Source organism: Brucella lupini (genome assembly GCF_002252535.1).
In the GTDB taxonomy this organism is placed as follows: domain Bacteria; phylum Pseudomonadota; class Alphaproteobacteria; order Rhizobiales; family Rhizobiaceae; genus Brucella; species Brucella anthropi.
Genome location: NZ_NNRN01000059.1, coordinates 1 through 57,098, shown reverse-complemented (window position 1 = coordinate 57,098; position 57,098 = coordinate 1). Strand labels below are relative to the sequence as shown.

Below are 57,098 nucleotides of genomic sequence, written 5' to 3'. Positions count from 1 at the left end.
GAGGCTGAAGGCCCGGAGGAAGGTCGTTGGAGCGGCATCAACCTTTAAATACCTGAGCGAAATGACCTTATCGGTCGAGTTTCCCAACGCCTAGGCTCGGAAAGTCCCGACCACCTCAAAAGGAAAAAGTAATGAACAAAACGCGTATTTGGCTTATGCGCCGCATCATCCTGAGTGCATTTGCAGCGATTCTGATGGCCGCAATGTCAGGCCCGGCGTTGGCGGCAGCAAGAGGAGCCACGGTCACAAGCGTCAATCTGAGGGCGGGGCCTGGAACATGGTATCCCGTGGTTACCGCGATGCCGCCAAGTGCAGCTCTTACCGTTTATGGGTGCCTCGACGCAGCCTCCTGGTGCGATGTGTCGTGGGGTGGTGCGCGCGGCTGGGTCTCCTCGAACTATGTCAGCATCTACTATCAGGGTCAAACGGTCGCAATATCACCGGCACTCATTCCGGCGATCGGCTTGACTGTTGTTGCGTTTAACCAAGCCTATTGGAACAACCACTATGCCAGCCAACCATGGCACGGGCAGTGGAACAGCTATTATGCCCCAGGTGGCCGCGCTGCCGCTGTGCGTGGTCCTTACGGCGGCGGTGCGGCCGCGCGGGGAGGGTGTGTAGGCCCGGCCTGTGGTGGTTCCGGCGTCGTGCGCGGTCCCAATGGCGGCGGTGCGGCCGCGCGGGGAGTTTGCGGACCGGAACGGTGCGCCGGTGGTGCCGTCATGCGGCGGCCTGGTGGCGGAGTTGAGTTTCGCAGGGGCGTCATAGAGCGTTAAGGCGAACCTTTCAGGGTGGCCAGTTGCAGGAAAGCGCACGCCGTTCCCGTTCAAATCCGGACCGTCAGCCATGACGTCGGATAGGCTGAGGCGGTTCACCGCCTCGGCATCTTCGGTCAAAAAGGTGTGGACCAGCCTGCCGGTGCAGAAACACCGTAACAACGCACCATGCACAGGAGATCAACTTTGGATCATCGCCCAATTAGTCGCCCCCCGACTTCCGGTCTGTCCAAGACTGCCCGGAGCGGACCTTCCGGTACACTGTCAATGTGGGCGCGCGGTCTGGCGACCTCGGCGATGGCGCTCTCCGTCACCGCCTGTGCAACCACGCCGCCACCGTCTCAAGCGCTGTCTTCGTCGGCATATCTACGCCCGACCTCGGACAAGATGAGGCCCTACGCGTACCGTCGGCCGGATGCGAATTTCGCCGCCTACAGTCGCGTCATTATTCCTCCCACGATGATCTACGCAGGGCCCGACGCACAGTTTGGCAAGATGTCCGCCACAGATAAGCAGGCACTCGCCAGCTACATGCATCAGGAATTCTCCAAGGTTCTTGGCCGACGCTTTCAGCCCGTAGCGCAGGCGGGGCCAGGTACGTTACGCGCCAGGCTGACCCTGACCGGTGCGGAAGCAAGCACACCGGTGCTATCCACCGTCTCGCATGTTTTCCCGGGCGGGCTCGTTGTCAATGCCGGCGCTCAGGCAATTGGCGGCCGCGGCACGTTCTCAGGCTGGGTTTCCTATGCTGTCGAGATCGAGGACGCTGAAACCGGCTCCCTGCTCTACGCCCATGTTGCGAGCAGGAGCGCCAACGCGCTCGACATCACCGCCAATTTCCGGGGGCTCGACGCGGCGAGGGCCGGAGTACGCTCAGCGGCAGACCAGCTGGGCAACGAACTGGCCGGCACATCCAGATAGCTGTGGATGCCAATTGCCTCTTTCGCTTCGCCCAAAGCGGCCGGCGGCGTCCTGGCGTCAAAACAAGAAAACTCGGTGGGCTAAAGATTGCCGGCCTCACAAACTAACTTTTGCATAAAGAGGGAACCCATAATGGTTCGTAAATACATCTACTGGGTTAGCACAGCGATGTTGTGCGTAATTTACCCTGTTGCGACGATCTTCTCTATGGTTCAAGGCGACACCTTCAGCCAGGTTGACGGGGCATTGGTCTACCCGGCATATCTCCCGACAATCCTGACGGCCGTGAAGCTTGTGGGTCCCGCGATGATCCTCGCGCGGATTAGTGTCTTCCTGAGTGACCTCGCCTATCTCGGCATGCTCTATTATGTGTTGCTGGCTCTCTCGGCGCATCTCGTCGCCGCCGAATACGCCGGATCGGTCCAGTCTGTCGTCGGGCTGGCGGCGCTTGTTGCGTCCTTCGTGACCCAAAATGCGGCGCGCAAGAAAAAGTCGCCTTACTCACCGGAGGGTGCGGCGTGCTTTGGCGCGTCTTGAAATGGCGAGGTTCGTGGCGCGTGTCTCAGCCCGGTCGGCCCATAGGCTCGCTATACCCAGACCGCGCCAATTCCAGCTCCGCCACCACACCTTTCAGAACTCGTCCCGAGGGTTCGAACACCAAGAGAAGCGTATCATGGCCCTACTAACGCGCATCAGTCCGGCGATATCGCTCGCACTGCTAACAGCTTGCGCTCCCGCGGAACAGCCTGTGCCCAAGGAGGCGCGATACGTCGAGACGATCGTCATTGAGGCGACGGAAGTTTCCGGTACCACCTCGACCTCCGGCAAAATCAGCGCACGCATCCAGGCCGACCTTTCCTTTCGTGTCGGCGGACGAATTGCGGAGCGGATGGTGGACGTCGGCGACCACGTGAAGGCCGGGCAGGTTCTCGCGCGTATCGATGACAAAGAGCAAAAGGCCGATCTGCAGGTGGCTTTGGCAAACCTCCGGTCCGCACAGGCGCAGAGGACCCAGGCACAACTGTCATATACCCGTCAGCAAAGCCTGATCGCTACTTCCGTGACGACCCAGGCCGCAGTCGACAGCGCGCGTGAGGCCCTTCTCACCGCACAGGCCACCGTCCGGTCGGCGGAGGCCCAGGTGGATACAGCGAAGGATACATTGCAGCAAACGGTCCTGAAATCAGAGGCCGACGGCATCATCACGGCTCGCAATGCTGAGGTCGGTCAGGTCGTGCAAGCTGCTCAAGCAATTGTTTCGCTCGCCTATGACGGCCCGCGGGATGCCGTTATCAATATTGATGAGGCCGCTTTGCTCGGTCGCGGGGTCGAAGACGTGGCTGAGGTCAGGCTTTTGTCCGGCGGCGGGACGTACAAGGCAAGAGTGCGCGAGGTCTCACCCAGCCTTGACACGACGACGGGAACCATCCGGGTCAAGCTTGGTCTTGAAGGTGGGCTTGATGCACCGCTCGGCAGCAGTGTCGTCGTGACTGCCAGATACAAGCCACAAACGGTGATCGAGCTGCCCTGGTCGTCCATGGCATCCTCAGATGGACGTCCCGCCGTCTGGCTTGTCGACCCAAACACCCGGGCGGTGTCACTTCATCCCGTGGGTGTCACCAGCTACGCCGTCGAACGATTTTCTGTGGGATCTGGTCTGAACGCAAACGACGTGGTTGTTTCCAACGGCACCAAGTTTCTGAGTGACGGCGACGTCGTGACTTTCGAAGGAGCGACGCCATGAAGAGAGTTCTTCAGCTATCGGTGCTGCTTTCGACCCTGGCGCTTTTGTCGGCGTGTGAGAAGGAAGAAAAAACCGCAATTGTGCAACCGCGACCCGTTCTTTTCCAGATCGCAGAGCCGTCCCCATCGGCGGCGTTCTCGCTGCCGGGCACGGTAGAAGCACGGGTGCAGACCGAGTTCGGTTTCCGCATTCTCGGTCGCATCGTCACCCGCAAGGTGCTGGTCGGGGACTTCGTGAAGAAGGGCGATGTTCTGGCGACTATTGACCCGCTGGCGCTCGAGCTAGCAGTCAGCAGCGCGCAGTCTGACCTCTCCAACAGCCAGGCGCAACTTGTCAACGCCCGCATCAACGAGGGTCGGCAACGCACCCTGTTCGAGAGGCGAAGCGGGACGAAGGCCACGTTCGAGACCGCGCAACAGGAACGTGAGACCGCCGAAGCCAATGTCAATAAGGCACAGGCCAATTTGGACAAGGCCAAGGAGCAGCTTGGCTACGCGCGCCTTGTTGCCGAATTCGACGGTCTTGTCACCGCAACTTCCGCCGACGTCGGTCAGGTGGTCTCCGCCGGTCAGACTGTTGTCACCCTGGCGCAGCCGGATGAGCGCGATGCCGTACTCGACGTTCCCGAAGCTGCAGGTGTGTTACTGAAGCCTGGAGCGGAATTCGATGTCGCCCTGCAACTCGACCCAGCGATCCACGCCAAGGGGCTGGTCCGCGAGATCGCACCCGAAGCGGAGGACACAACCCGCACTCGGCGGACACGGCTGACCCTCGTCAATCCACCGGAAGCGCTCCGACTTGGAGCAGTCATAACGGCCAGTACCAGCAGTGGTGAAACACCGCTCATCCGACTGCCTTCATCTGCTGTGCGAGTGGACGGAGCAAATGCATTTGTCTGGATCATCGACGTCCCGACCGGAAAGGTGTCGTCGCGTTCGGTGACCATCGCCGAGCCGTTGGTCGTGGGTGGCACTGTGACTGTAACCGAAGGAATCAACCCCGGCGACCGCGTCGTCACCGCCGGCGTCAACACGCTTGAAGACGGTCAGACCGTCCGTATCGATCAGGAGTCCGTGATTTGAAACCTTTCAACCTCTCGGAGTGGGCCCTCGAGCACCGCTCGCTCGTCTGGTACTTCATGATCGTCTTTAGTCTTGCTGGCGCCTTTTCCTACTTGAATCTCGGGCGCGAGGAAGACCCGAATTTCACCGTCAAGACGATGATCATCAATGTGCGGTGGCCCGGTGCATCCGCAGAAGAGGTCACGCGGCAGGTCACCGACAGGATCGAGAAGAAGCTCGAGGAGCTCGACGCCCTCGACTTCACACGCAGCGAGACGATTGCAGGACAGGCGACGGTCTATGTCGACCTTCTACCGACCACCAAGGCGAAGGACGTGGCAGGCAACTGGGTACGCGTCCGCAATATGATCGACGACATCAAGGGCGACTTCCCGAGTGGTGTAGTGGGTCCGTTCTTCAACGATAGCTTCGGCGATGTGTATGGCAACGTTTTCGCGTTCACCTCTGACGGCCTGACGCAGCGGCAGCTGAGGGATCTTGTGGAAGACACGCGCGTGAAACTGCTGAACGTCCCCAACGCCGGCAAGATCAACATTATCGGAGCGCAGGACGAGGTCGTGTATCTCGAGTTCTCGACCCGCAGAATCGCCGCGCTTGGCATCGATCAGCAGTCCGTCATCGAGACGCTGCAGGCGCAGAACGCCGTCGCCCAGTCCGGCTTCGTCGACGCAGGGCCGGAACGGATCGCAATTCGGGTTAGCGGCCAGTTCACGTCGGAGGACAGTCTCAAGGCGATCAATCTTCGGGTCAACGACCGCTTTTTCCCATTGACCGACATTGCGACGATAAAGCGGGGCTACGTCGATCCACCGACGTCGCTGTTTCGCTTCAAGGGCGAGCCGGCGATTGGCCTTGCCGTCGGCATGACCCCCGGTGCCAATCTCACGACGTTTGGTGAGGCGCTGGACGAGGCTATGACGCGCGTCGTCGCCGATCTCCCGATCGGCGTGACAGTCGAACGGGTTTCCGACCAGCCGGCTGTCGTGGAAGAAGCGGTTTCCGGCTTTACCCGAGCCCTGTTCGAAGCCATCGCAATCGTTCTCGCGATCAGCTTCATCAGCCTTGGCTTTCGGGCCGGTCTCGTGGTGGCGATCTCGATTCCGCTCGTTCTGGCCATCACCTTTGTCGTCATGGAATACACTGGCATTTCACTTCAGCGCATCTCGCTGGGCGCGTTGATCATCGCGCTCGGACTTCTCGTGGACGATGCTATGATCGCAGTCGAGATGATGGTTGCGCGGCTTGAAGTGGGCGACGATCTGCGCACGGCTGCGACCCATGTATACACCTCGACCGCATTCCCGATGCTGACGGGTACGCTCGTTACTGTCGCCGGCTTCATCCCGATCGGCCTCAACAGCAGCGCGGCGGGCGAGTTTACCTTCACCCTGTTTGTCGTGATTGCCGTTTCGCTTGTCGCTTCCTGGGTGGTGGCAGTGTTATTCACCCCCCTGCTGGGCGTGACAATCCTGCCGAAAACCATGAAATCTCACCATGATCAGAAGGGCCGCGTTGCGCGCGGTTTTGCCTGGCTCCTGGGCATTGCCATGCGCTGGCGTTGGATCACGATCATCGCCACAGTGGTTGTCTTCGCACTGTCGCTTGGCGGTCTCGGCCTTGTACAGCAGCAGTTCTTTCCGGCTTCCGACCGCTTAGAACTCATTGTGGACTGGAGCATGCCCCAAAACAGCACGATTGCCGAGACCGACCGGCAGATGGCGAAGTTTGAGCGCGAGAAGCTCACAGGCAATACCGACATCGACCATTGGTCGACCCATGTCGGCGAAGGTGCGCCACGCTTCATCCTCTCCTACGACGTGCAGACGCCGGCTGTCTGGTTCGGACAGATCGTTATCGTCGCCAAGGATCTCGACTCGCGCGACAGGTTGCGTAAGGATCTTCAGGCCTATCTTGCGAAGACGTTCCCGGGGACCGATGCCTTCGTCAAACTGCTGGACATTGGTCCGCCCGTCGGCAAGCCAGTGCAGTACCGCCTCAGTGGCCCCGACATCCAGGGGGTTCGCGATCTTGCGCTGAAATTCGGCGCGGTGATCAACCGCCAGCCGCTACTGTCTAACATGACCTATGACTGGAACGAGCCGACGCGTGTCGTGAAGGTGGACGTTCTTCAGGACAAAGCGCGTCAGCTCGGCGTGTCGTCCGAGGATATCGCGAACGTGCTGAACAGTGTCGTCCAAGGGACTTCCATCACCCAGATCCGCGACGACATCTATCTGATCGATGCCATCGGCCGGGCCGAAGACGCCGAGCGTGGATCGATCGAGACGCTGCGCAATCTCCAGCTTCCGGGGGCGGACGGCAAATCTGTGCCGCTGTCCGCCGTTGCGAAATTCCGCTACGAACTCGAACAACCGAAGATCGCGCGAAGAGACCGCATCCCGACGGTCACCATAAAGGCCGCCGTCGTCGGACCGACACAACCGGCAACCATTGTCGAACAGCTTAAACCTGACGTGCAGAAGTTCACCGACGCCCTTCCAGTGGGTTACAAGGTCGAGATCGGCGGTTCGGTGGAATCGAGCGCGGACTCGCAGGCTCCCATCATCGCCGTTGCGCCGCTGATGCTGTTTACAATGGTGACAATCCTTATGATCCAGCTTCAAAGCTTCAGCCGTCTCTTCCTGGTGTTCGCCGTCGCGCCGACCGCCGTGATCGGGGTGGTCGCGGCGCTCTTGCTTAGCAATGCGCCTATGGGCTTCGTCGCGATCCTCGGCGTGCTTGCCTTGATTGGCATCCTCATCCGAAACTCGGTTATTCTTGTTGTGCAGATCGAGCATCTGAGGAGCGAGGGCGTCGCGCCGTGGCAGGCCGTCTTCGAAGCGACCGAACACCGGATGCGCCCGATACTTTTGACGGCGGCGGCCGCCACTCTCGCGCTCATACCGATCTCGCGGGAGGTATTCTGGGGACCAATGGCTTACGCCATGATGGGAGGGATCGTTGTGGGCACGGTCCTGACGCTCCTGTTCCTCCCGGCTCTCTACATCGCCTGGTTCCGGATACCTGCCCAGGATGCAGACGTGTCAACCGTCTCGGCGTGACCCTTGTATAAACTGGCGCGTTGAAAGCGCCCCGTAAAAAACTCAACCGGTTGGATCCATTCATGCCCGTATCGCTTTTTGTCATTCTCAGTCGGTCATCCGGCAGGCTTGTGTTTTTAGCTTTGATTGCTTCTTTGTCGGGATGTGCATCGCGGCCGTCAGCAACGGTCCTCGAGCCCGTCTCGATAGGCCAGAATATGGGCCAGAAAGTCAGTCTCCTCGCCGTCACCAACCGGAACAAGGTCGAAAAGGACGGTGGCTTCGGCAGCAACTGGGCAGGGAACCTGACATACGAACGCTACGACTTCTCGGTGCCGCGCGAACGGACGGTCGCGGCCATCAGGTACCCGTCCAGTACTCCGGACACACGACGGGATTTTTTGGTCACCGGACGGGATCAACTGACCGAAGCGTCGTGGGTTGAGGCCGCAGGTCGTGCGGCGACCTCCGATGGCTCCGTCGCTCTTTTCGTTCACGGATATAACTACCGGTATCAGGAAGCCTTGTTCAGGGCGGCACAAATGGCTGCTGATGCCAGTACTATCAGCCCGATCCTGTTCTCTTGGCCATCCGCAGCAAGCGTGACCGGATACGTCACCGACCGGGATGCGGCACTTTATTCAAGGACAGAGCTCGAGCGCGTTCTGACGGTTCTTGCCAAAGCACCGAAGGTCAAGCGCATCATCCTGTTCGGTCACAGCATGGGCGGCTTCCTGTCTATGGAAGCGGTAAGACAGCTCAAGCTCGAAGGCCGTGATGATGTTCTCGGAAAGCTGCAAATTGTCCTGGCGGCCCCGGACATCGACGTCGATGTGTTCCGGGCACAACTCCTCGACATAGGTCGACTGAAGAACCCAATTACACTTCTTGTTTCGAAGACTGACCGCGCGTTATCCGTGTCGAGCCTGGTGGGCGGTGAACGACCCCGTGTTGGTCTCGTAGACATAGCCGATCCGCAAATAAGGGATGCGGCAATAAAGGCGAACGTTTCGGTCATCGATATCTCGTCCGTCGAGGCAAGCGACGGCCTAGGTCACGACCGGTATGCAACACTCGCCCGCTTTGGCGGCGAACTTGAAAAGGCCGAAGCGCGAGCACGCAACGGTGGGAACGTTGGCGCTTTCGTTTTCGACGCGGCGGGCGCGGCGGTCGCTACTCCGTTCCGGCTCGCCGGGCAGATCGCCCGGCAGTGATGGACTCAAGACACCGACGGAACCATCGTATCAACCCTCTTCCTGCCGGGTGAAACCACTGACTTCGATGAGCATCAGGCCAGGCGTGACTCAAGCGGTCGGCTGGCAGCCACTCACTCTGTTTGGATTGAGGTTTTTTAATTGGACGCCTCTCCTAAGCGGTGAACGGCTGAGGTCGGCTGGCCAACCGAAATCCATTTCGCAAGACAACGCGGCAAGAAGATCTGATCGATTACCATCTGTGCAGCCCCTACGAGGCCCGAGCCCTCGGTCTGTTGGACAACAACAATTCCGAGATCGCGGGTTACGAATGGAAGCGCGTGGCCATAGATCGATTGGCGCATTGAGGCGAGAAACAGATCGCCCAGCTGGGGCAGCGCACCACCGGCTACGATGACCGCGGGGTTCAAAACGTTGATGGTCGCGCCGAGAGCTCTTCCGATCGTCATGCCTGACATTGCAACAAGGCGCTGCGAGGTTTCGTCACCATATCTGACGCCTTCTGCGAGGTGACCCACCTGCAGGGGCGTCCCCTCTTCCTGGAGCCGCGCGAAATACGCACTCTCGCCACTTCTGCCCGCGGAGCCCGCCGCTCTGAGCAGTGCCTCCCCACCCGCTACCGCTTCCAAGCAACCGCGTCGCCCGCATCTGCAAAGTTCATCGCCACCCACCGTAATGTGACCAATGTTTCCCGCAGCGCCTTGCGCGCCGCGCATCACCCTGGAGTCGCTGACAACACCGCATCCGATGGCGAGATCCGCATTCAGATAAATGAAGTCGCGCTGGCCCTTCGCTACCCCGGTCCTCATCTCGGCCAAGGCCAACATGTTGTCGCTCGTGTCCAGCCACACCGGTGCGTCGAATATCGAGGCCAGCCTCTCTCGCACCGGATAGCCGATCCAGCTCGTCGGGAGAGATGGCGAGTCAATCAAGGTGGCGGTCTCAAGGTTGCTGTGCGCAGGCAGCCCTACGCCGACGCCCCATACCTTTTCCCGCCCGATTTCGAGTTCGGCGAGCATCGATTCCCAGCTCGACTGCGCGAATGCGAAGGCGTCGCGCGGGCCGGCGGAAAAATCGCTGGGACGGCTGCGGGTGGACAAGAGCTGTCCCGCGAGGTCGGCCACACCCACGTGGAAGTGTGTGAGGTTTGCAAATCCAACCAAGATCGCGCCCGCACCAGCATTCAATCGAAGTTCGCGCGCTGCCCGCCCGCCTCTCGAGACGCCAGCTTCCCCGTCAACGATGATCTCCGATTCCAGGAGCTGATTCACCCGGTCGCTGATGAGACCGCGACCCAGGCCTGTCACTCTCTGGAGCTCCGGTCGGTCCGTCGCCTCGCCATTCCGGACGAGGTCGAGAACAATGCTGAGACTGTCCACGTCGCCAACTAACTGTCGCATGCTACCTGCCGTTTTCAATCAAGTTTCACCTCTAACTTTTGCATTTATGTTTTCGGAACGCAACTTCCCTTGCACTTTAGCAAATAATATGCAGAAGTATGCATGCCACATGCTAAAGAGGAGTGAGCGGTGGCATTCGTTGTCATGGATGATGGTTTCCGTCGCCACTGAGCGACGACCAGGAGGAGGTTACCTATGAATATGAAAGCAACCCTGTCCGCGCTCGCCATTGGAGTCGTCGCCCTTTCCGCGACGGCCAACGCGCAGGACGCAAAGACAGTCAAGATCGCCTACAGCGTGGACGTTTTGGACGACACACAGAACGCAGTTCTCCAGGCGATGAAGAAACGCGTCGACGAACTGAATTCGACCCGTAAGGACGTCAAGATCGACCTGGAGGTCTACGACGCCCAGTCGAGTGTCGACAAGCAAATCTCCGACGTGCAAACCGCCCTCATTAAGAAGCCGGACGTCCTGATCTTCAGCGCCGTTGACGCCGTTGGGTCGCAGCCGGCTGCCCAGGCGGCGAAGGATGCGGGCGTAAAGATCCTCGACAAGCGCCCGAGCGATCCCGTCGCTGCGACGACGGACGTTGCCTACTACGGTAACGATGAAAACCGTTACTCGAAGGCGACGACGGACTGGATTCAAAAATATCTCGACGCCAACCCGAAGGTCAATTTGAACGTCGGCGTCATTTACGGCGCCCCGGCGCAGACCGCGCAGCTTCTGCGTATCGACGCCATCAAGGCCTTCGCGGAAAAACATCCGGATCGCATCAAGATCATTGCCGAAGGATACGGCAACTGGCTGACCGCAACCGCTCAGAACCTTTCACAGGACTGGCTGCTCGCACATCCCGACATCAACTACATCGCCGCCGCCAATGATATCATGGCGCTCGGCGTATCGAATACGCTCATCTCGGGAAATCGCTCGGACGTTCTCGTGTCCGGCTACGATCTCGCTCCCGACGCTCTCGAGCGCGTCAAGGCCGGAACTCAGGCCCTGACGGTCGGGACCAGCATCGGCGACAACGGCCAGATGATCGACGTCGCGCTCGGCATGGTCGATGGTTCGTTTAAAGAAAAGACCTATTACCTCGACCCGGTCTATGCCGTCGACTCTTCCAACGTCGACGATTTCCTCGCCAAACAGAGCAAGTAATATGACCTGCGCCCGTGGCGGCACGCCGCGGGCCCCCCTATTCCTGAGGTTGACATGACCGATTCAAAACCTTTAGCGGAGCACGGAGGTGTCACGGCACTGCGCCGCGTCCTGCTCCTGAACAAGGCAGTGCTATTCTCCATCATCTTGGCGATCGCGCTGTCCCTCACTTCGCCGTATTTTCTTCTTCAGCAGAACCTTGTGGCCTTGTTGGAGCAGATCGTCGTGATGACGGTGGTCGCCTTGGGCTACACGCTCGTCTTGGCCACTGGCGAAATCGACCTTTCCCTTGGCGGCGTGGTTGCGCTGGTGGGCGTCGTCATGGCCAAGCTCATGACGCAGTATGGAATCCCTGTCGAACTGGCAATCATGGCAGGCATCGTTCTGGGTGCCGCGTGCGGCGCGCTCAATGCCGCGCTCGTCTCCAGGTTCAACCTGCCGTCGTTTATCGTGACGCTGGCTACCGGGGCTCTCTTTACGGGAACCCTGTACATCATCTCCAACCTGGTGCCCGTGTCGAATCTTCCGCCGGAATTCCTCGCCATCTCGCGCACCCGGATTGGTCCCGTGCCTCTGCCGGTGCTCCTTTTGATCCCCGTGGTGGTTGTTTTTTACGTCATAGCCACCAAGACCGTGTTCGGTCAGCACGTCATAGCTCTCGGCGGCAACCCGGAAGCGGTGCGTGTCGCCGGCATCAACATCGAGCGTCTGCGCCTGAAAGTCTTCATGATCGCAGGAGCATGCTTCGCTGTCGGTGGCGTACTCCTGACCGCTCGCTCCGCATCGGCCCAAATTGCGGCAGGCTCCAACCTTCTTCTCCTGGTCATCACTGCGGTGGTTATCGGAGGAACGCCGCTTCTTGGCGGTCGGGCGAATATGATTGGAACCGTCTTCGGCTGCCTCATTCTCGGCATGATCAGCAATGGCATGAATCTGCTGGGCGTGAATGCCAACTATCAGATCGTCGTCCAGGGCCTGCTCATTCTCCTCGCCCTCGTACTCGACATCGAATCCACCAGGCTGCTGCTCAAGCTGGACAAGCGCTCCATGCAGCGGCGCCGCCTTTCGGGAGAGCAGCCATGACCAACCAGCCTTTGATCGAACTCCAAGGCATCAGCAAGGCCTTCGGCGGCGTTCAAGCGGTCGACGACGCATCGCTGACCGTCTATCCGGGGGAAGTCGTCGGCTTGCTCGGACACAACGGCGCCGGCAAATCGACCCTCATCCGTATCCTGTCGGGCGCCTACGTCGCCGATAGCGGTCGGATTCTCGTGGGTGGCGAAGAGAAGGCGATCTCCAGCCCCAAGGATGCGAAGGAACTCGGCATCGAGACGATCTACCAGACGCTCGCTCTCGCGGACAATCTGGACGCCGTCGCCAACCTGTTCCTTGGCCGTGAGAAACGCAAGTTCGGCATCTTCAACGATCGTCCGGCCATGGTCCGGGATGCCGTCGAGATCTGCGGCCAGATCAATCCCCGGTTCAAAAACCTGCAGACGCCGGTTCGGAACCTGTCTGGAGGTCAGCGCCAGACGATCGCCATCGCTCGCGCCGTCTACTTCAACGCGCGCGTCCTGATCATGGACGAGCCGACGGCAGCCCTCGGCCCAGGTGAGACTGCCATGGTGAAGGAACTCATCCAGCAGCTGAAGCGCAAGGGTGTGGGAATCATCCTCATCAGCCACGACATCGACGATGTCTTTGATCTGGCTGATCGCATGGTGGTCATGGCTGCAGGACGCGTGGTCGGCCGGATCAATACGGCAGAAGCGACGCGGGAGCAGGTCTTGTCGCTCATCATCATGGGTGCGGAAACGAAGACACAGCCTGCGGTGACCACTAGTTAAACGCGAAAAAGAGAGGACATCAGATGCCAGCAGGCACTGCTTACTGTATCCCGCAAGGGATGCTCGGGTCGACTATTGCCAACGTCGATCTCGACGACGACGGCATCATCGATCACTTCAGGTTCGAGATACGCAACCAGTTCCTCCATCCCGAGCATCCATTGGGCTGGATTCGAGGCCTGACAGTCGCGGTCGATGGAGAAGACGTCCCCACCAAAATGATGGGATTCGTTCTGCGCGGACAGTGGATCGCCGTCGAGAAGCTTCCGACGATAGCCGACATCTGGTGGCATATGCGCGAGATGGCGGAAATCTACGTCCAAAGCCGCGGCCTCGGCGCAGGCAGGCATCGAATCGATGTCGATTTCGACGTCTCGCTCTTCGTCCACACCCCCAGTATAGATCAGCAGGGGCGATGGCCAACCCTGCGCCAGCAATTGACGAATGAAATGGAGCTGGCGGCATGACCACAGTCCAGCACGAAATCGCGGTCAGCACGTGGTCGCTGCAGAAGCTGACAATCGCCGAAGGACGTTCTCTTGAGGATCTCCTGCCTACCTTCGAGAGCTTCGGAATCGACGCCCTCGAGATCAACGAGGACTATTCTCGCCTGCCTCAGTACGCAAATGCTCGAGCGAGACGAACTCTCCGGAGCAGAATAACTGACGCCGGGCTGCGCGTGGCGTCGACCTGGTTCTACACCGACATTCTCGGAGCTGTCGAAACCGCGTCGCTCAACAAACTCATCGATCAGATCGAGAATTGCTTTGAGATAGCCTCGGATTTCGGCGCGCAGGTCGTGGTAATGACGCCAGTGGATTCCCTGCCCGAATACATGACCGAGCGAGGCCGCGAAAAGTTTAGGAGCATCGTCGAAGAGCTGGTTCCCTTGGCAAGGTCATACAAGCTCACGATGGGGTTGGAATCCGGACGGTCACAGGGTGAATTTTGCACACCGCAAGCGGTCACGAAGCTGGTCCGGGAGATCGCGCAGCCAGAGCTGACCGTCGTACCCGACTTCGAAGCCTGGCGCGTCGCAACTGAAGACCTGCCGCTCACTCATGTCGAGAGACAGGAAGCAGCGCCTCCGGCCCCTGCGGAACTTCCACTTTTCGAGGAATGCCTCCCGCTCGCTCGCCTTGTACATGCCAAGCTTCTGCGTTTGGACGAGGCAGGCGAAGAGCCTCACTTCCCAATCTCCGAGATGATGTCGGCGATCCGCGACAGCGCACGCTCTCACATCATCAACATCGAATACGAGGGATGGATCCCTGACATCGATCCGCATCTGGACTGCATCGAAGAGACCCGGCGCTGCGTCCAGTTGATCAAGCGGCACCTCGCCGCCCCGAGGTAATTGGAGCCAACCATGCCAGATAGCAATCCTGTGGTTTTCATCGGTGTTGACGTCGGGACCGGGAGCGCGCGAGCGGGTGTCTTCGACCCTCGCGGAAACATGCTCGGGTCCGCGAAGCAGGACATCGAGATTTATCGCGAGCCCGGCGACATTGTCGAGCAGTCCAGCGCCGATATCTGGCAGGCCGTATGCGGAAGCGTTCGCAAAGCAGTCGAGAATGCCGGGATTGATCGCAGCGCGGTTGCGGGCATAAGCTTCGACGCGACGTGTTCTCTCGTCGTCCTCGGCCAGGACGGCCAGCCGATCTCAGTGAGCCCGTCAGGCAATGTCCAGCGCAACATCATCGTCTGGATGGATCACCGCGCGGTCGATCAGGCGAACCGGATAAATCAGACAGGAGCAGATGTGCTCCGCTACGTGGGTGGGACGATCTCGCCCGAAATGCAAACCCCCAAGCTTCTCTGGCTTGCAGAGAATATGCCGGATACCTTCGCCAACGCATGGCAATTTATGGACCTTACCGACTTCCTGACCTGGAAATCGAGCGGAAGTATCGCAAGGTCGGTCTGCACGGTCACCTGCAAATGGACTTATCTGGCGCATGAGCGTCGTTGGGACCCGTCCTACTTCGAAGGCATTGGGCTCGGATCCTTGGCTGGGGAAGGATTCGTCCGGATTGGCACCGAGATCGTCGATGCTGGAACTCCGCTCGGAAATGGCCTGACGGCGGAGGCTGCGTCGGAACTGGGTTTGCCTGAAGGTATCGCGGTTGGCGCAGGCCTTATCGACGCCCACGCGGGCGGCATCGGGACGGTCGGCGCGACCGGTTCGGGTAATATCCAGACTCGCATGGCATACGTCTTCGGCACGTCGGCTTGCACGATGTCCACGACATCCGAGCCCGCATTCGTCGATGGTGTGTGGGGTCCTTACTATTCCGCGATGGCGCCCGGTCTGTGGCTCAATGAAGGAGGACAGTCAGCCGCCGGCGCTGCAATCGACCACCTTGTCCGCCACCATCCGGCCGCCTGCGAGGCTGCTGCACGGGCGTCGGAATGCAAGATGAACCTGACCCAATGGCTGGCCGTCGAAGCGGCCGAATTGGGCGGTGCCTCCCGTCTACCGCATTTCGTCGGATCGTTGCATGTCGTACCGGAGTTCCTGGGCAATCGAGCTCCGTTTGCGGATCCAAACGCTCGCGCAGTGATCGCGGGACTAGGCATGGCGTCCGACCTCGACAGCCTCGTCGGCCTGTATCTGGCGGGCGTCTGCGGACTTGGCTACGGACTTCGGCAGATACTGGACGCCCAGGTCGCGAGAGGCATCTCGATCGACACCGTCGTCGTAAGTGGTGGCGCTGGACAAGATCCGACAGTCCGGCAAGTCCTTGCAGACGCCACCGGGACGGTCATCACCTCCTCGACGTCCCCCGAACCAGTTCTGTTGGGGACGGCGATTCTGGCGGCGGTCGCCGGCGGCCACTTTCCTTCGGTCTACGAGGCAATGCAAAGCATGTCGACTCTTGGCGAGGTGCATACTCCAAGCAAGGACGATGCCGAGTGGCATGGACGGCGATACGCGGCCTTCAAACTGCTGCAGCAAGCCGCTCGGGCGGCGAGATGACACCGCGGCCGGCGGAACGCTAAAGACAGTATGGCTGACGCGCGCTTCTGTGATGCCGCAAAGTCGAACGTCAGCGAATGGTCTGATGACACCGTACACTCGTTCCGACGTTGCACGACCGCCCAGAGAAAGCTTTGGCAGGAGGGAGGGCCGGAGCCGCGTCTCAACGCGGCCTCGGAATAGTGAAGGCCCCAGGAGAGGCTTAGCGAGAATTACTCAAGCAATCTTGGCCAACGAATACGAACGGCGGAACATTTCCCCTATGTGCTCGGCGGCTGTGCACGTTGCGAACTGGCGAGGATTGTCGGACGTGACGCAGGTCGGGATCGCGTCGATGACAGCATCGGGATTCGGAGAATAGAAGAAGGGGATCGAATACCGGTCCTTCTGGCTCATGTTGTTGTTCACGCGATGCATGTTGGAATTATAGATGCCGTTGGTCCAGCGGGCCATCAGGTCGCCGAGGTTGATGATAAACGTGCCCTCTATCGGAGGAGCCGTGATCCACTCGTGATCGGCATTGCGAACCTCAAGGCCACCCACGTCATCCTGCGCCAGAATCGTGATGCCGCCCCAGTCGGTGTGAGCACCGGCGCCAATCTGGTTGAACGTGGCGCCTGAAGGTTGTGGCGGATATTTGATCATGCGCAGCGTCGCTGAAGGGGCGTCATAGAAAGATTTGAACCAGTTTTCGTCGAGATCGAGCGACAACGCCATCAAAGCCAGAATACGGTCTCCAAGGTCCGAGACAGCCTCGCGGTAGGCGAGGTTTTGCGCACGGAAGCCCGGCAGATCAGGCCATTGATTATGCCCAAACGCACGAATGCGCCGCTGGAACCACGGATCCGTCTCAGACAACTCGGCGCCGGAGTAGAAACTTTCTTTTAGGTCGGGCGGACCCTTGGTGTTCTTGTCGTCCTGGCTATCGAGGACCTGTCCCCCTACCGGTTCATACCCGGCTGTCGCGGGAGAGTTTTTCATATGGAGGGCCATCTTCTGCTCAAGGGGAAGGTCGAAGAGTGCCTTCGCCGCGGAAAATTGGCCCGCGATAAGCTCTGCAGCAACGCCGTGCTGAGACACATAGAAGAAGCCGGTTTCCCGGCACGCGCGATGGATCTCGCCCGCAGCTTTCTTCTTGCCCGCGCGGGTGAGATCACTGATGTCAATTACGGGAATAGAAGTCGCGGCTTGCGGAGGTGAATAAAGAAGCATTGTCAGGCTCCCTCTTTGTTTAAGTTGAGCTGCGAAGAACGCCGCGCTGCTCGAAACAGCGGCGAATTTGCACCATTGCCTCGTGGAATTGTGGATGAAGATGAGCGTCTGCCCAGACCCGCGGCCTTGGCAGGTCGATCTTGACCTCAAGATCGATCCGGCCCGGCCGTGGCGAAAGTACAATCACCCGGTCCGCCAGGAAAATTGCCTCGTCAATGCCGTGAGTGATGAAGACAACCGTGTTGCCAAGCCGCATCCAAAGCGCCTGGAGATCGGAAATCATCTGCTCCCGAGTCAAAGCATCCAGCGCGCCGAATGGTTCATCCATCAGTAGAAGACCAGGATTCTGAATGATGGCCCGGCATATCGCGGCGCGCTGCCGCATTCCGCCGGAAAGCTCGAACGGTTGCTTCGAGCCGAACCCTCCCAGTCCTACCTGGTCGAGAAGTTTTTCTGCTATGGGAATGTGCGCTTTGCGGTCGAGTTTTTTGATCTCGATGGGGAGAAGAACGTTGTCGAGAACCGTCCGCCAGGGAAGGAGATAATCCGTCTGGAAAACGACGCCGGCATGCCGATGAGGCCCGGTCAGGATCTGCCCGTCGACCTTCAATGCGCCGGTCGACGGACTTTCAAGACCGGCAAGCATGGAGAGCAACGTACTTTTACCGCACCCGCTCGGCCCGACGACTGCAACGAATTCGCCTGGTTCGATCCGCAGGTCCACTTCACCGAGCGCCAGGATCTCCTCGCCGCCCGTGGATTCAAAGCTTTTTGAAAGGCCCTCCATTTCCACCAGGAGGCCGTTGGCTGAACGGCGTGACTGCAGAACCGCAGATCTCGGGATTTTCACGTCTGCATTCATCGGCTCGAAACTCGCTTCGCGACCAGCGTCCGCTCGGCAAGCAGAAGCATAGTGTAAAGGCCGACACCCAACAAAGCGATGGAAACCACGGCCGCAAAATTAAGTGTTGTGTCGAAGTTGGCATTGGCCTGGAGCTGGATGTAGCCGAGGCCGCGTTCGGCTGCGACGTACTCGCCGAGCACAGCGCCGATCACTGCCAGGGTCAGCGCAACTTTCAAGCTGCCGAAGATATTCGGAAGCGCTGCCGGCAGGCGGATCTTCAGGAAGATTTGCAGTTCGGAGGCCCCCATCGCACGGGCCAGGTTCGCATAGCCGCGATCAAGGCATTGCAGCCCTACCACCGTCGCGACCACAATCGCGAAGAATGAGATGAAAAAAGACAAAAAAAGCTTCGGTCCCCATCCATAGCCGAAGTACAAAACGATTAGCGGGGCCAGCGCGACCTTGGGGACGGTCTGGAACGCGATCAGAATAGGATAGAGCGCTACTTCGACGATACGCGAGTAGAATACCGCCAAAGCGATAGCTATCCCTGCGAATACCGCGAGGGTAAACCCGCCTAACACTTCAGCAGCGGTCGTCCCGGCGTGGGTGAGCAGGAGACGATGATCAGCAAGCATGCGCGCAAGAATAGCTGATGGCCGCGGTAGAATGAAATCGCTGATGCCGGTATAGCGGCTCACCAGCTCCCACGAGAGAAGGAGAACCGTGGCAAGGGCCGGTGCTGCTAGACGCTCCAGAACTTGTGTCCGCCTCGCCCGCCTCACCCTCGCTGCCTGTGCCTTTTCGGTTTTTACCAGCGGGCTCATCGAGTGACTTAAGGACTGTGAACTGCCAACCAGGGACATAGTGACCTCCGCCAGGTTTCTTCGCTTCATTGGGCTGCCAGAAGTTTATTGGTGTAATAGGTGTCGAGCGGCTTTACCTCGGGAATCTCCCCAACGCTCTTAAGAAGCTCAACCGCGTGCTGAAGCAGTTCCGGGTCGACCCAGCCGTAGGGTTTCCCGGCTATTTGAGGAATTGCATGGCCGGTTTCGACAACCTGCTTTTCGACGACATCCTTGGAGGGCGGAGCGGCCCAGTTCTTGGTAAGCTCATCGGCCGCGACCGCCGGCTTTTCCTTCATAATGCTGATACCTTGGCTCACAACACTCAGGAATTTCGCAAGCTTCCCTGCCTCATTGCCGATTTTGGCATCGCTTGTGACGATCGAAAGGCCGGGAAGGACTAATCCGTTGTCTGCCAGGCTCAGTGTTACGAGCGGCTGTTTCGCCTGCTGTTCCAGAAGCGGTCCGTCAACATTCAGATAGGTGCCGATGACATCAACATTACGAGACAGAAACTGGCTGTTACGGGCCTCAATTCCTACCGAGACCTTCTTGATCTTCTCGCAGTCCACGTTGTTGACTTTGCAGAACGCCGGGAGATAGGTGGCGATGGTATCGCCAGGGGCGACGATGAAACTCTTCCCTTCAAGATCAGACGGTTTGCGGACTGCCTTGTCCGGAAAGGACATGATCCCCAAGGGAGTTTTCGGATGGTACAGGGCGATGATCTTGATCGGCATTCCCTTGGAGATGGCGGTCAGCGCGAATGCAGCTGGCAACACTACGACATCCTCGTTTCCCTGAAGAAGGCCGGCTAGCGCCGCGGGCGCACCAGCACCTTCACCCAAGGAGACTTCGAGTCCCTGTTTGTGAAAGAGACCTTCCTCCTTGGCGACATAGAAGGCGGCATATTCACCCTTGAGTTTCCAAGAGTATCTTACGTTGATGGTCTCGGTTGAATGCGCTGTCGCCGAGGCCGTCAGCAAGAACGTTGCCGCGGCGAAGATTTTGGACATTTTCATTTTGATCCCCTTTTTTTGTTTTCGACGGTCTACGCGGCCGAGAGCTGGGCTTTCAACTTTCCCGGATTGAGAAGTCCCAGAGGATCGGCAATCTGCTTGAATTCGGCCTGCGGTGCGTCTGTGCGCTTCCAGCCGGCACCATCGAGCTGGAAAGTATGAGGGTTCGAAATTTGGATCCCGAGAGCCTCGATTTCGTGCATGAGCGCGCCAAGGCGATCAGGGGTGCTGAAACGGACCAAGGGCAAACCAGACACGAAGACGCGACCATTACGCCGCTGAAATTCGAGGTGGAGCATCATTTCGCCCGCGAAATTGCGCTGCAACTCGGCGATAAGTCGTTCTTCCTCGCCTGCGGGAAAACGAAGCTGAAGGTAGGTCAATGCTTGATCAGTTCGCACGGCGCGCCATGTGGTGTGGTTCCAGGTGAACTCGTACAAAGGCGGGAGGCCAGCGTGTCCTTCGAATGCTGCGCGCTCTGCTTCAACTGCTGATCTTTCGAAGACCAGTTCCCCGCCAAAATCGGAAGCCATCATTGCAGTCATCGGCATTTGGGGCTCGCTGACCATGAGGATAGCCATAGCGGTTCCGGCGGGAATATGGCTTGCGAGCTTGCCAAGGTAGGGGGCGATAGCCGGCTCGTGGATCGATACAAGTTTCTTGGCTATACCCTCTGCGGCTGTAAACTGATGGGCAAACTGTACGGCTTTAGCGAAGTCCGGAAATGTCACAATTCCTTCGGCCCAAGGCTGTCTTGGTGCGAGCGGCATTTCAACTTCAGTGATGATGCCGTTTATGCCATACGCGTGGAGTACCTTCAGGGCATCCCGATCACGCAGTTGTATGGTTCGCGGTGTCTCCTCGACCGTCAGCAGCTCCACCGCAATCACTGCGCCAGGATCCGCCAGCTGACCCCAGGTGCAAGATCCGATACCGCCGGCGCCACCGGCTATGTAGCCGCCAATCGTCGCAAAGCGCCTGGTCGATGGGAAAAATCTCATTTCCCATCCCATTGGCTTGAGAGCCTTATCAATATCAAGCAGCCGGCACCCCGCTTCGAAGCGCCCGACGCCCGGTGATGAGGAAATAATTTTGTTGAAGCCGGTCATGTCGAGAACGACACCGCCGTGCAATGGCACCGCCTGCCCGTAATTGCCGGTTCCACCGCCCCTAAGGGTCAAGGGAATACGCCACCTGGCACATGCACTCGCAACCTTTTCCAGCTGTTCCCGGGTTTGGGGAACCACGACAAGATCGGCGACCTTATCGCTCAACTCAGACTTCAAAATGGGTGAAAACCAGTAGAAGTCGCGGCTTTTTGCGGGGATCAAATCAGACGATATTTGCGGGATATCCGCCAGATCAGCTCTCAGCTGCGCCAGTGCCCGGTCGCTCATGCGATCAACCTCGCCTGCGAGAGTGTCGCGGCCGAGGAACCCGGGAGTGTGCGAACGAGACGGTCAAGATCAAATTCCTTCATGTCGCGCAGGAGCTCGACTAGGCCATCAACCTGATGCTCGGCGATGGCCTTGCCGACTGCGGCCGTACCGGCGGCGGCATTGCCGACGGCCCCATCCGGGTTTAGGTCATGGATCAACCAGGCCATATTGTGCTGTGCAGTCGCACGAAGGTGGGTGAAAGACTCTTCAAGGGAGGCTGACGCAGACACAAAGTTCTTCAAATTCGACATGCGCACAAGGTCCGGCCGAAAATGGAGCATGAGCGAGGTCTCGGCTTTGCCCGCGTGCACGCCATACCGGCGTTCGGTGTCATCGATGGCACCGTCCGGAAAGCCGAAACGGTTCCATTGCGTTGTCACGACAAGCATGGTCAGCTTCACGCGCAGCTCCCGGGCAACGATGTCCATAACGGGGTTGTTGCCGCCGTGGGAGTTGACGATCAGCATCTTGCGCAATCCGGCTCTGTGAACGCATTCACCCAGGCTTAACCAGGACGCAATGAGCGCTTCGGTAGGAAGGGTAAGAGTTCCTGGAGCCAGGTGATGCTCATTGGACTTGCCTACGGCCTGAAGAGGCAGCACCGATACCGAAATGTCGCCAGGGATTCGCTCCCTGAGGCATTCCAGCATTCCGCGACCGATGGCGCTATCCGTGGCGACGCTCAGGTGTGGACCATGCTGTTCGGTCGCAGCGACGGGTAGGATGGCAATGGAATCCTGCGCGGCTAGCTCGTCAAACTCGAGCGTCGTGCGCTCTTCCCAGTAAAATCGTTTTGCAACACTCATTATCTGCCCTCATTTTGCGCAACGCTAACAAAACGGGCAGCATCTCCAAAGCGCCGAATTCATCTCGGTGTTGTGCTTTTTTGTTCTCGGTGAGCCGGCTGTAAGGCCGCAACGAGATCAGTAACCCGATGACGGAGATATTCTACAAAGCCGCTGGTAACGGGATCGATCGATCCCCGTGTTCGTGCGACAAGTTTTAGAGTTTGCCCCGGCGTTTCAGCCAAGGGGAGGTAGCATAGCAAGCCCTCGGCTCGCTCCATCCCAACGTCGAGCGGGTTCATGAATGCGACAGCATTGCTCAGGCGGATCATCATTTTGATCATTTCGATGGAGTTCGTCTCCAATATCGGAGTCGGTACGACGGCCAGCCGCGATAAAGCGATGTCGATATGCGTACGGAGGCTCATGTTCGGTTCTGGGAGCACAATCGGAAACCTGGCGGCATCGCCTATTCGCACGATGGACTTGTCTGCCAACTCGTGGTCTGGTCGCACGACAAGACCGATCGGAATATCGAACTGGAAGACTGTTCTAAGTCCTGGATTCGGTTGCAGATTGAAGCCCAGACCGAGATCTACTTCACCCGACAAAACAGAGTTTGGAATGCCATCGGCAAAGAGGGCGCGAATGCGGAACTGCACCCCACGATGCCTCTCCATGTAATCGTTAGCGATTTTTGCCATTGGGCCTCCGCCCAATCCAATAGTCGTCGCCAACTTGATGTGGCCGCGCTGCAAGCCCTTGAGGCTGTCTAGCCTCTGCTGGAATTTATCGTAGTTGCGGAGCGTGTCACGAACGTGTTCAATCAGAGCTTCGCCCGTTGCAGTAAGCCGAAGTCTTCTCGGCATTCGCTCAAAAATTGGCTGGCCAAGTTCTTCTTCCAGGGCAATGATCTGCCGATTGATCGCGGTTGAGGCGACATTCAGTTTCATCGCCGCCTTCCTGATCGAGCCCGATCGCACCACTTCATCGAGGTACATAAGCATCCGGGCGTGAAGCATCAAAACACCTTCGATGCTGTTACTTCCACCTCAACCAGAAACTCCGCTCTGGTGAAACCACCTACCACGATGAGCGTCGATACAGGCTTAGGCTCCATGGTATAACGGTCTCGCACTGCCATATAGTCCTGGAAGTCTTCTCGCCTGGTCACGAAGCCAGCTATGCGGATTACGTCCGCGAAGCTCATGTTGGCTTCTTCCAGAATAGCCGCGATGGCCTTAAAACAAAGTTCTGCCTGATCCGTTACACTGGGAGGAATTGCCTCATCTCTGGTTATTCCCAACTGGCCGGAGGTCACCAGCAAGCTGCTGTTTGGCGGTATGATCAGCCCATGGTTATAAGCCCCAAAAGGTCGGCGGAGGGAAACGGGGTTCAGAGCTTTCTTTTGATCATATGTCATGGCATTTTCCAAAAGTTGAATATCAATCGGCCTTGGCGACCGACAGCGCGTATTCACTGAGAAATATCTCTTCTCAGCTCACGCCCTGATGTGCGGCGAACCGGTCAGCGAAAATGAGGCCGAAAGGCCTCACTGCGGAAACTGATAGTTACGCAATGCGGAGTCTTTTTCCATAAAGGATTTCAACTAACGGCGTTTTCGCGGAGACGTGATCCAGTGAGCCTCCCCTTGTTACTGCCAAGCCGGGTGTCCCTTTGCTCTTAACGGGGTCATCCTCAATTTGTGTGGAAATCGGCCATCTTATTCGGGATCAGTCGACGCCGGTGACGAGATCGAATTGCGGGCGGCTCTTCTCCGCGCTCCTCGCAGAGAGCACGCCGCCGCTGAAGGCGCCGCCCGAGATCATCAGAGAGGTGACCTCCGCCGGGTCGCCGGCATCCAGTCGAGGGTATTTCGTGGAGCTTCATCAGAACGGACGTCGAGATAGGTGCGGATCTCGCCGTAGCCAGCGAATCGTAGCTGTTCCAGCCTCCTTCGCACCAAGGGCTCTGCCCAGCGTCTGCGTGCATCCGGACAAGATGAAAGCGATCGGAACCAGAGCGATAAGCGCTCGCGTCAGGCGCATCTTCAGAGGCACGGCCGTTTCGATGCATCGTTACCTGACCGGCGCCCTTGGGGTGGGCAGGACGCGCAGGCGGCACGGGGCCGCCTGCGGGGGTATACGTCCCGCGGCCTCGTTCTGGGGGAGGGAACTCGACCGAAGAGGTTGCCATACAGATGATGGGGTATCGCCTCGACCCGGACCATCTGGCCAATGTTTGCTGAGCGACAATTGATCTTTATTTTATTGAGTAATCTCCGTTTTTTCCTCGTCCAACGGGAAACGTGGCCCAAAACCTCAAAGAATTTCGGTCCTATCGGCTGAACTTCAGGTCTGGCTTGTCGCCGTCCCAACCCTGAAGCCCTCCGGAAATCTCGCGAAACCGAAGGCACCTGGTACCCATCTTGCCAGCGAGGCACATTGCGTCGCCCTGAACCGCCCAGGTGATAGAGAGCGCAAATGGCATAGGACCACGGATGCTTCCGGTCCCATCCTTCTTGAAAACGATTTTGAACGTCTTCCCGTTCGGTGCGAGGGCCGACCACGGTTGGCCATCGGCTAGTATGGCGGCGGCCCTTTGCGGCGACACGTAAGCCTGCGCGGAAAACGAAGAGCTTGAGGCAAGGATTACAGCGCTTAGCGTCGCGAGCCACAGATTTATCTTCATTTCGATCTCCTACGTTCACTTGGTTGCCTTAGATTCGGCAGAAGCTGGCATTCACGGTTGCTGTGGAGAGGCTACCGCACCCTTGTCGCTAGTTGTCGGCAGACCGAGCTTGCATCAGCAGTTTCATTATGGGCGCGAGGTTCCGCCACGCTCCTTGCCGGACCCCGTTCGATCAAGAATACGAGTGCGACCTATCTAAATTTCGTCTCCTGCCATGGCGCTGCCAATTCTCCTGCCCGCATGCACTGCTCGCATTTCTCTGGTCTTGCAGCTTATACGCAACGCAGGCCGGTTCCCCCCCGTCATGAGATCAGATTCTTAAGACAGCCAGATCGACGGGCGTGCACACCGTCCCGCTCAATAGGTCGTGGTACGCATCTCTATGCCTACCCTGTGATAGTCACAGCCAAACGGGATCTGGTCTCCGCGTGTCATTGGCTCATGCCTCAGTTACGGCGTGGCGTGCAAAAAAGTCGAACCATCAATGTCGCATCGGGCATCGGGCACCGTATCAGTAGCACCTCATCCATGCCGGAGAACCTTGTTCATTTGCTTTGCCCGTCATTCATCTTTGTACCCATGCAGCACAAACACGAGAGCTCGATCGACGTTTATCCACCGCAAGACTTGACGGCACTTTACGCTCATTCGGCTACTCGGACATGTGGTGACATCGGTTGCTAAGCCTGCATTGGCCCGCCACGACGTTCCGCGCTGCCGACCGAATGAAACCTGTGTCCATCTGGTGGGGCTTGGGGGGAGGGCGCCCATATCCGAGCTGCAAGGAACGTATTGTTGAAAAAACCCGTCATCCAACTCGTCGCCGCTCTTGTCGGGACAGTCCTCATGCTGCTTCCCTTGCGCAGTGCCGTCGCAAATCAGCCTGAAGCGCCGGCTCTCACCGTTTCTCTGGTAACGCCGACGCAGCGGGAGTGGCCCGAGACAGTTCCCGCAAGCGGCTGGCTGAAACCATGGCAGGAAGCGATCATCGCCTCGGAAACCGGTGGCCTTCGCATAACCGACATTCTGGTTGATGTCGGATCAATTGTGACAAAAGGACAGACACTTGTCCGGCTTTCCCAGGAGAGCGTACTGGCTGATCTGCAAAAGCAGGAGGCTGCAGTTGAAATCGCGAGGGCAAATCTTGCAAAGGCCAAGGCCAATGCGGACCGAGCCCGCAAGCTTCGGTCTTCGGGCACCCTTTCCGATGAAACAATAGCCGAGCGATTGACCGAAGAGGAGACGGCGACGGCGAGTGTTGCTTCGGAAAAGGCGGCTCTCGAAAGTCAAAAAATCAAGCTCCGTCAAACAATCATCACAGCTGCTGACGACGGCCTTATAACCTCGCGTTCGGGGGAACTGGGCGCCGTTGTCTCCTCTGGCACCGAGCTGTTCCGCCTGATCCGCCAGCAGCGCGTCGAGTGGCAAGCTGAAGTTTCCGCGCGCTACCTTTCCCGCATCTCGGAAGGTTTGAACGTCGAGATCAACGGGCCGGATAATCGCCCCATTCAAGGCAAGGTGCGGCTTGTTGGGCCGTCGGTCAGCACCAATACCAGCCGGGCGATCGTCTATGTAGCGCTTCCTGTCGACGCCCATCCGCGCACCGGCCTTTACGTAACCGGCAGCATCGAACTCCGGACCACTGCGGCCCTTACGGTTCCCGAGACGGCGATCGCGTTCCGCGACGGGATGAACTACGTCTTTACAACCGACAAGGACAATCGAGTGCGAAGGGTGCGGGTAGAGACGGGTCGCCGCAACAACGGTGAAGTCGAGATCGTCTCCGGAATAGGTCAGTCTTCAAGGGTTGTGACGTCAGGCGGAGCCTTTCTGTCGGACAACGCGCTCGTGAATATTGCGGGAGAACACTGATGAATTTCTCCGCGTGGTCGATCCACAATCCCGTACCGGCGATACTGCTATTCGCGATGCTTACCGTGGGGGGACTGTTGGCATTCAAACACCTGCCGGTACAAAACTTTCCCGATATGGATCTCCCTACCATCAGCATAGTCGCCACGCTCGACGGCGCAGCGCCAACGCAGCTCGAGACGGAGGTTGCCCGCGTCATCGAAGATAGTCTCGCCTCGCTGAGCCATCTCGACCACATCACCACAGCCGTAACCGACGGGACCGTTTCGATCAAAGCCTCCTTCAAGCTGGAGAAGAACAGCGAAGAGGCTCTGAACGAAGTCCGTAACGCGGTGGACAGTGCCAAGGCCGACTTACCTGCGCAGATGGAAACGCCGAGCGTCACCAAAGTCACCGTGCAGAACGCCGCACTGGTTACGTATGCGATTCGCTCGACCAGCCTCAATGAAACTGAGCTCTCCTGGTTCGTCGACAACGATATGACCAAGGCACTCCTGTCATCGCCCGGAGTGGGCAAGGTCAGCCGAGTAGGCGGGATCGACCGCGAGGTCCATGTTGACCTCGACCCCGCAACGATGGCGTCGCTCGGGGTCACGGCGGCCACGGTGTCGGCACAGCTGAAGTCGGTTCAGGCGGACACGTCGGGTGGCCTTGGCGAAGTCGGTGGCACCCGCCAGACATTGCGCACGCTCGGCGCGGTGGCGTCGGTCGACGACCTGAAAGCGCTCCGAATTCCCCTGGCCAACGGCCAGCAGCTTCGCCTCGATGATGTTGCCTCCGTCGAGGACAGCTTCGCGGACCGGTCCTCGATGGCATATCTGGACGGCCAGGCCGTGATTGCGGTCGAGATCAAACGCTCGAATGGGTTCTCGGACACCGGTGTTGCGGCCGACGTCAAAAAGGCGATGGAACAGTTCGCGGCCGCGCACCCCAATGTGCAGATCGAGGAGGCCTACAGTACCGTCGGGCCCATCCTCGACAACTATAACGGCTCGATGGAGATGCTGCTCGAGGGGGCAATCCTTGCAGTTATCGTCGTTTGGCTCTTCCTTCGGGACTGGCGCGCGACAATCTTGTCGGCTGTGGCACTACCGTTGTCGGTCATACCGACCTTCCTCGTCATGTACCTGGCCGGCTTCAGCCTGAATATCGTGACGCTTCTTGCACTGTCGCTTGTGGTTGGCATCCTCGTTGACGATGCCATTGTCGAGATCGAGAACATCGCCCGCCACCTCAACATGGGCAAGCGACCGATCGATGCTGCGCTTGAAGCCGCCAACGAAATCGGATTGGCGGTCATCGCTACCACATTTACACTGGTCGCGGTCTTCCTGCCCACGGCATTCATGAGCGGCATACCGGGCCTTCTCTTCCGCCAGTTCGGCGTCACCGCGGCGGTCGCGGTCGTCGCCTCGCTCGTCGTCGCGCGTCTGCTGACGCCCATGATGGCAGCGTATCTCATGAAGGCCCATCCGACCGAGGAAAAGGATGGCCGCATCATGCGTGCCTATATGGCAACGGTGAAGGCATCCCTGACGCACAGGAAAACAACGGTGCTCGTGACCGCTGTCGCCGTCGCGCTTTCGCTCTCGACCATCCCCTTCCTGAAATCGGGCTTCCTGCCTGCAGCCGACAATGCGCGCACCCAGATTACGCTGACCCTGCAGCCGGGCGTGACCTTGGAGCAGACGGAGGCCGTGACCAGGCAGGCTGCAGACACCGTCGGCAAGCTTGCCGATGTGATGCATGTCTTCTCATCGGTCGGTTCGGCATCGTCGGGCGGTGGTCCCGGCGTCACCACCACGAGCAGTGTCGCGACTGCCACGCTTGTCGTCACGCTGACGCCTATCGGCGAGCGAGAACGCAAACAGTCAGAGATAGAAAATGACATCCGGCAGGCTCTTTCTGTCCTCCCCGGCGTTCGTGTCGAGGTCGGCGGCGGCGCCAATGGAACGAAACTGGATATTACTCTTGCCAGTGATGATTCCAGCGTCCTTGATGGAGCAAGCACAGCGCTCGAGGAGCAACTCCGTACCCTGAAAGGCATCGGAGCGGTGACGTCGAGCGCGTCGAGGCAGGCCCCCGAGATTCAGATCACCCCTGATTTTGCACGCGCGGCTGCGCTTGGGGTGACGTCGAGCGCTATCGCCGAGGCGGTCCGTGTTGCGACAGGCGGGGAATATTCTTCAGCCCTGCCAAAACTCAATCTGTCGCAGCGCCAAATTCCTATCGTTGTCCGATTCGCTCCGGAAACCCGCAGAACTCTAAATGACATCATGAACATGCGGGTAGCGGGAACAAACGGCAGCGTTGACCTCGGATCAATTGCCGACGTCCGGATCGGCGGCAGTCCTTCCCAGATCGACCGCATCGATCGAATGCGCAATGTTACTATTTCCGTCGAGCTTAACGGCCGGATCCTGGGCGACGTCAACAGTGAGGCAAGAGCATTGCCGGCTCTCCAGAATCTGCCGGCGGGCGTGACCCTCGTGGAACAAGGCGAACTCCAACGCAGCTCGGAGTTGTTCCAGAGCTTCAGTCTTGCCATGGCAATCGGCGTGTTCTGCATATACGCGGTTCTCGTTCTGCTTTTCCATGATTTCCTGCAGCCGTTGACCATTCTGATGGCACTTCCGCTCTCGCTCGGCGGCGCGCTGCTTCCACTGGTGGTGAGCGGTACCAGCTTCTCGATGTCGGTCGTTATCGGACTGCTCATGCTTATGGGCGTGGTAACGAAGAACTCGATCCTTCTTGTCGAATACGCGATCATGTCGTGCCGCCAGGGAATGTCCAGGTTCGATGCTCTTATCGATGCCTGCCACAAGCGCGCGCAGCCCATCGTCATGACTACCATCGCCATGGCATCGGGTATGCTTCCGGTAGCGCTCAGCCTGACGGGAGGCGATTCAAGTTTCCGGCAACCGATGGCCATTGTGGTGATCGGCGGTGTGATGATGTCGACGCTGCTCAGCCTTATTGTCATCCCGGTCATCTTCACCTACGTCGACGACCTGCTCAAGGCGGTCAAGCGGCTTGTATACCGGAGCGGGCCCCACAACGAGACCGTCGACCACCCCGAGAAGATGATCGCCTTCGAACGTCCCCCTGTGAAGCGAGGCCAACGATGACCCCTGCTCAACAGGAAGTCCGGAAGGAACCGCAACACGACGTCATGATGATGTTTTGTCCCGCCGGCGGGACCAAGATGCCGCCGTTGACGGGTGATGCACGCCCCGGCGACCCCATGCTGCCTGGATCATAGGGAGAGGAACCATGCGTATTGTCCTCGTGAATATCCTTATCTTCATTTTAATCGTGCTCGCGTTTTCCTGGGTTTGGCTGCCGAAGGTGATGGGTGGGATCAATTGATTCCTCCCCCCGAGATACTGATTGCGGCAGCCTCTCGGCGATATCGCTTTCAGGCGAGTGAACCCGCCGCGACGGAACCAGTAACAGGTCTGTCGCCAAGGGCTGCAGGCGATCGCATAGCGGGTCGTGCCTCCAACCCTGGAATATATGGCAGCGGTTCTGGCCAGTATTCGATACCCGGAAATGAGGGCGCAGGACATACACCCGCGCAAGCGGCCAAGTGCCGCCTGCGCATCCTGACCGCGCCTGGACGCTGGTCTGGGGATGGACCGGCGCGAACGGCCGTATCTTTGAAGCTGAGCCTGATACGAGCACTTGTAGCTCTGGTCACGATCGTCATCATTTTGTCCGGATGCACGCAGACGCTGAACAGGGCCCTTGACGCCAAGGAAGCGGACAAGGCTTCCATTACTGGCTATGGGGAGATCAGGACCTATCTTGACGCCCGGCTCGATGAAGTTCCAAGAGATGTCCGTAACTGGGAGCCGGCTGCCAGGCGGGGAGGTCTCGATATTCTCATGATCTCAGGCGGCGGTGCGGGGGGTGCGTTCAGCGTCGGTGTGCTGGCGGCGTGGAGCGAGGCAAAGACTCGCCCTCAATTCGACGTCGTCACCGGCGTGAGCACGGGAGCGTTGATCGCGCCCTACGCATTCCTCGGATCGTCCTATGACGACACCTTGGTGCATCTCTACACGAGTGGTATTGCCGAGGACCTTCTCCGAAGCAAGCGCGCCGGCGGACTGTTCGGGCCAAGCTTGCTGCGAGCCGAGCCATTGAGACAAATGGTCGAGCGTTACATCACGCCCGCGATCCTGGAGCAGGTTGCTGCCGAGCACAGAAAGGGCCGCCGCCTCCTCGTCCTGACGACCAATCTCGATACTCAGCGTGCCGTCGTCTGGAACATGGGTGCTATCGCCAACAGTGGCCGTCCCGATGCGCTAAAGCTGTTTCAGGACATTGTGATAGCGTCGGCAAGCATCCCGGGCATTTTTCCCGCGGTCATGATCAAAGCCGAGTCGGAAGGGCGCCACTTCCAGGAAATGCATTCGGATGGCGGATCCGCCTCGCAGGTACTCATGCTTCCGCAGGCTATTCTGACAAGCAGCATCCGTCTGGTGGCAACAAAAAAACAGACCGTGAATTTCTATGTGATCGTCAACAACGCGCTCATCCCCGAATTTTCCGCCACGCCAAACAAGACCCTCTCGGTGATCGCAAGGGCATACTCGATCTTCCTCAAGGCGCACACCCAGAGCGCGCTGACGGCCCTCTATAACTATTCCAGACTGACCGGAGCCCGCTTTCATCTTGCATCGATCACTACTCAGGTTCCTTATTCGAATTCCGATCCATTCAATACCGGCTACATGCGGGCCGTTTATAACCTCGGATACTCTCAAACTGCTGGTGGGATTGTGTGGAAAGGTAGCCCCGATTTCCGCTGAATCGCGAATATCTCATATTCTGGTGGCGCCAAGCGGTTGGGTTGCCGTCCTGATCGTCGGCGTCATCCTCGCGATCCGCGTTTTCCACGGCCGGCAAGCCGGGTCGAACGAGGCTTGGTCGCAAATGTCCTAATTTTGCAACGCTGCAAAAGTCGGCTTATCATGTCGAGCAGATATCCGGGAAGTTTGCGAGAGCAACGGAGAAGGCAGACCTTGGAGATCCCGGAACGTTTTCAAATCACCGAAACAGGTGGATGGCTGGTTAGCCACCGGATGAACTCCGCTCTCCCTGGCTATCTGATGGTCAGCTCGAAAACGGACACAAATGATCTGTCGGAATTGTCGGGAGGGGCGCTTGGCGAACTCGGTCCGTTGTTGGCGGCGGCTCAGAAATCACTAAAGCAGGACTTGCATGCCGAACGGGTATATATCGGCCGCTACGGACACTCCCCCGGCTATCCTATCCATTTCCATGTGATCCCGATCTACAATTGGGTTGAGGCCCTGTTCTGGAAGGACGAGAGATATCGTCTGCTTGAGACCTTCGCAGAGGGACCGGGGGAAACACCGACGGATGGCGCTGAGCTGACGTTCTTTGTCTGGCGGGAGTTTTGCGAGCGTGCGGAGCCGCCACCGATCCAAGGACGTTCGGTGAGTGACGTTATCGAGCTGTTGCGAAGAACAATCCACGCCTGAGATGGAGGGTAGTTTATGAAAACCGCGATCATGCCTTACTACTCATCTTTCTTTACAGCTTCGAATTCCGCACGTGCCCTTTCCATCGTAGGGCGGTGCTCGATCGCCCAAGTGGCGAGAACGCGCAACGGTTCGATGAGAGAGCGGCCGAGTTCGGTCAACTCATATTCCACCTTCGGCGGGATGGTCGCGTAGGCGGTGCGGGTTACGAGCCCATCTCGTTCGAGTGCGCGCAACGTCAGTGTGAGCATCCGGTGCGAGACGCCGCCGACCTGACGCATGATTGCGTTAAATCGCAGCCGGCCATTTGAGAGCGCGCCGACCACCATGACAGTCCATTTGTCACCGATGCGATCCAGTATTTGACCGACCGCGCGGCAATCATCAGGGTGATGCTCAACAAAGGCATGTTTCGCCTCATCCGATACGTTCAGGGTCATCGCTAAACCTTCAAACCGTTGCATCAGGAACACAAATGTTCGTGACGTACATCTGTGTGCATTCTTGTGTCTCTACCCGATATAGATCATATCGTCACTAACTTTTTGTTCGTGGATCGGAAGGAGCCATCCCAAATGAAAATCGGTGTGAGTGGCGCGAGTGGCAAGCTGGGCGGAACCGTCGTCGCGGAACTGATTGCGCGAGGCGGAGGCCACGATGTCGTCGCGATATCGCGTTCGCCCGAAAACCTCAGAGCAACGAGCGAGGCGCGGCATGGCGACTATGACCAACCTGAAACGCTCGTGAAAGCCTATGCCGGCCTTGACAGGCTACTGATCATTCCGAGTGCCGACCTGCGCCCGGGCGTGCGCGGGGCCCAACTCAAAAACGCCATCAATGCTGCTCTGGGAGCCGGTGTCGCCCATATCTTCCTGATCTCGGCGGCGGGCACGCATGAGGAAGCCGAGCCGAGCCTTGGCGCAGCATATTGGACAGGAGAGCAGCACCTCATCAAGACTACGCCGCGATGGACGATCCTGCGGATGAGTTATTACGCCGAGAGCATGGCCGACGAGATCAAGATGTCTCAGGGCCAGGGCGTGCTCGCGGGCTTGGGAGATGAGCGCGTTTCCTACGTCTCGCGCGACGATCTGGCGGCCGCGGCGGCCGGCGCGCTGACGGGGCATCACCACGAAGGTGGGATCTACACAGTCACGGGGCCCGCCGCCGTTAGCGGACCCGAACGGGCCGAGATCGTTTCGGAGCTTCTGGGCAATCCGATCGCTTTTGCCGTAATCACTGAAGAACAGTTCCGCGCCGGGCTTTTACAGTCGGGGCTTCCCGACGTCATCATTGAGGCGTTCGTCGAGATCAAGCGCACCTTCGTCAAGGGCAAGTTCGATATCGTGACCGGCGATGCCCAACGTCTCTCCGGTCGTTCTCCGAAATCCTTGCGAGATATCCTCGCTCAGCAACTGGTCCAAACGAGGTTTTGATAAAAATGATCAGAAAATATGCTTACTGGATAAGCACGGCGCTTCTGTGCCTGCTCTACATTGCTTCGGCGACCATGTACCTGACGATGGGGGACCAGGTGCGCCAGTCGCTCGTCGGGCTTGGCTATCCCGCCTACCTGCGGGAAGTTCTCGTCACCGTCAAAATCCTGGGGGTCGTCGCTATCCTGTCACGCGTCAGCGTTCCTCTCAGCGACCTCGCCTATGCCGGGATGTTCTACCATCTTTTGCTCGCCTTCTCGGCCCATATCGCCGCCGGCGACGGCGCGTTCATACCCGCGGTCCTGGGGTTTCTGGCGCTAACCATTTCGTTTGTCACGCAGAATGCGGCACGAGAGAAGAAGTCGCCTTATCCGCTGCCAGCCTGAGACCGTGCCCGTTCCCGCGATCCAATGTCGCGGGCGGGATGGACGCTTCCGGATGCCGTGTCAATGGTTGGAATTGCCGGAAGACATCGTCGATGTCGACGGAGGCTCTATCGCTCACCGACACGCGATCGGAGCAACAGGAACAACCCTGCCGGCACGACTTCTTCAATTAATGACGCAAGACGGCGGAGCTCGCTACTCATGATGCATAGGCGGCGGCGATGGCATGGCTCTTGCCATCGAGACGAGCGAGTAGAGCAGCGTTCGCCTTGAGTGGGCCTGCATTGCGTATCGAAATCGACGCGGCGAGCTCTTGTAAGATTGGGCTGCGATAGTGATCGGGGCTTGTTATCCTGCGTTGACAGAACGGAGTATTTGATGGATCGGGACCGCCCCTCACGCAGACTGAAAAGAACCTTCGAAGAAATCGACATTGCCGCCGATGTCGCCACCGCATTGCATGTCTTTCAAAGTGCCTACAGCATTGACTTCGTCACCTACCATCTTTCGCAAACAGTTGCTGACATCGTCGATGCACCCTTTGTTCGGACGACTTATGATGATGCATGGGTATCGCGCTATCTGCTGCGAGGTTATGTTCGCCTCGACCCAATTGTCGATGAAGGATTTCTGCGTCAACTTCCGTTCGATTGGCGCGAGCTTGAAATCCCGGAACGTGCTCGCGACTTTCTGTTGGATGCCATCCAGCACGGTGTCGGGCGCAACGGTTTTTCCATTCCGATCGTAGACAGATCACGCAGAGCACTTTTCTCGCTGAATTCCCGGGTTCCTGACGTCGAGTGGACGGCCATCATCGAAGCCGATCGCGAGGAGTGGTTGGAACTGGCGCATCTCATTCACAAGAAGGCGCTCGGGGAGGCACAGGCTGACATTGATCCAATCCCTGTTCTCAGTCCTCGCGAACTGCAAAGCCTTCATTGGGCCGCGTTGGGAAACGACGCCAAAGGCATATCCGTCATCCTCGGTCTTTCAGAACATACAACCCGGTCATACCTGAAATCCGCCCGCTTCAAGCTCGGCTGCCTGACCACGACCGCTGCGACCGCTCGCGCAGTCCAGCTTCGTCTTATCAACCCATATGGCAATACTGGAAGGTGAGGGTGCTCAGTCTCGTGGCTTGCGCCTCGTCCGATGAAGTCTTGCTCAAGCCGGCAGCCTTGAGATCAAGGCCGTCAACAAAGGCGGCGATAAAGCGGACCGGGTTGTCCGGCCCCACATGATCGTCAACCGCCTCGGGCAGAAGCAGCAGTTGCGAGTGGTCCGTTCCTGAAAGATGAGCCATGGCAAAGTATACCATCAACCGCTATCTTGCGGAATCCACGAGGAGTTTCATACCGGAGAACTACATGGGGCATTTTAAGTTTGTTTATCAGGGTTATCCGCTCGACCTTGCCGTTCAGGAACCGCGCATCACCTTGCGAGCGAGCAGTGGATCTTGGCCCGGTCAGACGCTGGAAGACCATGTCGTCCTGGACTTAAACGTGACATCTCCGAAGTTCTTCTTCGATCCCAACAATGACCCCGAGGATGACGTTTCCCAATGGTTGAACCCGGCTCTTGATACACAGTGGCTCAAAATACCGCTGAAGCGCTTTGAGAACCGCGATTATCGCAGCCTCCAGGAAATCCGTGCAGACTTCCAGGGCGAAGGAACGCGAAACGCCTTGACGGGTGAGGATTGGTGGGAAGCCCCCGGCCTTATCACCACCTACAGCGACGAGTTTTTCACTCGTGCGGAAATCTCCATCCGTCACGACGGTGACGGCACGTTTTCGGTTCAGCTTTCAGGCAAAACCCAGTTCGACACTGCCTTTGACATAGCCTTCAGTGCTCCTCTGAGCGTCAAGTTGGTCGGCTATCGCAACTCGGCGACGAAAGATGATCTTTTGGGCTGGTTCGACCGCTTTCTCAAGAAAGACGACTTCATCTTTACGTCTCTGCAACGAGGTGAAGACCTCTATCTCGATGGTGCGGTCAAGTGACCGCCGTGCCAATCGTGCCGAGCGCTTCGAGTTAGAGGATGATCGGCGCAGATCCACAGATCATGTGAAGATCGAACCGCGATCGTTAGGCTACCTGGAGTTTTCGGACGGTCTGCGGGAGTTTTGCAACCCGGCCAAAATGTATGGTGCAACATAGTGGCTACGCTGTTTGATAACGCGCTCGATGAAAAGCGGCTTCTGCGCCCTGCATTCCTCCAGCGGCGGGGGTTTAAAGCTCAGATATTGCCTGATGTTCTCGATAGGGCGGCGTTCCTTGCCCTGGCAGGGATTGCTGGAGCCGCCGGAGGGTCCGTCAGTATCTATCATGCCGAGTTCGGCAAGCTGCCGGAGAAAACCACCAGCATCGACCCGGTTCGCGCATGGGACAGTCTTTTTCAAGTTATCCATGAGGATGTCATCCTGGAGTTCTCACCAGGCCCGCTTTTTGTTTGGCTGCCCGCTGGCGAGCGTTTCCACGTCGTGTTCGGGAACAAGGAGATAATCGCCCAACTCAACAATATGGGGGATCAGGCCGGCTTTTACGCATTCGTGGACGCGTCGCGCTTGACCGAGAAGGGCAAGCAATTTCTGCTCGAAGCCTATGAGCGATACACGATCTGATGTGGCCCGTTCCAGCGTGCATTGGGTCAGTCACGTCGAACAACCGCCTGCATTGGAATAGCGCCGGTGGCAGCCTGATAAACGGAGCGGAAGATGACAGCAGCGTACCAATTCCGGGTAACTTTTCCGGCGGCGATACTGTTAGTAGGTTTGGCTATCAATGTTGCATCAGCAGGTTCAGGCAACGATGAGGGCCGCGACTGGATAATCAGCGGGACTGAGCTGATCAAGGCGCTCGAAGGAAAGTCCGATGATGGCGCTCTGCAGAGCGAGGCTGGTCGTATCATGTCGGGCACTCGCGGTAGTGCTTATATAGCTGGGGTGGCTGATGCGACCAGCGGGACGGGGTGGTGTGGGGCCGGATCGGTTCTCCCCCATGAGCTTACAGACAGCGTATACACGCATCTTCGAAGTGTCACTCCAGAGCGTCTTAAAGGGAGAGCATCGACATTGGTGATTGAGAGGCTGGCTGCTATTTATCCCTGCCCAGCGAATTGAAGAGGCGTTTTCGAGTTATGCTATTATTGGAAGTCTTGCTTTTTTCAGCAGCGTTCGTGGCGGTCATCCTTCTGGCGGCTCACCAAATTGTCGCACAGGTCAGGGAATACCGATTTTATAAGAGTAACGGCGGTGATTTTACCGTCGATAGCGGCATGGACAATCTGAAGCTTGATGAGCGTGTTTATCTCAATGCTCTCGGCCTAACGAATTGGCAGCGATTCTATCTCTTTCGTCCGTTTTACATCGTACTGCTTATAGCCTTCGCTGGAATGATGCTGTTCTCTCTGTTCTGACTGGCATGATAATAGCCCGAGCGGAACCTGATCGACAACAAACTAAGCGGGCGCGATCACTCATTGGTCGATTGAGGATTCGTGGGCGATCCCAGTGGGGCTTCTCACGCGCACTTGATGTTGGCGGCCGCCAACTGCCGGAAGTCGTCGACCTGTGCTGGCGTCAGGACGCGCTTAGGCAGCATGTTGAACACGCGCGGCCCCTGATAGAGGAGGATCACCTTGCTGTCTTCGGTCCATTTGAGATAGTCGTTCCAAGGAACGTTCCAGTCGCCCTGCTGTGCCGTGCTCCTAAAGCCTTCCTCAGACCATGTAACCGTGATCGGGTGCTGAAGGGTTTTCTGGGCTGCGTAGGCCTTGCGGGCAAACACGGCAGCGCCGAAAAAATATTGGTAGAGCGGTATTGCGATCACAACCACCACGCAGATGTAGAAGAGCGACATGAAAGGCCCATCGGGGAATCGCAGCGCCAACGTGAAGAGCGAGGCAAGCAGCAAAGCAACGAAGATCAGTCAACAAACGAGCGGCCAGCCTGAGGTTGAATATTTCAGTATGAACAGCTTGTTGGCAGCAACATAGTCGTCGGCGGTCAAAGTGAAGGTGACGCATCGGTTCATCTTTGTCATTGCTTACCTGGTCAGAAACTATCCCTGTCGCGAGGCTCTCCAAAACCTGCGACACGTTTTGCTATCGTACTATGTTTGATTTGCACTGCCTTGATCAATCCTGTGAGCGGCGGGAACGGGATTGGAAGCCGAGATGACCGTGGACGAAATCTAAGCAGCCACGGCTGCGTCGCAGTTGCGGACCGGCGCAGATGGAAGAATCATTGTGGAGAACGGTCAGAGATCCTGACCGGAGTGCCTCCGATCGGGCCGAGCGCCGCTAGATCGCAGCGGACCTGGAGATGGTGCAGGCCGGACTTGCAGCCATCGGGGCCGAGCACGAAGCCTCCTTTGTAGGAGGCTTCCATTATGCAGCCGCCTCTCGGCAGTATGTCCGTTTCAGCCGTTCAGCGCCTCCTTGACCGCCTTGCCGGGCGTAAAGGTCAGCTTCTTCGACGCCGCGATCTTGATCGTCGCGCCGGTTGCCGGATTGCGTCCCTCGCGCTCCGGAGTGTCCTTCAGCTTGAACTTTCCAAACGAGGGGATCGACGTTTCCGCGCCAGCAAGCGCCGCGTCGGTGATCTGTTTGAAGACGCTTTCAACAATCGTCTTGGCCCGCGCCTTGGTCAGGTTCTGTTCGGCTGCGATCTTATCGGCGATTTCGTTGGTCGTGGTCATATGCGGACATCCTCTTATTGTTTTGGGCCCTCAGCTTTGACAATGAAGATGTGGCGAAGAAAGGGGTAGAATGGCAGGAATCTACGAAGAGAGCGCGAAAACCACAGGAAATCCCGACGGTGGCAAAAGAATAAGCACGCGCTTCATGGTGCATTGCAATGTACGCATGGCTGCGCTGCGATCTGAACGCTGGCGATCGAGGCAGCTTCTGCTATTTTCAGATCGTCGAAGCGATGCACCTCCTCCCGCAAAGCTTCTTATCGGGCGACCCACTCCTCCTCCCAAGGGGCGCCTGATGGAACAGCGGCACTCCTCCTCCCAGCCGTTGTTCATCATTTCGGAAAGCCTGCCGCACCTCCTCCCGCGGCAGGCTTTTTCGTTTTTCGATTGTTTCAAGCTGTGTTTTCAGGCGTCAAAGCAGACTGCCCTGTTCCACCGGCTCTCCGGATTTGGACACGATGGAGGATCCGTACGGTTCGCGGGACGAGATGATCAGCGCATTATTCGGTAACGGACGGGCCAGTCCCTTGGCCTCTTCCCATGGCGCCCGCATCCAGATGTCGGTCTCTTCCTTTGCCAGCAGGAGGACCGGCATAGCCTTCTCATGGATCGGCTTGACAAGATCGTTAGGATCCGTGGTCAGAAAACCATAGAGGTCGTCGGTGGTCAGGCCATCCTTGACCTTCCGGACGCTTTTCCATTGCGGCACGTGGATACCGGCGAAGAACATCAGCGATTCCGCCTCGTCGCGCGCGAACCAGGCATTCGGCACATTGCCACCTTCCTCTTTGCTCGCGGGATCCGGTTCGGCGAAGCTTGTGACCGGGACGAGGCATCGATGTTCGACACCGAACCATCGTGTCCAGTGTGGGAAATTGAGCTTGCGCACGTTCGTCGTGCCGCGGTCCGCCTCCGTGTGAATCAGTTCCTCGAGATTAAAGGGCTTGCCCTTGGCCGCGAGCTTTTCGGCCTTTGCTTTGGCCGCTTTTTCCAAGGCGAAGCGAGGGGAGGGCAATCCCCATCGCGCATGCACAAGCTGCTTCTTGCCTTCCGCCGTGTTGCGGACGATCGGCCCCATCTGGTCGGGGTTCATCTGATAGGCTGGCATCAGGTTGATCAGGCTTTCGGCATCCTGGGCCCATTTCGAGACCCAGTCCTTGTCTTCCATCCGATAAAGGTTGCACATGCTGGAAAGCCCTCCGCTTGAACCGGATGCAGTTTGTCCCGGTGTGTACCGCCTGCTCGCTAGTCGAGTTTGTAAACGTCGGCGTTGTCCTGCCGTTCCCGCAAGCCCTTATAAGAAGCGTGTCTTAGTTTGCCATCCGCCGTCCAGGCCCGAAACTCGATCTCGGCGATCAGCGTCGGCTCGACCCAGACAATGTTTGCTTTTCCGGAATAGGGCACCGGCGGCTGCTTCAGTTTCCAGCGAAGCTTGTCGAGCGTCCTACGCAGTCTGATCATCTCGGCTTGCCTGAAGCCTGTGCCGACATTCCCGACATGAACGAGCTCGTCACCGCGATAGGCAGCAAGCACCAGCGAACTGAAGCCTGCAGGCGACGCCGCCGACAGCTCATAACCAACAACCATGAAGGCTTCGCTCTGGACGCACTTGATCTTGACCCAGTCGCCGGTCCGACCGGAACGGTAGGGTTGATCGAGGTGCTTGCCGACAATGCCTTCGAGGCCAAGGCTGCAGACATGTTGCAGCAGAATATCGGGTTCGGCGTCGAGTGTTTCCGATAGGCGGATGGCGCCATCCTTGCCGTTGAGCGTGTCCTCGAGAAGATGCCGGCGCGATCGGTATTCGACATTGCGCAGATCGTGCCCGTCGAGGTACATGAGATCGAAGGCGTGGAGGACGGCGTCAGAGGCGCGATTGCCAGCCGTTTTGCCAGATGCACCCAACGACTTCTGCAGCAGCCCGAAATCCGGTCGCCCTTCTTCATCGAGCACCACGGCCTCGCCATCGATGATCATCGTCGCCGGCCCAAGTGCTCGGGCAGCCTCTGCGATCGCCGGAAAACGATGCGTCCAGTCATGGCCACCACGCGTGAGGATGCGGACCCCTTTCGGCTCGATGTGAACAGCCAGGCGATAGCCATCCCATTTCAGTTCCCAGCTCCATTGCTCGCCTTTTGGAGGATGCGCCTTCAGTTGGGCGAGCGCCGGTTCGACGCGATCAGGCATCGGATCGAACAGGAGCTGTGGCTGTGCGGGATTACGCTTCCGACGCGGCTTTGACCGCAGCGGGGCTTCGGTATCACCAAGGAGCGGCTTTGATCTCGGTGGCTTCGTCATGCCGACAGTCCAGCACAAAAACCTTAAGAATAGTGTGACGTCGCACATCTATCCCCGCTATTCACTATCGAGCCCGACGAGACAGAAGTTCCGCAAAAATTCTTGTTTCCTTATATCCCCTTGAATTCTCATCGAATCTTCGACTTTGCTAATACTGGGATAATATTCCTCAACCTCGTGGTGCTTGACTCTTTTGCGAGATAAGAACAAACAATGAACAAATAGCCCGTACGACATGATGTCGATCCTTTGAACACGACCTTGAAGGGAGCCGTGAAGAATGACTGCTGCCCGCCAAAGGGTGATCTGCGATTTACGCGACCGCATCGCGTCGATCGAGGGCGGATCCGCGAAGCGGGCAGGAACGCTGTCCTTTGGCGTTCCCGAAATCGATGCGGCCCTGCCTGGTGGTGGTCTCGCCTATGGAGCGCTGCATGAGTTTGCAGGCGGCGGCTCGGGCACCGTCGATGGTGCGGCTGCAGCCCTTTGTGTCGCCGGCATTGCCGCGCGCACCAAAGGCCCCGTCATCTGGTGCCTGACGCGGCCGGATCTGTTCTTTCCGGCTCTTGCCCAGGTTGGCCTCCATCCCGACCGCGTCATCTTCGTCGAATCCGATCGGGAAGAGGATGTTCTGGCAAACATGGAGGAGGGCCTGTCCTTCGGCGGTCTGGGCGCCGTTGTCGGCGAGCTTGTCCGCCTGCCGATGGTCAGTTCCCGCCGCCTGCAGCTGGCGGCCGAGCGAACCGGGACCATGGCGCTTGCGGTGAGGCGATGGCGGCGACAGACCGAGGCGAATGATTTTGGGCAACCTACAGCCTCGACCACCAGATGGCGGGTGAGCGTGATGCCCTCGGAAAAGCTGCCAGTGCCGGGGGTGGGCAGGGCTCAATGGTTGCTGGAATTGATGCGCGTGAAAGCGGGTGAGTGTGCTGAGTTTCTCGTGAGGGCGTGCGATGACAAGGGTCGTCTCGATCTATCTTCCGGATCTGCCGACGGATCGCATTCGTCGAGCCGATCCGTCTATTCCGCCTGAACAGCCAATCGCCGTGATCGCCAGAAGCGGATCAAAGCGATGGGTATCGGCTGCTGATGCATCTGCCAGAAAGGCGGGCGTGCACGTCGGCATGGCGGCCGCAAAGGCGCAGTCGCTATTCAGGGGTCTTATGCTCGTTGACGCAGATCCCGAAGCCAACCGAGCCGCACTCGAACGCATCACGCTATGGGCGCTCACAATCTATTCGCCCATCGTCGCCGTCGACGGGATCGACGGCATCGTCATGGATACAGAGGGCGCCGACCATCTCCAGGGCGGAGAGCTGCCGATGGTGACTGGCATCGCCAACCGGTTCCTGGCAAAGAGTCTGACTGCCCGTGTGGCGGTCGCCGACAGCTGGGGTGCGGCCCATGCCTGCGCTCGCGCCATCAATCGCGAGACAATCGTCGTTCCACCCGGCGAGACCGTCCGTGCCGTCGAGAAGCTGCCGATCTCGCTCCTGCGCCTGCATGCCAAGATCGTCAACGATCTTCGCATTCTCGGCTTCCAGACGATCGGTGAGCTTACCAGTACCCCGCGTGCGCCGCTGACATTGCGCTTCGGCCCGGAGGTTGGCCGCCGTCTCGACCAGATGCTCTGTCGTGTCGCCGAGCCGATCGAGCCAATCCGTACCCCTGAGCTGGTTGAAGTCTGCAAAGCCTTTGCCGAACCGATCGGTGCCGCCGAAACCATCGACAAATATGTCGGGCGTCTCGTCGTCCAGCTCGTCGATGAACTCCAGAAGCGCGGGCTTGGCGTGCGCCGTGCCGACCTGATCGTCGAGAAGCTCGATGGCACAAGACAGGCAATCCGCGCCGGAACCGCCAGGCCCGCCCGCGATGTCGCCTGGCTGACAAAACTGTTTCGGGACCGGACGGAAAAGATCGAGCCGGGCTTCGGGATTGAAAAGCTGATCCTGGTCGCCGTCATCGCCGAGCCTCTGGAGGAGGCGCAGAAAGCCTCTGCTCTGGTCGAGGATGAGGTCACGGATGTCACGCCGCTCATCGATATCTACGGAAACCGGGGGCAGAGGGTTTATCGCGTCGCACCGGTCGCTTCCGATGTGCCGGAACGCTCGGTCCAGCGGATCAGCCCCGTCGCTGAGCCAATCGCCGTTGCCTGGGTCAGCCATTGGCGCCGGCCAGTCCGGCTTTTGCCGCGTCCTGAGCTGATCGAGGCGATCGCGCTGATGCCGGACCGGCCGCCGGTCTCCATCGTCTGGCGTGGCAAACGCCGGAAGGTGAAACGTGCCGATGGCCCGGAACGCATTTTCGGGGAGTGGTGGCAGCGCGACGCCGAAATGGACGCCGTGCGCGACTACTTCGTCATCGAGGACGAGGCGGGCGAGCGCCTATGGGTGTTCCGCTCCGGCGACGGTGTTGATCCGGATACCGGGTCCCACCGCTGGTTCTGCCATGGGATCTTCGCATGAGTTACGCCGAGCTACAGGTCACGACGCACTTCTCTTTTCTGCGCGGTGCTTCGTCCGCACAGGAGTTGTTCGAGACTGCCAAAATCCTGGGGCTCGAGGCGATAGGCGTCGTCGATCGCAATTCGCTCGCAGGCATCGTCCGCGCCCTTGAAGCATCCCGCGCGACAGGTATGCGGCTTGTCGTCGGCTGTCGTATCGATCTGCAGGACGGCATGTCGGTGCTGGTCTATCCGACGAATCGCGCCGCCTATTCGCGCCTGACGCGGCTGATCACGCTCGGCAAGTCGCGCGGCGGCAAGGACAACTGCATCCTCCACTGGGACGATGTCATCGCCTATTCGGGAGGGATGATCGGCATTCTGGTGCCGGATCTGCCGGACGCCACCTGCGCCGCACAGTTTCGTAAGATGGCGCAGCTGTTTGGTGACCGCGCCTACGTGTCGCTCTGCCTGCGCCGCCGACAGAACGACCAGATGCGGCTACACGAGATTTCCAACATGGCGGCACGGTTCAGGGTCAAAACCGTCGTCACCAATGACGTGCTGTTTCATGAACCGGGCCGGCGGCAGTTGCAGGACATCGTCACCTGCATCAGGCACAACACCACGATCGATGACGTCGGCTTCGAGCGCGAGAGGCATGCCGACCGGTATCTGAAGCCGCCGGAGGAGATGCAGCGTCTGTTTCCACGTTATCCGGAGGCCGTGGCACGAAGCATGGAGATCGTCAGGCGCTGCACGTTTAGCCTCGAGGAGCTCACCTACCAATACCCGGAGGAAGCAATTGTGCCGGGTAAGGATGCCCAAGCCTCACTCGAGCATTATGTCTGGGAATGCGCTCCCGATCGCTACCCCGAAGGCCTGCCGCCGGACGTCCTCAAAACCGTACGGCACGAGCTCGATCTCATTCGCACCATGAAATACGCGCCTTACTTCCTGACGGTGTTTTCGATCGTGCGCTTTGCCCGGAGCCAGGGCATTCTCTGCCAGGGCAGGGGATCGGCGGCCAACAGCGCCGTCTGCTATATTCTCGGCATTACCTCGATCGATCCATCGACCAACGACCTCCTCTTCGAGCGTTTCGTTAGCAAGGAGCGCGACGAACCGCCAGACATCGATGTCGACTTCGAGCATGAACGGCGCGAGGAGGTCATTCAGTGGATCTACAAGACCTACACGAAAGACAAGGCAGCACTCTGCGCCACCGTCACCCGCTACCGGGCCAAGGGTGCGATCCGCGATGTCGGCAAGGCGCTCGGCCTGCCTGAAGATGTGATCAAGGCGCTGTCATCAGGCATGTGGTCATGGTCGGAGGAAGTGCCCGACCGAAACATCCGGGAACTCAATCTCAACCCCGACGACCGCCGTCTGGCGCTAACCCTGAAACTGGCGCAGCAACTGATGGGAGCGCCGCGCCATCTTGGCCAGCATCCCGGCGGCTTTGTCCTTACCCATGACCGGCTGGACGATCTCGTGCCGATCGAGCCGGCGACGATGAAAGACCGGCAGATCATCGAGTGGGACAAGGATGACGTCGAGGCGCTGAAATTCATGAAGGTGGACGTCCTTGCGCTCGGCATGCTCACCTGCATGGCAAAGGCCTTCGATCTTATTCGCGAACACAAGGGCGATGATCTCGATCTGTCGAAGATCGAGCAGGAAGATGCCGCGACCTACGCCATGATCCGCAAGGCTGACACGCTCGGCACCTTCCAGATCGAGAGCCGTGCCCAGATGGCGATGCTGCCGCGCCTGAAACCCCGCACCTTCTATGATCTCGTCGTGCAAGTGGCGATCGTCCGGCCCGGTCCTATCCAGGGTGACATGGTGCATCCCTACCTTCGCCGCCGTGAAGGCAAGGAGCCGGTTGAATATCCCACACCCGAGCTTGAGGCCGTGCTTGGCAAGACCCTGGGTGTGCCGTTGTTTCAGGAGAGCGCCATGCGTGTCGCCATGGTCTGCGCCGGTTTTACCGGTGGGGAGGCCGACCAGTTGCGCAAGTCGATGGCGACCTTCAAGTTCACCGGCGGCGTTTCTCGCTTCAAGGAGAAACTCGTATCCGGCATGGTGAAAAACGGCTACTCACCCGAGTTTGCCGAAAAGACCTTTTCCCAGCTCGAAGGTTTTGGCTCCTACGGCTTTCCGGAAAGCCATGCAGCATCTTTTGCGCTGATTGCCTATGCCTCGAACTACATCAAGTGCCACTATCCGGACGTGTTTTGCGCAGCACTGCTCAACAGTCAGCCGATGGGCTTTTATGCGCCCGCCCAGATCGTCGGTGACGCGATCAAACACGGCGTTGAGGTGCGACCTGTGTGCGTCAACCGCTCCCGATGGGACTGCACGCTGGAAAAGATCGGTCATACCGATCGACACGCTGTGCGGCTGGGGTTTCGGCAGGTGAAGGGACTGGCCGTCGCAGATGCGGCGCGGATCGTAACGGCGCGTATGAACAGCCCGTTCGTGTCGGTCGATGACATGTGGCGCCGTTCCAGCGTGCCGACGGAAGCGCTTGTCCAGTTGGCAGAGGCCGATGCCTTTCTGCCCTCCCTCAAGCTCCAACGGCGCGATGCGCTCTGGGCGATCAAGGCGTTGCGCGACGAGCCCTTACCGCTGTTTGCCGCCGCGGCCGAACGCGAGATGGTGGCAATTGCAGAGCAGCAGGAGCCGGAGGTTGCCCTGCGACAAATGACGGACGGGCATAACGTCATCGAGGACTACAGCCATACCGGATTGACGCTGAGACAGCACCCTGTCGCCTTTCTGCGCAATGACCTTTCGGCACGAAACATCATAACCTGCGCGGAGGCGATGAATGCGCGGGACGGCCGGTGGGTTTACACGGCGGGCCTGGTGCTGGTCCGGCAAAAGCCAGGATCGGCGAAGGGCGTCATGTTCATCACCATCGAGGACGAAACGGGCCCCGCCAACATCGTGGTCTGGCCAACGCTGTTTGAGAAGCGCCGGCGAGTGGTGCTGGGGTCCTCGATGATGGCAATCAATGGGCGAATCCAGCGAGAAGGGGAGGTCGTGCACCTCGTCGCACAGCAGCTGTTCGATCTGTCGGGGGACCTTGTTGGCCTGGCCCATCGGGATGTCGAGTTCAAGCTGCCAACGGGACGAGGCGATGAGTTTGCCCATGGGGGCGGTGGGCCGGATTCACGGGAACGGCCGAAGCCGGTTGTCCCGCGGGACATGTTCACGCCGGATCTTCATATCGATACGCTGAAGGTGAAAAGTCGGAATTTTCACTAGGCAGGAGTTCAACGAAGCCCAACGCCCGTCAGTCGACATTTGACGTTCAAGCGCCGTACACCAAGAGCAGTTCCTTGGCGCCGATCTGGCCGCCGGCCCGTACCAGCACCTCGGAAATCGGGCTGTCCTTTTCAGCACGCAGCGCCGTTTCCATCTTCATCGCCTCGATCGAGACGAGCACGTCGCCGGCATTCACGGCCTGGCCGGGCGAGACGAAGACGCGGCTGATGACACCCGGCATCGGCGCACCCTTGATACGGCGCGGCTGGCCGTTGAGCTCGAAGAAGGTCGTCACCATGCCCTGGCTGTCCGTCGCACTCGTCGCCTGGTTGACGATGACGAGCGTCTTGCCGCGTTCGATATCCTGATTGCCGTCTCTGCCCCCCACAGGCAAACACCACCACGCGTTATCACACGCTTGATGGGGTCGAATCTGTGGCGCGTAGTTTCGTGGGGCTTTTTCCGAATGTCTGAGAGAAGGCGCGCGAAAAATGGGACGCGCTCTCGAAGCCGACCTCGAGAGCGACCTCGAGCATGGACGCCTTTGTCTTGGTCAACAGTTGCTTGGCGCGCTCCATCCGTACTCGCCGGTAGACGAGGGCAGGGGAGCTTTTGGTTTCGCCCATGAACAGGCGCTCGAGTTGTCGCCTCGAGAGCCCGACCGATGCGGCGAGTTCCTCGATCGGCAGCCGCCCCTCGATATGCTGTTCCATCATGATCAGCACCGCCCTGACCCTTGGATCCTCGCACTCGATGGAGAGCGGCCTGCGGGTCTGGATGGCAAGGGAGGTTCGGGCCTTTTCAATGTGGAGAACCTCGAGCGCATTGCGCTCGGCTTCCTTGCTGATGTGACGCCGGACGATCAAGGCCGCCATGTCGGCTGCGCTGCTGCCGCCGGCGCAGGACCCCCTTGTCCGGTCGAGGTTGAAGATCCGATCAGACCGGACTTGATGGTCGGGGAAGCGCTCGCGAAACGCATTGTAATGCAACCAACTGACGCATGTCCGGTGTTCCTTCATCAAGCCGATTTCAGCAAGGATGAAGGAGCCGGTGCAGACACCGATCAGCTTGACGTTCCTTGTCGATGCCTTCTTCAGGAAGTCGATCGTTTCCTGATCGACGGGGGAGCCGTTGTTGAGCAGGCCGCCGACCACGACGATATACTGGAACCGGCTGGGGTCGACGAAGTCCGATGTTGGTGCGACCTTAACGCCGCAACTTGACGTTATCAGATGCCGCGTGCTGCCGAGGACCTCCCAATCGGCAAGCACACGGCCCGACCTGTCAAATTCGTCACTCGCCAGCCGCAGCGTATCGACAAAAAGGGCGAACGCGGAGAGCGTGAATGATTTTGCGAGCACAAAGCCGATCTTCAGCCGCTCGCCAGGCGCACCTGGCTCCAACGATTTCATGTCAGCTCCACCGCGTGCTGCCTTCATTTGATCTGGAAACCGTGCGCCAAAGGATCCCGATCGTCTACGAAGATCGTATTGTGACCGATGATGCGTGCCCAGCCCTCGACGCTCGGCTTGATCCCATGGAAGGGACCGACGTCAGTCTCTTCCTCGATACGTCCTTCGAAGACCGTGCCGATCAGGCTTTCCTGGCGGAAGGATTCACCGACATTCAAGCGGCCCTTGCCGTGAAGCTGGGCCATTCGCGCCGACGTGCCGGTTCCGCCTGGGGAGCGGTCGATGGCTTTGTCTCCGTAAAACACCGCCCCGCGCCCATCAGCGCCGTCGTTCGTCGGACTGTCGCACCACAGCGCGTGATGGACGCCGCTAATTCTCTCGTCTTCGGGATGGACCGGATCGCAGATCGGTGCGAGGGCGTCGCGAAGCTGGCCGCTGAGGTCGACGACGTCGCTTGCCGACATGCCATCGAGCCCTTTCCAATTCTCCTGCGGCTCGACCACTGCGTAATAGTTTCCACCATAGGAGATATCGACGACAAGCCTGCCAAGACCCGGCACATGAACCTCCAGATCCGCTTCATGGAGGTAACTCGCGACGTTGAACATACGGACCGATTCCACGAACTCGTCCTGCTTGTCGTACTGGATGTCAACTTTTCCCGCAGGCGTCTCTATCGAGAGCTGTCCGGGCACTCGTGGCGTAACAAGTCCTTCTTCGATGGCGGCCGTGACCAGCCCGATCGTGCCGGCGCCACACATCGGCAGACATCCGCTAACCTCGATGAAAATCACCGCAAAGTCGCAATCCTCGCGGTAGGCTGGGTAGATGATCGCGCCCGACATGATGTCATGGCCGCGCGGCTCGAACATGAGAGCCTGCCGGACCCAGTCATGGTCTCGGACGAACAGGTCCCGGCGCTCGGCGATCGGAAGATGCGGGAGAAGCGGTCCGCCGCCGGCGACGAGACGAACGGGATTGCCGCATGTATGGCTATCGATACAGAAGAAACTGCGCCGCATGATGGATCCTTTATAGTCCTCTCAGTTGCCAACCACAGGAAACCGACGGCCCTGCAGCGCGCCGCGTGACAACCTGTCGAGGAAGATCGCGACCGCCACGATGGCAAGTCCGGCTCGCAAGCCCAATCCCATTTCCATTCGTGTCAGTCCGCGTGTGACCTCGGCTCCTAGCCCGCCAGCACCGACAAGACCTGCGAGAACGACGATGGCGAGTGATAGGAGAATGCACTGATTGAGCCCCACGAGAAGTGTTGGCGTCGCTGCGGGGATTTCGATCTTGAACAGGACGGCGCGGGGCGAGGCGCCCATAGCCTGTCCGAGTTCCAGCAGGTCCTTCGGAACCTGGCTGAAGGCGAGCGTCGTCAATCGCAGCATCGGCGGCACGCCGTAAACGATCGTGGCGATGATGGCAGGCACCCTCCCGAGGGTGAAGATCATCACGGCGGGGATGAGATAGACCCACGGCGGGACCGTCTGCATGATGTCGAGCACGGGACGGATGGCCGCCGCGAACATGCGATAGCGGGAGGCCAGGATGCCGAGCGGAAAGGCGATCAGCACCGAGATGCAGACGGACACCGTTACCAGCGCCAGCGTCTGCATTGATGCTTCCCACAGGCCCGCAAGAAAGCAGAAGGTCAGCGCGATCGCACTGGTCACCGCGACGCGAACATTCACAACGACGGCAGCAAAGGCCACGGCAATGAGGATGACCGCGTAAAAGGGCAGGTAAAGCAGGGTCGCTTCAAGGCCGCCCAGCACGGCTTCGATCACCTTCGTCACCATATCAAAGAAGGGATGGAAATTGGCGTTCAGCCAATCGACAACCGGGGCGAGGTACGCGCCGGGGGAGAAGCGAACAAGGTCAAGGTCCATCACTTGCCTCCATTGGCGCGGCGCGCAGCACTCTGGGTCAGTCGGTCGATCACCATTGTGAGGATGACGATGGCGATGGCGGCGTTGATCGATGTGGCGATGTCGAGTGTTCTGACCGCGCTGTAGATTGTTTCGCCCAAGCCGCCGGAACCGACGATGCCGGCAATAACGACCATGCCGAACGCCATCATCAGGCTCTGGTTGATCCCCGCCATGACGCTCGGGATCGCGAAGGGCAGCCTGATCTTGGAAAACATCTGCCACGGCGTCAGGCCGCTCGCCTGACCGAGTTCGAGGAACTCGCGCGGGGTCCTGCGGATGCCGAGCGATGTCAGGCGGATCACCGGAGGCATGGCAACGATGACGGTGGCGAGGAGAGCCGTGGCCGGTCCGTATCCCATCAACGCGATCGCAGGCAGGAGGTAGATGTAGGGCGGAAGGGTCTGGATGAGATCGAGGATCGGTTCGACGAACCTGTCGAAGGATTTGACGAAGCCGGCCACGACGCCGAGCGGAATACCGATGACCAGCGCCATGAACGTGGCCGTGATCACCAGGGCCAGTGTGCTCATGGTCTCGGCCCACAGCCCCATCACCGCGCATCCGAGCAGGGCGACGCCTGCCAGAAGCCCGGCCGGCACGTTGATCAACCGCCATCCCAGTGCCGCCGCGACGAGGGCAATCACATAGAAGGGTGGAAGCTGCACGAGCCAGAGGACGCCGTCATAAGTGCCCTCCAGAACGGCCCGGATGCTGTCGAACAGCCACGAGGCATTGTCGCTGATCCAGTTCAGCGCGTCGTCAATCTTCTCGTCGAAGCTGTCAGTGATAACGGACGTGTCCATGACCATCACCGATCTATGCCGCTACGGGCACGGTGGCGGGACGGCCGGCGACGCCACAGAGCAGGCCGCGCGTCGTGACGATGCCAACCACCTTGCCACCCTCGACGACAGCGACGGCGTCGCGGCTCGATTGCATGGTCAACTCGATCAGGGCGCCGATATCAGCTTCGGGCGTGGTGCGCAGCAGCGAGCCGGTGTCGACATTCGGGTGGCTGCGCGTGTATTCGGCAACCGGCATCATGACGGAGTGCGCCTTGACGAGATGGATCCGGGAAATGCCGGCAACGAATTCGGCGACGTAGTCGTCCGCAGGCTTGGTCACGATCTCCTCGGCATTGCCGACCTGGACGATGACCCCGTCCTTCATGATGGCGATGCGGTCGCCGATGCGGATGGCTTCCTCAAGGTCGTGGGTGATGAACACCGCCGATTTTCCAAGCGACTTGGTCAGTTGGCGGAATTCGTCCTGAAGCTGGCGTCGGATCAGAGGGTCGAGCGCGCTGAACGGTTCATCCATCAGGATGATCTCGGGATCGGCGGCTAAGGCACGGGCAAGGCCGACGCGCTGCTGCATGCCGCCCGACAATTCGGATGGATAGCGCGCCGTCCAGTCGGAAAGGCCGACCTTGTCCAGTGCAGCGCGGGCGGTCTTGTATCGTTCTTCCTTGCCGACGCCGCGGACCTCAAGGCCGAAGGCGGCATTCTCCAAAACGGTACGGTGCGGAAGCAGGGCGACGCTCTGGAAGACCATGCCGATGTTGCGGGCTCGAATGTCGCGGAGTTCGGCGGCATTCAGGGCGGAGATGTCCTTGCCCTTGACGAGGATCTTCCCAAGGCTGGGTTCGATCAGCCTGTTGAGCAGCCGGATCAGCGTGGACTTGCCGCTGCCCGACAGTCCCATGATACAGAAGATCTCGCCACGGCGGACCTGAAGACTGGCATCCGAGACGCCGACGACGCAATCATAGTCCGTCAGAATCTGTTTCTTGGACAAGCCTTTTGTCTTCACCGCCTCGACGGCCGCCTTGGCCCTGGCTCCGAATATCTTCCAGACCGACTGGCAGTCGATCAGGATATCGCTGGCATTATTCATTGACGTGGTCATAGCGTTCCCCGCGAGCCGGTTTGATGCCGGCATTCTCATTCGTGGAATTGGAGCCGGGCCACCGCGAGTGCGAAAGGCCCGGCATTTGCGTTATTCGGGCTTGATGTTTTCCCAGCGCTTCAGAAGATCGGCGTGACTGTCGGTCCAGTCCCTGATCGCCTCGTCCATCGTCTTGCCGTCGTTGACCGCGCTGTTGATTGCGGTGATATCGGCAAGCGGGACGTACACGCTGGCGATGACCTCACGGGCGTGAGGATTTTCGGCCGAGAAACCCTTCTGACCGATCCAGTAGTAGCTCTGCGGCGGCGGGAAGACACCCTTCGGATCTGCCAGGAACTTGACGTCGTATTTCTGCATCATCCAGGACGGCTCCCAGATCGTCACGGCAATCCATTCCTTGCGATCTGTGGCGGACTTCAGCGCGGCGGTCATCGCGGCGGTGCTGCCTTCGACGAGCTGCAGCTTGAGATCGTATGCCTTCACGGAGCTGCTGGTGTCGCGCATCAGGCCCGATCCCGGCTCGATACCGACGATCTTGCCGCCGAACTTGTCGGCGTTGTCGTTCAGCTGGTCCATGGAATCGATGGTGACGTATTTCGGAACCGCGACGCCCTGGAACAGGCCGTGCGAGACCGGGGAAATCTTTTCGAGACGCTTCTTGTTCTTGTCCCAGTAATCCTGCGCGACATAGTCCGTCTGCGAGGCGAGGATCTGGACGTCGCCCTTGCTGAGAGCGGCGTAGGCAATGCCCCATTCGGAGAACGGCACGACCTTCACGGTGTAGCCGGAATCTTCGAGCACCTTCTTCGTAATGCCTGTGATCGGTGTGAGGTCTTCCCACGACATCGTGCCGATGGTGATGGTCTTTTCTTCGGCATGCGCCGACATCACGGTTATCCCGACCATCGCCGCTGCGCAGATTGCTTTCCATAGAGTCTTCATTTTTCGCTCCTAGTTTTCGTTCCCATTATCGTTGAAGCCCAGCACTTGGCTCAGTCTCCACATTGCGCGGCGGGGGATCATCCCTCGCGGCCTGCACGCAATTCCTGCAACCGGATCACGGAATTGATGCCGAGCCATGCGAACGGCTCCGGCGGCAGCCGCAAGGGCTGGGCATGATCCATGTATTCATCAAGCTGTCGGGAGGCCGAGCCGGTCGCGAGGTCAGCCGCCATCATGCCGGCGAGCGTACTCTTGACCGTGCCAAGGCCATTTTCGCAGCAGGCCGAATAGAGGCCCTCTTCGATCTCACCAAAAGCCGGGACGTGGTTGCGGCTGAGGCAGAGCCGGCCGGCCCAGCTGTATTCGAACGGCAAACCGGCAAGGCGTGGAAACCGGGCGTCGAAGGAGCGGCGATGCTCGCCCGCCATCTTCGTCATGCGCCGTTCACTGACATCCACCGTTGTCTCGTAGGTGTATTTTGTCCGGATCACGATTCGCGACTGTCCGCCGGTCGTGATCTTGCGCACCGTCGCGCCCATCGCGTCGGCGGGAAGAAGCGCCCACTTGTCGCGGCCTGATCTTTCCTCGCCTCGGCCAGCAGCATCAAACGGGGCCGTCATCGAAGCGTAGGCGAAGATGTGCATCAGCCTGCCGCCGAAGTGACCGAAATCCTGGATATGGCCGTTGACCGCGAGGATGACCCTGGGCGCCGTGACCGTTCCGCGCAATGAAGTGGCGGTCCAGGTTCCGCCCTCGCGCTTCAACGATGTTACGGGGCTGCGCTCGTATACATCGACGTTCTCCGACAGGCCGGCGGCGAAGCTTCGGATATAGTCGGCCGGCTGGATGAGAACCGCGCCGGGCGTGTAGAGCCCGCCCAGATAATAGTCCGACCCGGTGATGTCGCGCATCACGCGAGCGTCGAGAAACACATACTTCTCGCCCGCACCCTTCAACGACTGCCCGAATGTCATGTTCAGTTTCATGCCGCGCGCGGTCGCGGCGGCATTGATCTTGCCGGCGGGATCGAACGTCTCGCGGGACATCCCGTATTCACAGGCGGCTTGCGTCGCAAAGGCGATCGCGGAGCGGTTCTGCGCCATCTCCATCTGCGTGGCATCAGCACTGCCGCTTGAATATTCGCTGGAGGTGAGGTTGTGCGGGACATCGATCATGAAGCCCGAGTTTCGTCCCGACGTGCCTTTCCCCAGTTCACTCGCCTCCAGAATGACGACCTTGTCCTGCGGACGACGCTCTTTCAGCCGGCGGGCCGCGGACAGTCCCGCAAAGCCCGCGCCGATCACCAGCCAGTCCGCGGTCACGTTGCCTTCGAGGCTCCGGACCGGGAGCGGTCGCTTGCTGATCGCCTCCCAGCCCGACACGCCATTTTCAAAAGGCAAGCGCTTGACGGACTTCGTGATCATCGGATTGTCTCGTCCACGGAGCGCTCGGAGATATCGATCCAGATCGTCTTCAGTTCGCAGTAATTGTCGTGGGCGAAGATCGACTTGTCGCGACCGCCGAAACCCGATTCCTTGTAGCCGCCGAACGGTGTCGAAGCGTCGCCCTCGCCAAAGCAGTTGACAGTCACCAGGCCGGCCCGGATTTCCCGCGACAGCTTGATCGCCTTGCGCAGGCTGCCGGTATAGACCGAGGCGGTGAGGCCATAATTAGTGTCGTTGGCGAGCTTCACCGCTTCCGCCAGCGTTTCAAAAGTGGTCACCGACAGGATCGGTCCGAAGATTTCTTCCTGGAAAAGGCGGCTTGCCGGTGTGACGCCACCGACGACGGTGGGTTCGATGAAGACGCCACTCAGCGTCGTGCCGCCATAGGTGAGCGTCAGCTTCTCCGTCTTCACGTCGTCGAGGAAGGATTTGACCTTGTCGAAATGCGCCTTGCTGACCAGAGCGCCGATGCGGTTTTCCGGATCCAGCGGGTCGCCGGTCTTCCATTCGCGCAGATAGGCGCCGATCCGTTCGAGCAGCGCGTCCTTGATCTTGCTGTCGACGATCAGCCGCGACGTGGCCGAACAATTCTCGCCCATGTTCCAGAACGCGCCGTTGACGACCTGCTCGGCCACGAGGTCGAGGTCTTCGGCATCATCAAGGACGACGGCCGGGTTCTTGCCACCGCATTCCAGGACGACCTTTTTGAGGTTGGAATCGGCGGCATAACGCACGAAGCGACGTCCGGTTGGTGTCGAGCCGGTGAACGCGACCATGTCGACATCCATGTGCAGCCCGATCGGCTCGCCGACATCCTTGCCGCTGCCGGTGACGACATTAAAGACGCCCGCGGGGATACCGGCCTCGAGAGCCAGTTCCGCGACGCGAAGAGTGGTGAGCGTGGTTTCCTGCGCCGGCTTGACGATGACAGAGCAACCCGAGGCGAGTGCCGGGCCGATCTTCCAGGCGAGCATCAGCAGCGGGAAGTTCCAGGGCAGCACGCAGCCGACCACGCCGATCGGCTCGCGCACCACCATGGCAAGGGCATTCGGCCCGACCGGGTTGGTGTTGTCGTAGAGCTTGTCGATAAGCTCGGCATGGAAGCGGATCGTGTGGATCGTGTCCGGCACATCGACCGTCTGGCATTCGCGCACCGGCTTGCCGCTGTCGATGCTTTCCATGACGGCCAGCTCGTGGCGGTTTTCCTCCAAGAGCTTTGCGAGTTTGAGGAGAGCGACCTTCCGGTCGCCGGGAGGCAGCAAACGCCAGCGACCGTCATCGAACGCCCTTTTCGCGTTTGCAACCGCGTCGTCGACATCACCAGCGTCGCAGGCCGCGATCTCGGTCAGCGTTTCGCCGGTTGCAGGGTTCGTCGTCGTGAACGTCTTGCCGGACTTTGCCGGACGGAATGCGCCATCGATGAAGGCGTTGGTCGGCAGGTGAAGATTGGTGGCGATCGCCTTGTATTCGGCCGCGCTCAAGGGTTCATGCATTGTTGGCTCCCGACGTGATCTGGGCAACCGTGCGCTTCAAAGTCGCGACAACGGTTTCAAGGGTTCTTTTTTCTTCGGAATTGAGCGGGCGCAGCGGCGCGCGCACCGAACCTGTCTTCAGGCCGATGATCTCGCATCCATGCTTAATCGACTGGACGAACTTGCCGCATTCGAGAAAGTCCATCAGCGGCAGCATCGCCGTCATGATGGCCCGGCCCTTGTCGAAGTTCCTTTCGAGAACACAGGCCTCATAGAGGGCGACATGTTCGCGCGGCAGGAAGTTGGAACCGGCGCAGACCCAGCTTCTGGCACCCCAGGCAAAAAATTCCAGCGCCTGGTCGTCCCACCCACAGGACAAGCCGATATGGGGGAACTTGCGCGCCAGGAGATGGACGTTGGCCATTTCGCCGGAGCTCTCCTTGATCGCCACGACGTTCTTGGACCGGCCCACGCGGGAGAAATAGTCCTCGCGCATGGTGATCCCCATGCGGGCCGGATAATTGTAGAGCATGATCGGCAGGTTGGCGGCGCGGTCGATCGTCAGCGCATGGACCGCGTTCTCCTTTTCCGTCGGCAGCGCATAGGGCGGCGACGAGACGAGGATTGCGTCAGCACCGATTTCCTTCGCAGCCTTGGCATATTCGACGGAATCTTCGGTCCGTGTCGCACCGGTGCCGATGACGAGAGCGAGACGCGTGCCGATCACATCCCTGGCGTAAGCAGCGAGTTCGAAGCGTTCCTGGGCGCTCTGAGCATAATATTCGCCGGTCGAGCCGCCGACGATGATGCCATGCACCTTGGCCTCGATCAGCGACTCCAACACAGCCGCAAACCCCTCGCGGTCAATCTGCCCGTCGGGGCTGAGCGGCGTGATCGCCGGGGTGTAGATGCCTTCGAATTTCATGATGATGACTCCATCGATTGCGTCGGCGTTTCGACCAGTGCGTCCGCCTTGAGTGCTTGGGGTGCGATGAACATTTCCATGTTCTCGCGCGACAGTTCCCAGTGTTCGAACACGAGGTCGACGAC

At 59.1% G+C, this 57,098-nt stretch carries 54 protein-coding genes and 2 pseudogenes (1 of these 56 running past the window's edge); 28 read left to right on the top strand and 28 right to left on the bottom strand.

Annotation, left to right across the window (positions count from 1 at the left end):
* From CES86_RS23045 to CES86_RS23010, 8 genes are all read left to right on the top strand, one after another.
* On the top strand, positions 1-48 hold the end of the coding sequence (locus tag CES86_RS23045) for a hypothetical protein (RefSeq protein ID WP_052820747.1). The gene continues 276 nt to the left of window position 1, outside the view; the window shows 48 of its 324 coding nt (coding positions 277-324); its start codon lies off the left edge, out of view; it ends in the stop codon at positions 46-48.
* A gap of 83 nt (positions 49-131) precedes the next feature.
* Entirely contained in the window at positions 132-776 is a 645-nt protein-coding gene (locus CES86_RS23040) for an SH3 domain-containing protein (RefSeq protein ID WP_003501900.1), read from the top strand.
* Between the two features lie 186 nt (positions 777-962).
* Positions 963-1,697 (top strand): DUF3313 domain-containing protein, encoded by a 735-nt coding sequence (locus CES86_RS23035; protein WP_235820008.1) that lies wholly within the window; start codon positions 963-965, stop codon positions 1,695-1,697.
* A 132-nt stretch (positions 1,698-1,829) separates the two neighbouring features.
* Positions 1,830-2,234 (top strand): hypothetical protein, encoded by a 405-nt coding sequence (locus CES86_RS23030; RefSeq protein ID WP_052820749.1) that lies wholly within the window; start codon positions 1,830-1,832, stop codon positions 2,232-2,234.
* A gap of 136 nt (positions 2,235-2,370) precedes the next feature.
* Entirely contained in the window at positions 2,371-3,441 is a 1,071-nt protein-coding gene (locus CES86_RS23025) for an efflux RND transporter periplasmic adaptor subunit (RefSeq protein ID WP_052820750.1), read from the top strand.
* The gene (locus CES86_RS23020) at positions 3,438-4,523 is read left to right on the top strand and encodes an efflux RND transporter periplasmic adaptor subunit (RefSeq protein ID WP_052820751.1); all 1,086 of its coding nucleotides are present in this window, start codon (positions 3,438-3,440) and stop codon (positions 4,521-4,523) included. Before CES86_RS23025 ends, CES86_RS23020 begins: the two co-directional genes overlap by 4 nt.
* Complete coding sequence (locus CES86_RS23015) at positions 4,520-7,585, top strand: efflux RND transporter permease subunit (RefSeq protein ID WP_080823932.1); 3,066 nt, start codon at positions 4,520-4,522, stop codon at positions 7,583-7,585. Before CES86_RS23020 ends, CES86_RS23015 begins: the two co-directional genes overlap by 4 nt.
* A 62-nt stretch (positions 7,586-7,647) precedes the next feature.
* Positions 7,648-8,778 (top strand): alpha/beta hydrolase, encoded by a 1,131-nt coding sequence (locus tag CES86_RS23010; protein ID WP_052820783.1) that lies wholly within the window; start codon positions 7,648-7,650, stop codon positions 8,776-8,778.
* Positions 8,779-8,915: 137 nt separating this feature from the next.
* Here CES86_RS23010 and CES86_RS23005 read toward each other — a convergent pair whose 3' ends face one another.
* Positions 8,916-10,178 carry an ROK family protein gene (locus CES86_RS23005; protein WP_052820753.1) on the bottom strand — a complete coding sequence of 421 codons (1,263 nt, stop codon included), beginning with the start codon at positions 10,176-10,178 and terminating at the stop codon, positions 8,916-8,918.
* Positions 10,179-10,373: 195 nt separating this feature from the next.
* Between CES86_RS23005 and CES86_RS23000 the strand changes: the two genes are divergently transcribed.
* Genes CES86_RS23000 through CES86_RS22975 form a run of 6 tightly spaced genes read left to right on the top strand, consistent with a single transcriptional unit; the run spans position 10,374 to position 16,172 of the window.
* Complete coding sequence (locus tag CES86_RS23000) at positions 10,374-11,345, top strand: sugar ABC transporter substrate-binding protein (RefSeq protein WP_003501882.1); 972 nt, start codon at positions 10,374-10,376, stop codon at positions 11,343-11,345.
* A 54-nt stretch (positions 11,346-11,399) separates the two neighbouring features.
* Positions 11,400-12,428 (top strand): ABC transporter permease, encoded by a 1,029-nt coding sequence (locus tag CES86_RS22995; protein WP_003501880.1) that lies wholly within the window; start codon positions 11,400-11,402, stop codon positions 12,426-12,428.
* Positions 12,425-13,192: an ATP-binding cassette domain-containing protein gene (locus tag CES86_RS22990; protein WP_003501878.1), complete on the top strand. Its 768-nt coding sequence runs from the start codon at positions 12,425-12,427 to the stop codon at positions 13,190-13,192. Before CES86_RS22995 ends, CES86_RS22990 begins: the two co-directional genes overlap by 4 nt.
* 23 nt (positions 13,193-13,215) lie before the next feature.
* On the top strand, positions 13,216-13,659 hold the full coding sequence (locus CES86_RS22985) for a C-glycoside deglycosidase beta subunit domain-containing protein (RefSeq protein WP_052820754.1): 444 nt from the start codon (positions 13,216-13,218) through the stop codon (positions 13,657-13,659).
* The gene (locus tag CES86_RS22980) at positions 13,656-14,549 is read left to right on the top strand and encodes a sugar phosphate isomerase/epimerase family protein (RefSeq protein WP_052820755.1); all 894 of its coding nucleotides are present in this window, start codon (positions 13,656-13,658) and stop codon (positions 14,547-14,549) included. The genes CES86_RS22985 and CES86_RS22980 overlap by 4 nt, the downstream gene beginning before the upstream one ends.
* Before the next feature lie 12 nt (positions 14,550-14,561).
* Complete coding sequence (locus tag CES86_RS22975; RefSeq protein ID WP_052820756.1) at positions 14,562-16,172, top strand: FGGY-family carbohydrate kinase; 1,611 nt, start codon at positions 14,562-14,564, stop codon at positions 16,170-16,172.
* 216 nt (positions 16,173-16,388) lie between these two features.
* On the opposite strand, the gene CES86_RS22970 is transcribed toward CES86_RS22975, so the two are convergent.
* From CES86_RS22970 to CES86_RS22925, 9 genes are all read right to left on the bottom strand, one after another.
* Positions 16,389-17,384 carry an isopenicillin N synthase family dioxygenase gene (locus tag CES86_RS22970; RefSeq protein ID WP_052820757.1) on the bottom strand — a complete coding sequence of 332 codons (996 nt, stop codon included), beginning with the start codon at positions 17,382-17,384 and terminating at the stop codon, positions 16,389-16,391.
* Positions 17,385-17,403: 19 nt separating this feature from the next.
* Positions 17,404-18,246: an ABC transporter ATP-binding protein gene (locus CES86_RS22965; protein ID WP_082179025.1), complete on the bottom strand. Its 843-nt coding sequence runs from the start codon at positions 18,244-18,246 to the stop codon at positions 17,404-17,406.
* Positions 18,243-19,094, bottom strand: a complete 852-nt coding sequence (locus tag CES86_RS22960; protein WP_234823804.1) for an ABC transporter permease — start codon at positions 19,092-19,094, stop codon at positions 18,243-18,245. Before CES86_RS22960 ends, CES86_RS22965 begins: the two co-directional genes overlap by 4 nt.
* A 26-nt stretch (positions 19,095-19,120) precedes the next feature.
* The gene (locus CES86_RS22955) at positions 19,121-20,095 is read right to left on the bottom strand and encodes an ABC transporter substrate-binding protein (RefSeq protein WP_003501864.1); all 975 of its coding nucleotides are present in this window, start codon (positions 20,093-20,095) and stop codon (positions 19,121-19,123) included.
* Between the two features lie 29 nt (positions 20,096-20,124).
* Positions 20,125-21,423 (bottom strand): FAD-binding oxidoreductase, encoded by a 1,299-nt coding sequence (locus tag CES86_RS22950; protein WP_235820007.1) that lies wholly within the window; start codon positions 21,421-21,423, stop codon positions 20,125-20,127.
* 62 nt (positions 21,424-21,485) lie between these two features.
* Entirely contained in the window at positions 21,486-22,337 is an 852-nt protein-coding gene (locus tag CES86_RS22945) for a creatininase family protein (protein ID WP_052820759.1), read from the bottom strand.
* Between the two features lie 59 nt (positions 22,338-22,396).
* Positions 22,397-23,317: a LysR family transcriptional regulator gene (locus CES86_RS22940; RefSeq protein WP_158001536.1), complete on the bottom strand. Its 921-nt coding sequence runs from the start codon at positions 23,315-23,317 to the stop codon at positions 22,397-22,399.
* 20 nt (positions 23,318-23,337) lie between these two features.
* The gene (locus CES86_RS22935; RefSeq protein ID WP_052820760.1) at positions 23,338-23,739 is read right to left on the bottom strand and encodes a RidA family protein; all 402 of its coding nucleotides are present in this window, start codon (positions 23,737-23,739) and stop codon (positions 23,338-23,340) included.
* A 914-nt stretch (positions 23,740-24,653) separates the two neighbouring features.
* Positions 24,654-25,007: a hypothetical protein gene (locus CES86_RS22925; RefSeq protein WP_094515516.1), complete on the bottom strand. Its 354-nt coding sequence runs from the start codon at positions 25,005-25,007 to the stop codon at positions 24,654-24,656.
* A gap of 846 nt (positions 25,008-25,853) precedes the next feature.
* Here CES86_RS22925 and CES86_RS22920 point away from each other — a divergent pair.
* From CES86_RS22920 to CES86_RS22905, 4 genes are all read left to right on the top strand, one after another.
* Entirely contained in the window at positions 25,854-26,879 is a 1,026-nt protein-coding gene (locus tag CES86_RS22920; protein WP_374828190.1) for an efflux RND transporter periplasmic adaptor subunit, read from the top strand.
* Positions 26,879-30,007 (top strand): efflux RND transporter permease subunit, encoded by a 3,129-nt coding sequence (locus CES86_RS22915; protein ID WP_052820763.1) that lies wholly within the window; start codon positions 26,879-26,881, stop codon positions 30,005-30,007. Before CES86_RS22920 ends, CES86_RS22915 begins: the two co-directional genes overlap by 1 nt.
* A gap of 531 nt (positions 30,008-30,538) precedes the next feature.
* Positions 30,539-31,693, top strand: a complete 1,155-nt coding sequence (locus CES86_RS22910; RefSeq protein ID WP_082179026.1) for a patatin-like phospholipase family protein — start codon at positions 30,539-30,541, stop codon at positions 31,691-31,693.
* A 213-nt stretch (positions 31,694-31,906) separates the two neighbouring features.
* The gene (locus CES86_RS22905) at positions 31,907-32,389 is read left to right on the top strand and encodes an HIT family protein (RefSeq protein ID WP_052820764.1); all 483 of its coding nucleotides are present in this window, start codon (positions 31,907-31,909) and stop codon (positions 32,387-32,389) included.
* Between the two features lie 38 nt (positions 32,390-32,427).
* Here the strand turns inward: CES86_RS22905 and CES86_RS22900 are convergent, their stop codons facing one another.
* On the bottom strand, positions 32,428-32,829 hold the full coding sequence (locus CES86_RS22900; protein ID WP_052820765.1) for a winged helix-turn-helix transcriptional regulator: 402 nt from the start codon (positions 32,827-32,829) through the stop codon (positions 32,428-32,430).
* Positions 32,830-32,964: 135 nt separating this feature from the next.
* Between CES86_RS22900 and CES86_RS22895 the strand changes: the two genes are divergently transcribed.
* The 3 genes from CES86_RS22895 (at position 32,965) to CES86_RS22885 (ending at position 35,330) form a co-directional block, all read left to right on the top strand.
* The gene (locus tag CES86_RS22895) at positions 32,965-33,825 is read left to right on the top strand and encodes an SDR family oxidoreductase (protein ID WP_167387147.1); all 861 of its coding nucleotides are present in this window, start codon (positions 32,965-32,967) and stop codon (positions 33,823-33,825) included.
* 5 nt (positions 33,826-33,830) lie between these two features.
* Positions 33,831-34,211, top strand: a complete 381-nt coding sequence (locus tag CES86_RS22890) for a DoxX family protein (protein ID WP_003501843.1) — start codon at positions 33,831-33,833, stop codon at positions 34,209-34,211.
* 378 nt (positions 34,212-34,589) lie between these two features.
* A complete protein-coding gene (locus CES86_RS22885) occupies positions 34,590-35,330 on the top strand; it encodes a LuxR family transcriptional regulator (protein WP_003501840.1) in 741 nt (246 codons plus the stop codon).
* Here CES86_RS22885 and CES86_RS22880 read toward each other — a convergent pair.
* A complete protein-coding gene (locus CES86_RS22880; RefSeq protein WP_052821177.1) occupies positions 35,302-35,514 on the bottom strand; it encodes a hypothetical protein in 213 nt (70 codons plus the stop codon). The two genes, CES86_RS22885 and CES86_RS22880, sit on opposite strands and share 29 nt — an antisense overlap.
* A gap of 64 nt (positions 35,515-35,578) precedes the next feature.
* Here CES86_RS22880 and CES86_RS22875 point away from each other — a divergent pair, with 64 nt between their 5' ends.
* Complete coding sequence (locus tag CES86_RS22875; RefSeq protein ID WP_052821182.1) at positions 35,579-36,214, top strand: hypothetical protein; 636 nt, start codon at positions 35,579-35,581, stop codon at positions 36,212-36,214.
* 156 nt (positions 36,215-36,370) lie between these two features.
* Positions 36,371-36,835: a hypothetical protein gene (locus CES86_RS22870; RefSeq protein ID WP_052821176.1), complete on the top strand. Its 465-nt coding sequence runs from the start codon at positions 36,371-36,373 to the stop codon at positions 36,833-36,835.
* A gap of 177 nt (positions 36,836-37,012) precedes the next feature.
* Here the strand turns inward: CES86_RS22870 and CES86_RS28055 are convergent, their stop codons facing one another.
* The gene (locus CES86_RS28055) at positions 37,013-37,240 is read right to left on the bottom strand and encodes a hypothetical protein (protein ID WP_235820012.1); all 228 of its coding nucleotides are present in this window, start codon (positions 37,238-37,240) and stop codon (positions 37,013-37,015) included.
* On the opposite strand from CES86_RS28055, the gene CES86_RS28050 reads away from it, so the two are divergent.
* Entirely contained in the window at positions 37,157-37,333 is a 177-nt protein-coding gene (locus CES86_RS28050; RefSeq protein ID WP_235820010.1) for a Rap1a/Tai family immunity protein, read from the top strand. The two genes, CES86_RS28055 and CES86_RS28050, sit on opposite strands and share 84 nt — an antisense overlap.
* Before the next feature lie 17 nt (positions 37,334-37,350).
* Complete coding sequence (locus CES86_RS22860) at positions 37,351-37,629, top strand: hypothetical protein (RefSeq protein ID WP_035243757.1); 279 nt, start codon at positions 37,351-37,353, stop codon at positions 37,627-37,629.
* A 104-nt stretch (positions 37,630-37,733) separates the two neighbouring features.
* Here the strand turns inward: CES86_RS22860 and CES86_RS22855 are convergent, their stop codons facing one another.
* The 4 genes from CES86_RS22855 to ligD form a co-directional block, all read right to left on the bottom strand.
* Complete coding sequence (locus tag CES86_RS22855) at positions 37,734-38,072, bottom strand: YcxB family protein (RefSeq protein ID WP_234823820.1); 339 nt, start codon at positions 38,070-38,072, stop codon at positions 37,734-37,736.
* A 561-nt stretch (positions 38,073-38,633) separates the two neighbouring features.
* Entirely contained in the window at positions 38,634-38,912 is a 279-nt protein-coding gene (locus CES86_RS22850) for an HU family DNA-binding protein (protein WP_052821175.1), read from the bottom strand.
* Between the two features lie 412 nt (positions 38,913-39,324).
* Positions 39,325-40,098, bottom strand: a complete 774-nt coding sequence (locus CES86_RS22845; protein ID WP_052821174.1) for an SOS response-associated peptidase family protein — start codon at positions 40,096-40,098, stop codon at positions 39,325-39,327.
* Positions 40,099-40,157: 59 nt separating this feature from the next.
* Positions 40,158-41,210, bottom strand: a complete 1,053-nt coding sequence (gene ligD, locus CES86_RS22840; RefSeq protein ID WP_052821173.1) for a non-homologous end-joining DNA ligase — start codon at positions 41,208-41,210, stop codon at positions 40,158-40,160.
* 280 nt (positions 41,211-41,490) lie between these two features.
* Here ligD and CES86_RS22835 point away from each other — a divergent pair, with 280 nt between their 5' ends.
* The 3 genes from CES86_RS22835 to CES86_RS22825 are packed head-to-tail and all read left to right on the top strand — an operon-like array spanning position 41,491 to position 46,929.
* On the top strand, positions 41,491-42,243 hold the full coding sequence (locus tag CES86_RS22835; protein WP_080823862.1) for an ImuA family protein: 753 nt from the start codon (positions 41,491-41,493) through the stop codon (positions 42,241-42,243).
* Positions 42,164-43,675 (top strand): Y-family DNA polymerase, encoded by a 1,512-nt coding sequence (locus CES86_RS22830; protein ID WP_052821172.1) that lies wholly within the window; start codon positions 42,164-42,166, stop codon positions 43,673-43,675. The genes CES86_RS22835 and CES86_RS22830 overlap by 80 nt, the downstream gene beginning before the upstream one ends.
* Positions 43,672-46,929, top strand: coding sequence for an error-prone DNA polymerase (locus tag CES86_RS22825; protein WP_052821171.1), 3,258 nt, complete (start codon positions 43,672-43,674; stop codon positions 46,927-46,929). Before CES86_RS22830 ends, CES86_RS22825 begins: the two co-directional genes overlap by 4 nt.
* 46 nt (positions 46,930-46,975) lie before the next feature.
* Here the strand turns inward: CES86_RS22825 and CES86_RS22820 are convergent.
* The 11 genes and pseudogenes from CES86_RS22820 to CES86_RS22770 form a co-directional block, all read right to left on the bottom strand.
* A pseudogene (locus tag CES86_RS22820) lies at positions 46,976-47,314 on the bottom strand (biotin/lipoyl-containing protein); the annotation flags it as partial.
* A 25-nt stretch (positions 47,315-47,339) separates the two neighbouring features.
* Positions 47,340-48,341 carry a GlxA family transcriptional regulator gene (locus CES86_RS22815; protein ID WP_052821180.1) on the bottom strand — a complete coding sequence of 334 codons (1,002 nt, stop codon included), beginning with the start codon at positions 48,339-48,341 and terminating at the stop codon, positions 47,340-47,342.
* 23 nt (positions 48,342-48,364) lie between these two features.
* On the bottom strand, positions 48,365-49,363 hold the full coding sequence (locus tag CES86_RS22810; RefSeq protein ID WP_052821169.1) for a 4-hydroxyproline epimerase: 999 nt from the start codon (positions 49,361-49,363) through the stop codon (positions 48,365-48,367).
* Positions 49,364-49,384: 21 nt separating this feature from the next.
* On the bottom strand, positions 49,385-50,239 hold the full coding sequence (locus CES86_RS22805; protein ID WP_052821168.1) for an ABC transporter permease: 855 nt from the start codon (positions 50,237-50,239) through the stop codon (positions 49,385-49,387).
* Positions 50,239-51,084: an ABC transporter permease gene (locus CES86_RS22800; RefSeq protein ID WP_035243850.1), complete on the bottom strand. Its 846-nt coding sequence runs from the start codon at positions 51,082-51,084 to the stop codon at positions 50,239-50,241. The genes CES86_RS22805 and CES86_RS22800 overlap by 1 nt, the downstream gene beginning before the upstream one ends.
* A gap of 13 nt (positions 51,085-51,097) precedes the next feature.
* A complete protein-coding gene (locus CES86_RS22795) occupies positions 51,098-52,189 on the bottom strand; it encodes a quaternary amine ABC transporter ATP-binding protein (protein WP_035243753.1) in 1,092 nt (363 codons plus the stop codon).
* A 90-nt stretch (positions 52,190-52,279) separates the two neighbouring features.
* Positions 52,280-53,131 (bottom strand): glycine betaine ABC transporter substrate-binding protein, encoded by an 852-nt coding sequence (locus CES86_RS22790; RefSeq protein ID WP_052821167.1) that lies wholly within the window; start codon positions 53,129-53,131, stop codon positions 52,280-52,282.
* 77 nt (positions 53,132-53,208) lie between these two features.
* On the bottom strand, positions 53,209-54,555 hold the full coding sequence (locus CES86_RS22785; RefSeq protein WP_052821166.1) for an NAD(P)/FAD-dependent oxidoreductase: 1,347 nt from the start codon (positions 54,553-54,555) through the stop codon (positions 53,209-53,211).
* Positions 54,552-56,069 carry an aldehyde dehydrogenase gene (locus CES86_RS22780; protein ID WP_094515514.1) on the bottom strand — a complete coding sequence of 506 codons (1,518 nt, stop codon included), beginning with the start codon at positions 56,067-56,069 and terminating at the stop codon, positions 54,552-54,554. Before CES86_RS22780 ends, CES86_RS22785 begins: the two co-directional genes overlap by 4 nt.
* Positions 56,062-56,973, bottom strand: a complete 912-nt coding sequence (locus tag CES86_RS22775; RefSeq protein WP_052821165.1) for a dihydrodipicolinate synthase family protein — start codon at positions 56,971-56,973, stop codon at positions 56,062-56,064. Before CES86_RS22775 ends, CES86_RS22780 begins: the two co-directional genes overlap by 8 nt.
* Positions 56,970-57,098: pseudogene (locus CES86_RS22770) on the bottom strand (GntR family transcriptional regulator); the annotation flags it as partial. The pseudogene CES86_RS22770 and the gene CES86_RS22775, both read right to left, overlap by 4 nt.

What these genes read in the sequence shown, in the direction of transcription:
- CES86_RS22830 (WP_052821172.1), top strand. Translation starts at nt 42,164, where the DNA reads ATGACAAGGGTCGTCTCGATCTATCTTCCGGATCTGCCGACGGATCGC.
- CES86_RS22860 (WP_035243757.1), top strand. Translation starts at nt 37,351, where the DNA reads ATGCTATTATTGGAAGTCTTGCTTTTTTCAGCAGCGTTCGTGGCGGTC.
- ligD (WP_052821173.1), bottom strand. Translation starts at nt 41,210, where the DNA reads ATGACGAAGCCACCGAGATCAAAGCCGCTCCTTGGTGATACCGAAGCC.
- CES86_RS22895 (WP_167387147.1), top strand. Translation starts at nt 32,965, where the DNA reads ATGAAAATCGGTGTGAGTGGCGCGAGTGGCAAGCTGGGCGGAACCGTC.
- CES86_RS22845 (WP_052821174.1), bottom strand. Translation starts at nt 40,098, where the DNA reads ATGTGCAACCTTTATCGGATGGAAGACAAGGACTGGGTCTCGAAATGG.
- CES86_RS22970 (WP_052820757.1), bottom strand. Translation starts at nt 17,384, where the DNA reads ATGCTTCTTTATTCACCTCCGCAAGCCGCGACTTCTATTCCCGTAATT.
- CES86_RS23040 (WP_003501900.1), top strand. Translation starts at nt 132, where the DNA reads ATGAACAAAACGCGTATTTGGCTTATGCGCCGCATCATCCTGAGTGCA.
- CES86_RS22945 (WP_052820759.1), bottom strand. Translation starts at nt 22,337, where the DNA reads ATGAGTGTTGCAAAACGATTTTACTGGGAAGAGCGCACGACGCTCGAG.
- CES86_RS22790 (WP_052821167.1), bottom strand. Translation starts at nt 53,131, where the DNA reads ATGAAGACTCTATGGAAAGCAATCTGCGCAGCGGCGATGGTCGGGATA.
- CES86_RS23010 (WP_052820783.1), top strand. Translation starts at nt 7,648, where the DNA reads ATGCCCGTATCGCTTTTTGTCATTCTCAGTCGGTCATCCGGCAGGCTT.
- CES86_RS28055 (WP_235820012.1), bottom strand. Translation starts at nt 37,240, where the DNA reads ATGCGTGTATACGCTGTCTGTAAGCTCATGGGGGAGAACCGATCCGGC.
- CES86_RS22800 (WP_035243850.1), bottom strand. Translation starts at nt 51,084, where the DNA reads ATGGACACGTCCGTTATCACTGACAGCTTCGACGAGAAGATTGACGAC.
- CES86_RS22880 (WP_052821177.1), bottom strand. Translation starts at nt 35,514, where the DNA reads ATGGCTCATCTTTCAGGAACGGACCACTCGCAACTGCTGCTTCTGCCC.
- CES86_RS22780 (WP_094515514.1), bottom strand. Translation starts at nt 56,069, where the DNA reads ATGCATGAACCCTTGAGCGCGGCCGAATACAAGGCGATCGCCACCAAT.
- CES86_RS22775 (WP_052821165.1), bottom strand. Translation starts at nt 56,973, where the DNA reads ATGAAATTCGAAGGCATCTACACCCCGGCGATCACGCCGCTCAGCCCC.
- CES86_RS22805 (WP_052821168.1), bottom strand. Translation starts at nt 50,239, where the DNA reads ATGGACCTTGACCTTGTTCGCTTCTCCCCCGGCGCGTACCTCGCCCCG.
- CES86_RS22885 (WP_003501840.1), top strand. Translation starts at nt 34,590, where the DNA reads ATGGATCGGGACCGCCCCTCACGCAGACTGAAAAGAACCTTCGAAGAA.
- CES86_RS22980 (WP_052820755.1), top strand. Translation starts at nt 13,656, where the DNA reads ATGACCACAGTCCAGCACGAAATCGCGGTCAGCACGTGGTCGCTGCAG.
- CES86_RS22960 (WP_234823804.1), bottom strand. Translation starts at nt 19,094, where the DNA reads ATGTCCCTGGTTGGCAGTTCACAGTCCTTAAGTCACTCGATGAGCCCG.
- CES86_RS22785 (WP_052821166.1), bottom strand. Translation starts at nt 54,555, where the DNA reads ATGATCACGAAGTCCGTCAAGCGCTTGCCTTTTGAAAATGGCGTGTCG.
- CES86_RS23025 (WP_052820750.1), top strand. Translation starts at nt 2,371, where the DNA reads ATGGCCCTACTAACGCGCATCAGTCCGGCGATATCGCTCGCACTGCTA.
- CES86_RS22925 (WP_094515516.1), bottom strand. Translation starts at nt 25,007, where the DNA reads ATGAAGATAAATCTGTGGCTCGCGACGCTAAGCGCTGTAATCCTTGCC.
- CES86_RS23000 (WP_003501882.1), top strand. Translation starts at nt 10,374, where the DNA reads ATGAATATGAAAGCAACCCTGTCCGCGCTCGCCATTGGAGTCGTCGCC.
- CES86_RS22990 (WP_003501878.1), top strand. Translation starts at nt 12,425, where the DNA reads ATGACCAACCAGCCTTTGATCGAACTCCAAGGCATCAGCAAGGCCTTC.
- CES86_RS22920 (WP_374828190.1), top strand. Translation starts at nt 25,854, where the DNA reads ATGCTGCTTCCCTTGCGCAGTGCCGTCGCAAATCAGCCTGAAGCGCCG.
- CES86_RS22940 (WP_158001536.1), bottom strand. Translation starts at nt 23,317, where the DNA reads ATGTACCTCGATGAAGTGGTGCGATCGGGCTCGATCAGGAAGGCGGCG.
- CES86_RS22815 (WP_052821180.1), bottom strand. Translation starts at nt 48,341, where the DNA reads ATGAAATCGTTGGAGCCAGGTGCGCCTGGCGAGCGGCTGAAGATCGGC.
- CES86_RS22835 (WP_080823862.1), top strand. Translation starts at nt 41,491, where the DNA reads ATGACTGCTGCCCGCCAAAGGGTGATCTGCGATTTACGCGACCGCATC.
- CES86_RS22995 (WP_003501880.1), top strand. Translation starts at nt 11,400, where the DNA reads ATGACCGATTCAAAACCTTTAGCGGAGCACGGAGGTGTCACGGCACTG.
- CES86_RS22850 (WP_052821175.1), bottom strand. Translation starts at nt 38,912, where the DNA reads ATGACCACGACCAACGAAATCGCCGATAAGATCGCAGCCGAACAGAAC.
- CES86_RS22810 (WP_052821169.1), bottom strand. Translation starts at nt 49,363, where the DNA reads ATGCGGCGCAGTTTCTTCTGTATCGATAGCCATACATGCGGCAATCCC.
- CES86_RS22965 (WP_082179025.1), bottom strand. Translation starts at nt 18,246, where the DNA reads ATGAATGCAGACGTGAAAATCCCGAGATCTGCGGTTCTGCAGTCACGC.
- CES86_RS23005 (WP_052820753.1), bottom strand. Translation starts at nt 10,178, where the DNA reads ATGCGACAGTTAGTTGGCGACGTGGACAGTCTCAGCATTGTTCTCGAC.
- CES86_RS22855 (WP_234823820.1), bottom strand. Translation starts at nt 38,072, where the DNA reads ATGTCGCTCTTCTACATCTGCGTGGTGGTTGTGATCGCAATACCGCTC.
- CES86_RS22985 (WP_052820754.1), top strand. Translation starts at nt 13,216, where the DNA reads ATGCCAGCAGGCACTGCTTACTGTATCCCGCAAGGGATGCTCGGGTCG.
- CES86_RS22875 (WP_052821182.1), top strand. Translation starts at nt 35,579, where the DNA reads ATGGGGCATTTTAAGTTTGTTTATCAGGGTTATCCGCTCGACCTTGCC.
- CES86_RS22955 (WP_003501864.1), bottom strand. Translation starts at nt 20,095, where the DNA reads ATGAAAATGTCCAAAATCTTCGCCGCGGCAACGTTCTTGCTGACGGCC.
- CES86_RS22890 (WP_003501843.1), top strand. Translation starts at nt 33,831, where the DNA reads ATGATCAGAAAATATGCTTACTGGATAAGCACGGCGCTTCTGTGCCTG.
- CES86_RS22900 (WP_052820765.1), bottom strand. Translation starts at nt 32,829, where the DNA reads ATGACCCTGAACGTATCGGATGAGGCGAAACATGCCTTTGTTGAGCAT.
- CES86_RS23020 (WP_052820751.1), top strand. Translation starts at nt 3,438, where the DNA reads ATGAAGAGAGTTCTTCAGCTATCGGTGCTGCTTTCGACCCTGGCGCTT.
- CES86_RS22915 (WP_052820763.1), top strand. Translation starts at nt 26,879, where the DNA reads ATGAATTTCTCCGCGTGGTCGATCCACAATCCCGTACCGGCGATACTG.
- CES86_RS23030 (WP_052820749.1), top strand. Translation starts at nt 1,830, where the DNA reads ATGGTTCGTAAATACATCTACTGGGTTAGCACAGCGATGTTGTGCGTA.
- CES86_RS22795 (WP_035243753.1), bottom strand. Translation starts at nt 52,189, where the DNA reads ATGACCACGTCAATGAATAATGCCAGCGATATCCTGATCGACTGCCAG.
- CES86_RS22825 (WP_052821171.1), top strand. Translation starts at nt 43,672, where the DNA reads ATGAGTTACGCCGAGCTACAGGTCACGACGCACTTCTCTTTTCTGCGC.
- CES86_RS22935 (WP_052820760.1), bottom strand. Translation starts at nt 23,739, where the DNA reads ATGACATATGATCAAAAGAAAGCTCTGAACCCCGTTTCCCTCCGCCGA.
- CES86_RS22975 (WP_052820756.1), top strand. Translation starts at nt 14,562, where the DNA reads ATGCCAGATAGCAATCCTGTGGTTTTCATCGGTGTTGACGTCGGGACC.